Consider the following 57,040-nt stretch of genomic DNA (forward strand, 5'->3'; position numbering starts at 1 on the left):
CGCCTGTTGCCGCCGGAAATGCGCGTGGACACCATCGACGTCGATCAGGTCGAGGCGGTGGTCGCTTCCATCGCGCGGATTCCGCCGAAGAGCGTATCCAGCTCCGATCGCAAGCTGCTCGAGAACCTGGATCGCGATCTCAAGATGCTGGTGTTCGGTCAGGATGAGGCCATCGACAGCCTGGCGGCGGCGATCAAGCTGTCCCGCGCCGGGCTCAAGTCGCCGGACAAGCCGGTCGGCAGCTTCCTGTTCGCCGGCCCCACCGGCGTCGGCAAGACCGAGGTGGCGCGTCAGCTGGCCCATATCATGGGGGTCGAACTGCTGCGCTTCGACATGTCCGAGTACATGGAACGGCACACGGTATCGCGGCTGATCGGCGCACCTCCTGGCTATGTCGGCTATGACCAGGGTGGTCTGCTGACCGAGGCGGTCACCAAGCAGCCCCACTGCGTGCTGCTGCTCGACGAGATCGAGAAGGCGCACCCCGAGGTCTTCAACCTGCTGCTGCAGGTCATGGACCACGGTCGTCTGACCGACAACAACGGGCGCGAGGCGGATTTCCGTCACGTCATTCTGATCATGACCTCCAACGCCGGGGTCGAGATCGCGACGCGTCGCTCGATCGGTTTCCAGACCCAGGACCACTCCACCGATGCCATGGAGGCGATTCGCAAGACCTTCACGCCGGAGTTCCGCAACCGTCTGGATGGCATCATCCAGTTCGCGTCGCTGGCCAAGCCTGTCGTACGCAATGTGGTCGACAAGTTCCTGGTGGAACTGCAGGCCCAGCTCGACGAGAAGCGGGTGCAGCTCGAGGTGGACGACGAGGCGCGCGATTGGCTGGCGACCATGGGTTACGACCCGGACATGGGCGCCCGCCCCATGGCTCGACTGATCCAGGAAAAGCTGAAGAAGCCCCTGGCCGAGATGATCCTGTTTGGGGATCTGGCCGAGCACGGTGGGCTGGTGCACGTCAGTCTGGAGGACGGAGAGCTTCACCTGTCCACCGACGTGGAAATGGCCGACGCGCCTTGAGCGTCGAGGCAGGCTTTGTGGGGTGTGGCCAAGCCTGAAGCCTGCCTGTTGGGCCTGCCTGCTGAGACTATCAGCAAGTTGGTTGCTTCGACTGGTCAGGAAGTGAAACTACGCGACGCCCCGTCAACGACGGGGCGTCGTCGTTTGTATCCAGCAGGGTCTGGACGGCAACAGCCGTGCGAGTCCCCGGTAGCGGGTCGTTGCCCGGCTCTTGGACGAGGCGGTGCCGCCCTGCTGCGTCAGGCAAAGCAGGGCTGGTGCTGCACCAGAGTCTTGCTGTCTTGCGAAAGGGGGCTGCGCTTGCCGGTGGGGTGGGGCGCGCCGCTAAGGCGCGTTACCGGCAAGTAGCGTCGGCGCTGAAGCGCTGACGCCGGCCGTTCTCAACGGGAACGGTAGACGATGCGACCCTTGGACAGGTCGTAGGGAGTCAGCTCGACCTTGACCTTGTCACCGGTCAGGATGCGGATGTAGTTCTTGCGCATCTTGCCCGAGATGTGGGCGGTCACCACGTGGCCGTTTTCCAGTTCGACCCGGAACATGGTGTTGGGAAGGGTGTCGACGACCACGCCTTCCATTTCGATATGGTCTTCGCGTGCCATATAGGCGAATCCTCGCTGGTGAAATCGAAAAGATGCCTGACCTTGAGGCGTCACTGCCGTTACTGTGGTCAGGATAGCGCGATATTCTGCCGGATGCAGAAGCAGATGGCAAAGGCAGATGGCTGATCGGCCCTCAAAGTGCGCGATATTCTGCCGCTTTCCAGTATCCCCGGAGTCAGATGGCAAAGGCAGATGGCCATTGATAGCAGGCTAGCCCCTCAAAGTGCGCGATATTCTGCTGCTTTCCAGTATCCCCGGAGCCAGATGGCAAAGGCAGATGGCAGGTTAGCTCTCAAGGATAAGCAAAGTTCACGATATTCTGCCGCTTTCCAGTAGCCCCGGAGCCAGATGGCAAAGGCAGATGGCAGGTTAGCGCTCAAGGATAAGCAAAGTTCACGATATTCTGCCGCGTTCCAGTATCCCCGGAGCCAGATGGCGAAGGCAGATGGCTGGTCGGCCCTCAAAGTGCGCGATATTCTGCCGCTTTCCAGTATCCCCGGAGTCAGAGGGCAAAGGCAGATGGCCATTGAGAGCAGGTTAGACCCTCAAAGTGCGCGATATTCTGCCGCTCTCTAGAGAGCAGAGAACGTGCTTGAGCTATCGGGTTGGGCGGTTACTCGCTGTCGATCGGTACCAGTCGTCGCCAGAGCCGGCCATCCAGGCGCTCGAGGGGCGAGAAGCTGCTCTTGTAGCTCATCTTGCGGCACTCCTCGATCCAGTAGCCCAGATAGACGTGGGGAAGTCCCTTCAGGGATGCCATCTGGATCAGAGCCAGCACAGCCTGGGTGCCAAGAGAACGGCGCTCGAGGCTGTGGTCCGGGTCGAAGAAGGTGTAGATGGCGGACAAGCCGTGGCGCAGCTCGTCGAAGGCCGATACCGCTACCAGCTTTCCGTCCAGGCGCATCTCCAGCAGTCTCGCGTAGGGCTGATCGAGGCTCAGGAAGGTACGGTACTGCTCGTGACTCGGTGGGAACATGTCGCCGTCATGGTGGCGCGTGCAGATATAGCGGGCGTAGAGGTCGTAGTGGCGGGAGTCGAACTGCGCCGGCACCACCTCGATGGTCAGGTCGGCATTGCGCCGCATCAGGCGTCGCTGGGTGCGATTGGGGCTAAAGTCCGCTACCGGGATTCGCACGGAGATGCAGGCGTGGCAGCCTTCACAGTGAGGGCGGTAAAGATGCAGACCGCTGCGACGGAAGCCAAGTAGCGTAAGCGCGTCATATACGCCCTGTCCCGGGGATTCCTTGGGATCCAGGAACAGGGTGGTCGCTTCCTTGCCCGGCAGATAGCTGCAGGCGTGCGGCACAGTAAGAAAGAACCGCAGGTCGCGTACGGGTTGACGCGGTGTATTGCTGCTCAAGGCTGCCGTCTCCCTGTCGGATGGCATCGAGTGATGGATCAGGCGTTGGTATGGGTCGTGTCAATGGTGGTCGTCATACATTGCCTACTGATACCACGTCATTCACCGATGCCGGTGAATGACCATGCCGGCGTCGTCAGGCTGTCTCTGTCCAGATCATCCAGCCACCTCTCAAGATAGCCGATGAAGGCTGATCGAGCGATACCTCGAGCGCCGAGGCTGGCCAGGTGGGGCGTGTGCATCTGGCAGTCGATCAGACGCCCGCCGCCGGCCGCCATGGCGCGGGCCAGATGCACCAGGGCGATCTTGGAGGCGTCGGCCTCGCGGCTGAACATCGATTCGCCGAAAAATACCGGTCCCAGGGCGACACCGTAGAGCCCGCCGACCAGCCGGTCGTCACGCCAGATTTCCACCGAGTGAGCGACCCCCTCCCGGTGCAGGTCGCAGTAGGCGTCACGCATTTCATCGGTGATCCAGGTGCCTGACGCATGACCATCGTTGCGCGGTGCAGCACAGGCATCGATGATGGCGTCGAACGCCTGGTCGGCGGTGGCGCGAAAGTTCCCGTTGCGTAGCCGCTTGGCGAGGCTTCGGCGCACGCGTAGCTCTTCGGGGTGCAACACCATGCGCGGATCGGGGCTCCACCAGAGAATCGGCTGGTCGTCGCTGTACCAGGGGAAGATTCCGCGGCGGTAGGCCTCTATCAGCCATTCGGGAGATAGGCCGCCGCCAGCGGCCAGCAGGCCGTCCGGGTCGTCGAGGGCAATATCGACCGAAGGAAAGGTCACAGGATGTTCGTTGAGCCAGGGCAGCATGGGGCTCCCTTTGCAATACCGGGTGGAAGATGGGGCAGTGTGCCCCCAGCCCGCGCTTCGCTCAAGGTATGCTGGGCCTATTCGCTCACCGGCTGGCTCGGTATCATGACCTCCAGTCAGAAGGATGGAAGACGCCGTTATGGCGCAAGGGGAAGGCCGTTTGAGTGCCAACAAGAAGTCCATGTCGTCGCGCGCGACGGCGGCAGCCGCCAAGGAGACCGCCCGCAAGGTCGGGTTGCGTCTGCATGGCTCTGCCAGGGAAGGTGTGATCATCGTACTGCTGGCTGCCTGCGTATTCCTGCTGCTGGCTCTGTTCAGCTTCGAGCCGGCGGATCCCGGCTGGTCGAGCAGTGGCCCCGAGACCGCGGTGGCCAACTGGATGGGCCCCATCGGTGCCTGGCTCGCCGACGTGCTGTATTCGTTGTTTGGCATCAGCGCCCTGTGGTGGCCAGGCATGCTGGCGTTTGCCGCCTGGTACCTGATCCGTTCCCGTCGAGTGGAGTTCGAGTGGGATGCGACCGCCCTGGCCGTGCGCTGCGGCGGGCTGATTCTGCTGCTGCTGGGCTGCACCACTCTGGGGGCGCTCTACTTCCATCAGCCCGACAGTGTGTTGCCATACTCCACCGGTGGCATCCTCGGAGTCGGGCTGGTCGGCGCCCTGCGGCCACTGGTGGGTGTCGGCGGAACAGGTCTGCTCGCCGTTGTCGCTATCCTGGGCGGAATGCCGCTGTTTACCGGGTTGTCCTGGCTCAATGTCATGGACGAGGCGGGCCACCGTTGTCTGTTGCTGGGACGCTGGCTCAAGTCCCGCTTCGCGTCGTCTAAAGACGAGGACGACGCAGGGCAGAGCGCCGACCAGCACAGTGCACCTGAGCCCAGGGCCAAGGCGTCATCGCCGATCGACAGCGAAGATGGCGAGGAAAGCGATACGACGCCCCGGCCGTCCTTGTGGCAGCGCCTGCGCGGCAAGGGGACACCGACCGACCTGAATGAGGCCGCGGGGTCGTCCATGGGCGACGACGGCAACACCGATATTCCCTGGGACGTGGCGGAATCCACGCCGTCGGCCAAGCAGCCTGGCGCTGCCTATACCGAACGCTTTGCCGAGGCCGCGCCTCGCCGTCGCCATGAAGGTAGCGTTCAGGACGGCACCACAACGCCGCGGGACACCCGTCCCACCGAACCTGAGGGCGGGCGGCGAGAGCCGACCCTGACCCCGGAGCCCACGGCTTCCAGAGAGCGGCGAGAGCCGACCCTGGGCGGCAGTTTTGCGGCAGGGGCACCTTCGGCGGCAAGGGCAGAAGAGCCGATGTCGCTGCGTGCAGAGAGGGATGCGCCGGTGCCTTCGCCTGAACGTGCAAGCGAGCCGAGCTCTTTAGAGGCCCCCGAAGCCGGGCCTACTGCTCAGGCACGCTCTCCACAGGCGCGTTCTCCACAGGCGCCCGAAGCCGCGCCAGCCGCGCAGGGTTCTCAACAGGCGCCCGAAACCGCGCCTGGCTCTCCACAGGCGCGCTCTCCACAGGCGCGCTCTTCACAGGCGCCCGAAGCCGCGCCAGCCGCGCCTAGCTCTTCTCAGGCGCCCGAAACCGCGCCCGCCGCGCCAGCCGATCCACAGGAGCGCTCTCCGCAGACGCCCGAAGCCGCGCCAGCCGCGCCTGGCTCGTCTCAGGAGTCCGAATCTGTGCCGTCCGCGCCGGCGACTGGCGCTCCACAGGAGCCGCGTCGGGAAGAGCCCGCTCGCGGGGAGGAGCCGTCGAGCCAGGAGGGGCTCTCGAGCGGGGAGGAGCCGTCGAGCCACCAGACGCAGCCTCGTCGAGAGGAGCGTCGTGCCGAGGAAATCCCCGAGCCGGTGCTGCCTGATGATGGTGGCGCCCTGGCTGGCGGCGCCATCGCTGCAGGGGCGGGTGCCGGTCTGTTGGCGGCCACCCATGAGGCGCCGCGTAGTGTCTCGAGTCAGGCCCCCAGTTCTTCTTCCCGTCCGTCTTCTGCTGAGGACGCTGGTCAGGATGCTGGTCAGCGCGTGCAGCAGGAAGCGGAGCGCAGCGACGCCGGCACGCCGGCCGAGCCTCCCCGCGCTGAGCCAGGTCACGACGCCGCGGGCGGGAATGTTGCCGGAGGCCACGACAGCGTGGGCGAAGGACGTGTGGCTACCGCCGAGCAAGCCCGTGAGGCCGCCGACAACGACGGCCCGACGCTGTGGACGGTAGAGCACCTGCAAAGCCAGCGTCCCGGTTTCGATGACCTGCCGGAACCCGACGGCGAGCTGCCAAGCCTCAGGCTATTGACCCCGCCGGAGCCGCATCAGCCCAACTACACCGAGCAGCAACTGGCCGACATGGCGGAGTTGCTCGAGATGCGCCTGCGCGAATACGGCGTCAAGGCCGAGGTCGTCGATACCTGGCCGGGCCCGGTCATCACCCGCTTCGAGATCAAGCCGGCAGCGGGGGTGAAGGTGTCCAAGATCAGCAACCTGGCCAAGGACCTGGCGCGTTCGCTGATGGTCAAGAGCGTACGGGTGGTGGAGGTGATACCCGGCCGTCCCACCGTGGGTATCGAGATCCCCAACCCCAATCGCGCGATGATCCGCCTGCGTGAGGTGATCGACTCGGACCGTTACCAGCACGAGGCCTCCGGTCTCACCATGGCGCTGGGTCAGGACATCGGCGGCGCCGCGGTGGTGGCCAACCTGGGCAAGATGCCCCACGTGCTGGTCGCCGGTACCACCGGCTCGGGCAAGTCGGTCGGGGTTAACGCCATGCTGATCTCGATGCTGCTCAAGGCGACCCCCGACGAGCTTCGGCTGATCATGGTCGACCCCAAGATGCTGGAGCTGTCGGTCTATGACGGTATCCCGCACCTGCTGGCGCCGGTGGTCACCGACATGAAGGAGGCCGCCAACGCCCTGCGCTGGTGCGTGGCCGAAATGGAGCGTCGCTACAAGCTGATGGCCGCCATGGGAGTGCGCAACATCGCCGGCTTCAACAGCAAGCTCGATGAGGCCGAGCGGGCCGGTGCCCAGGTTGCCGATCCGTTATGGGAGCCCCAGCCCTGGGAGATGCACCAGACCCCGCCGGTGCTGGAAAAGCTGCCCTACATCGTGGTGGTGATCGACGAATTTGCCGACATGTTCATGATCGTCGGCAAGAAGGTCGAGGAGCTGATCGCCCGACTGGCGCAGAAGGCCCGCGCCGCCGGTATCCATCTGGTGTTGGCGACCCAGCGTCCCTCGGTGGACGTGGTCACCGGCCTGATCAAGGCCAACATCCCCACCCGCATGGCCTTCCAGGTGTCGTCGCGGGTCGACTCCCGCACCATCCTCGATCAGGGCGGCGCCGAGAACCTGCTGGGCCATGGTGACATGCTCTACTTGCCGGCGGGCTCCGGTCAGCCGACCCGCGTGCACGGCGCCTTCGTCGATGACGATGAGGTGCACCGAGTGGTGGAAGACTGGAAGCGGCGCGGCGAGCCCGAGTACATCGACGAGATCCTCTCCGGTGGTGTTTCCGCCGATGCCCTGACCGGGCTCGAGGCCGAAGGCACCGGCGATGACAGCGACGCCGAGCAGGACGCCCTCTATGACGAGGCCGTGGCCTTTGTCACCGAGACGCGCCGGGCCTCGATCTCGGCGGTCCAGCGGCGCTTCAAGATCGGCTACAACCGTGCCGCACGCCTGGTCGAGGCCATGGAGATGGCCGGGGTGGTATCGTCCATGGGCAGCAACGGCGGGCGAGAGGTGCTGGCACCGCCGCCCACCGCAGGCTAACCCGATCGGCGCGACACTGTCTCCATTTGGGGACAGTGTCGCGTCAGGATGTAATCACCATGCAAGAGGGTGTCACGACCGGGTTCAGCGGCAACTTGCCAGGCATACTGGACTCAAACGGACATCCTCCCGGCGCCGGAGCCGCTCCGGCGCGACAAGGATTTCGACGATTTCGACGGAGAGACGCTATGCCCGCACGCCTTACCTTGAGTTCCGGTCTTGCCACGCTGGCCCTGGCGCTGGCGATCCCCGCCACCGCCCTGGCCGACGGCGCTGAGCGCCTGACCCGCATGCTGGAGCCGTTGAACACCTATTCCGCCGACTTCGAGCAGCAGATCCTCGACGGCAGTGGCCAGCGCCTGCAGCAGACCGAAGGGCACATGTGGCTGTCGCGCCCCGGCAAGTTCCGCTGGGAGGTCAAGGCACCTTACGAGCAGATCGTGGTCTCTGACGGCGACGAGGTCACCCTCTATGACCCCGATCTCGAGCAGGCCACCATCCAGCCGCTGGATGAGCGCATCACCCACACCCCGGCTCTGCTGCTGTCCGGCAGCGCCAACGAGCTCACCGACAGCTACGAGGTCAAGAGCTCGCAGCAAGGCACCGCCGAGACCTTCACCCTGGAGCCCAAGGCCTCGGACACCCTGTTCGAAAGCCTGCGCCTGACCTTCTACAGCGAGCAGCTGGCGGCGCTGGAGATGACCGACAGCACCGGTCAGCGTACCGCCATCGCCTTCGATAATGCCGAGCAGAACGGCAACATCGATGACCAGCGCTACCGCTTCGAGGTGCCCGAGGGTACCGACGTGATCCGCCAGACCCGCTGATCACACCGGCCGCCGCCGTTCCCGTTCGGCGGCGGCCTCCCTTCCGCACCTTTTCCACGGCCTCCCATTTTCTGTCCGTTCCCTCCTTACCGTGCGCTATCGAGCACGCCGCTTGTCCCCGATCAACCCTGAAGTCTACTGCGACCTTGGCCCAATAGTGTGAGCCGACTAGGGAAACTACTATCCCGGGTATCGTTTTCACGAGGTGCCCCATGTATCCCTACGCCGCTCCCCTGCGAGACCTGTCCTTCGTGCTGTCGGAAATGCTCGAGCACGAGTCCTTGAACCTGGCCCCCTTTGCCGAGGTTGGCCCCGAGCTGGTCGACGCTGTGCTCGAGGAGGCCGCCAAGCTCGCCTCTGATGTCTGGGCGCCGCTCAATGCCAGTGGTGATCGCCAGGGCTGCAGCCGGCTGGAAGACGGCAGCGTGACACTGCCCGACGGCTTCGCCGAGGCCTACCAGGCCTACGCCGAGGGCGGCTGGAACGGGATCGGTGTGTCCGAGGAGCGTGGCGGTCAGGGGCTGCCCGAGGTGGTGGCCAGCAGCGTGCAGGAGATGCTGCACGGCGCCAACATGGCGCTGGGCCTGTGTCCGATGTTGACCGCGGGTGCCATCGAGGCGCTGGCTCACCATGGCAGCGACGAACTCCAGCAGCGTTACCTGGCGCGTCTGGTGGAAGGCAGCTGGACCGGCACCATGAACCTGACCGAGCCTCAGGCCGGCTCGGACCTGTCCCGGGTGCGCACCCGCGCGGTGCCGGAAGGCGATCACTACCGGCTGTTCGGCCAGAAGATCTTCATCACCTGGGGCGAACACGAGGCCGCCGAGAACATCATCCACCTGGTGCTGGCGCGCACCCCCGACGCCCCCGAGGGCAACAAGGGCATCTCGCTGTTTCTGGTGCCCAAGTTCCTGGTCAATGAGGACGGCTCGCTTGGCGAGCGTAACGACGTGGTGTGCGCCTCCATCGAACACAAGATGGGCATCCACGGCAGTCCCACCTGCACCCTCAGCTTCGGCGAGAAGGACGGCGCCGTCGGCTATCTGGTGGGGGAGGCCGGGCGCGGCCTCAACCACATGTTCACGATGATGAACGAGGCTCGCCACAAGGTCGGTATCCAGGGTATCGGTGTCGCCGAGCGTGCCTGCCAGCACGCCCTGGCCTACGCCAACGATCGCTCCCAGGGACGCACACCACCGTCCCGCGGAGGCGAGCCATGCACCATCGGCGAGCACCTGGACGTGCGCCGCATGCTGCTGTCGATGCGGGCGCGCACCGACGCCCTGAGGGCGCTGGCGCTGCTGTGCGCTCAGCAACTCGACGTGGCTCGTCACCATGAGGACGAACCGCGCCGTCGCGAGGCCCAGGCGCGGGCCGAGGTGCTGATCCCGGTGGTCAAGGGCTTCTCCACCGACCAGGCGGTGGACATCGCCTCGTTGGGTGTTCAGGTCCACGGCGGCATGGGCTTCATCGAGGAGACCGGCGCCGCGCAACTGTTGCGGGACGTGCGTATCGCACCGATCTACGAGGGCACCAACGGCATCCAGGCGCTCGATCTGGCGGGGCGCAAGCTCCAGCGCGATGGCGGCGCGGCCTTGTCACTGCTGATCGACGAAGTGCAGGCCACCGCCGAAGCGCTGTCAGCCCATTCTTCTCTTGCTCCGCTGGGGGCAGAGCTTGCCGCCGGTGCCGAGGATCTGCGTGCCTGTGCGGCCCTAGTGCTGGAGGCGGGGGCAGACGCCGAACGCGGCGCCGACGCCATCCAGGCCTACGCCACACCGCTTCTGTCGCTGACCGGCCACGTACTGTGCGCCTGGCAGATGGGGCGCGCGGCGATCATCGCCCGGGCCGCGCTGGACGCCGGCAGCGACGACGACTTCTACCGGCGCAAGCTGGCCTGTGCCGACTTCGCCGTGCGCCAGTGGCTCCCCGAGGGACGCGCCCAGCGTCGCGTCATCGAGGCCGGCTTCGACGAACTGCTTTCCGTATCGCTTGGCTGAACCGATTGGCCGTCGGTGTCCACCGGCGGCTATCTTCTGTTCAGGATCGGCCATCGTCATTTTCCTCGTAGCGAGGCGCAGGCCGCCAGTGGCTACGCATGCGACCTTCAATCAGGAGTGTCTAATGAGCAACATCTACGACCAGGGCATGCCGCGCAACGCGGCCAACCACGTGGCTATCTCGCCGTTGACCTTCATCGAACGCGCGGCCAGCGTCTATCCGGACCTGCCGGCGGTGGTCCACGGCCAGACGCGCCGCGACTGGGCCACCACCTGGCAGCGCTGCCGGCGACTGGCCTCGGCACTGGAGCGTCGTGGACTCGGCAAGGGGGATACGGTGTCGGTGATGCTGCCCAATGTGCCGGCGATGTTCGAGGCTCACTTTGGCGTGCCCCTGGTCGGTTGCGTACTCAACACCCTGAATATCCGTCTCGATGCCTCGGCGATTGCCTACATGCTGGAACACGCCGAGACCCGGGCGATCCTGGTGGACCCGGAGTTTGTCGAGGTGGTACGTGAGGCGATCAAGGGCCTCGATAAACCGCCTCTGATCATCGACGTGCTGGATCCCGAGTTCGAGGGCCAGGCCGAGCGCCTGGGCGAGATCGAGTACGAGGACCTGCTGGCCGAAGGTGACGCCGACTACCCCTATCGCCTGCCCGAAGACGAGTGGGACGCCATCTCGCTGAACTACACCTCCGGTACCACCGGCAAGCCCAAGGGCGTGGTCTATCACCATCGCGGCGCCTACCTCAACGCCGTGAGCAACATCCTCGAGTGGGCGATGCCGCATCACCCGGTGTACCTGTGGACGCTGCCGATGTTCCACTGCAACGGCTGGTGTTTCCCCTGGACCATCGCCGCCAACGCCGGGGTCAACGTCTGCCTGCGCAAGGTCGACCCGAAGAAGATCATGGAACTGATCGCCGACGAGAAGGTGACCCACTTCAGCGGCGCGCCGATCGTGCTCAACGGACTGGTCAATCTGGACGAGTCCCAGCGTCGTGCCATCGACCACCCGGTCAAGGCCACCACCGCCGGGGCGGCGCCGCCTGCTGCGGTGATCGCCGGGGTGGAGTCACTCGGCATCGATGTGACCCACGTCTATGGTCTGACCGAGGTCTATGGTCCGGTGACGGTGTGCGCCTGGCGCGAGGCCTGGGACGAGCTGCCGCTGGAGGAGCGTGCCCGCATCAAGGCCCGTCAGGGCGTGCGTGGGCACATGCTGGAGGCGCTTTGCGTGGCCGACCCGGTGACCCTGGAGCCATTGCCCAAGGACGGCGAGAGCATCGGCGAGATCATGATGCGTGGCAACAACGTGATGAAGGGCTACCTGAAGAACGAGGCCGCCACCCGGGAAGCGCTGGATGGTGGCTGGTACCACACCGGCGACCTGGCAGTGTGGCACGCCGATGGCTACATCGAGATCAAGGATCGCTCCAAGGACATCATCATCTCCGGCGGCGAGAACATCTCCACCATTGAACTCGAGGATGCGCTCTACGCCCACCCGGCGGTGGAAGAGGCCGCGGTGGTAGCGCAGCCTGACGAGAAGTGGGGCGAAAGCCCCTGCGCCTTCGTCAAGCTCAAGGCCACCAGCGGTGAGGTGACCGAAGAGGACATCATCGAGCACTGTCGGGGCAAGCTTGCGCGCTTCAAGGTGCCCAAGCGCGTCGTCTTCACCGAACTGCCGAAGACCTCGACCGGCAAGATCCAGAAGTTCGTGCTGCGTCAGCAGGCCAAGGAGAGCTGATCGCCGCCTGCCATCCGCTGATGGCAGGGTAAGCCCGCCCGCGACAGAGCGGGGAGCAGATCATCAGACGCCGCCTTCGGGGTGACCGGGGGCGGCGTGGTTGTGTCATGATCGAGGGAAATATCCATCAAGGGAGAAAGCAAGTGAGCGAGACGCGGATCGGTGTGGTCGGTGGTGGAACCATGGGTCAGGGCATCGCCCAGGTGCTGGTGCAAAGCGGCTTCGAGGTGAGCCTTTATGATGTTGCCGAGGCCGCCCTGGAGCGGGCCAGCGCGGCGATCGACAAGGGCCTTGCCAAGCTGGTGGAAAAGCAGCGGCTGAGTGCCGAACAGCGGGACGAGGCCCGCGCGCGCCTGACCACGGTCAACTCGCTTCAGGCCCTGGCCGACTGCGGGGTGATCATCGAGGCGGCGCCGGAAGCGCCGGAGCTCAAGGAACGCCTGTTCCGGGAGCTCGATGAGCTCAACCCCGAGGCGGTGCTGGCCTCCAACACCTCCTCGCTGTCGCTGACCCGTCTGGCGGCGGTGTGCCAGCGGCCAGAGCGAGTCGTCGGCATGCACTTCTTCAATCCGGTGCCGGTGCTCAAGCTGGTCGAGGTCATCCGCGCCGAGCAGACCAGCGACGCGACCGTGGCCCGTGTCGAAGCCCTGGCCGAGTCCATGGGCAAGACCGCCGTGGCGATCGGCGACGCCCCAGGCTTCGCGGTCAACCGCCTGCTGGTGCCGATGATCAACGAGGCGGCTTTCCTGGTGCAGGAAGGGGTGGCCAGCGCTGAAGACATCGACACCGCCATGAAGCTTGGCGCCGCCCACCCGATGGGCCCGCTGGCGCTGGCCGACCTGATCGGCCTGGACGTCTGCCTGGCGATCATGAATGTGCTGGCCGATGGCTTCGGCGATCCCAAGTATCGTCCCTGCCCGCTGCTCAAGCGGATGGTCGACGCCGGCTATCTGGGACGCAAGAGTGGCCGCGGCTTTCACGACTACAGCGGTTGAGGCGGTGGCATGCGCCGAAAGGATGGCTTGTGAGCCTACCAAGCGTTCGCTAGGGTTGGGCCAAAGGTGACGAACGCGCCAGGCTCCGCCGACGCCAGGCGGGCCTCGCCGACAACTGACAACTCTGACAAGGAGCATTTCGTGAGCGAACAACTGGTCGAGATGGTCGACAACGATGGCGTGGTACGCCTCACCATCAACCGTCCCAAGGCGTTGAACGCCCTGAATCGCGAGGTCATCGAGGCGCTGGCCGAGATCCTTGATCGGCTCGAAGGTCGCGAGGGCCTGCGCGCGGTGCTGATCACCGGCGCCGGCGAGAAGTCCTTCGTGGCCGGTGCCGACATCACCGCGATGCGCGAGATGAACCCGCTCGAGGCGCGCGACTTCGCCGGTCAGGCGCTGAAGACCATCAAGCGTCTCGAGACGCTGCCGGTGCCGGTGGTGGCGCTGGTCAACGGCTTCTGCCTCGGCGGCGGCTGCGAGCTGGCGCTGGCCTGTGACTGGGCGGTGGCCAGCGACAACGCGGTGTTTGGCCAGCCCGAGGTACTGCTTGGGGTCATTCCCGGCTTCGGTGGCTCCCAGCGTCTGCCGCGTCGGGTCGGCCCGGCCATGGCGCTTGACCTTTGCACCACCGGTCGCAAGATCGACGCCCAGGAGGCCCTGCGCATTGGCCTGGTCAACCAGGTGATGTCCCAGGCCGAGCTCGAGGACTACGCCGCCACCCTGACCAAGCAGTTGTCCGGCAATGGCCCCGGCGCGGTGCGCAGTGCCAAGCAGGTGATCCACGACGGCATGGACCAGGATCTGGACAGCGCCCTGGCGCTGGAGACCAGCCTGTTCGCCCTGTGCTTCGCCTCCGACGAGCAGCGCGAAGGCATGAGCGCCTTCGTCGAGAAGCGCAAGCCCAACTTCTGAGTCCCTTTCACAAGCCTTCAGCTAGGGCTTGTCTGAAAAGTGCCTGCGCTCGGTAATACGGCGTTAAAAATCGGATCAAAATGCTCATTTACACCCCGTAAACTGCGCTGTCTCACCGATTTTTGCCTTGTCTAACCTTCGCTCGTCGACTTTTCGGACAGCGCCTAGCACTGAAGCGGCCATGGCGAATGCCATGGCCGCTTCGTCGTTCAGGCGCGAGGATTCTGGGGGCGCCTAGCGGGGCAATGGTCGCGTGGCCTTGTCCCGGCCCGGCGACAGCATGCCGGTGGCCACAGCGGTGCCTGCCAGGGTGATGGCCATGCCCACCAGGGTGCGCAGTCCCAGGGTCTCGTCGAGCAGCAGATAGCCCCACAGCAGGGCGCTGACCGGTACCAGAAAGGTCACGGTAGAGGCGGCGGTAGCCCCGGCGCTGGCCAGCAGGCTGAAGAACAGCAGAAAGGCGACAGTGGTGGACAGCACCGCCATGGCCAGGGCGCTGCCCCAGGCCTCGATGCTGACGGCTTGCTGCGGCCACATCAGGAGCCCAGGTACCAGCAGCATCAGCCCGGACATCGAGCAGCTGCCGGCAGCCAGCACGCGTACCGGCAGATGGCCGAGGTGGGTCTTCGAATAGTTGCCGGCGATGCCATAGCAGAAGGTGGCCCCGAGAATCGCCAGGATGTACCAGCCATCGCCGCCCAGCTGGAAGTCCAGCCGATCGGCGGACAACACGTAGACACCGACGAAGGCCAGCGCCAGACCCAGGTACTGACGTCGGCGAATCGGCGTGGCGAACCAGGCGGCGCCGATAAGCGCGGTGAAGATCGGAGTGGTGGCGTTGATCAGCGAGGTGAAGCCCGCCTCGAGCTGGGTGGTCGCCAGGGCCAGCAGTGAAAACGGCACCACGTGGTTGATGAAGCCGAGCAGCGCCAGGCGTCCGATATTGTCGCGCACCTGGCGCAGGTAGTGCAGTGATGCCAGCAGGGGCAGCAGCAGCAGGGCGCCGACCCCCATGCGGATCATCACCACTGGGACGGCGCCGAACTCCGGCGAGGCCACCCGCATGAAGATGAAGGACAGTCCCCACAGGCTCGACAGCAGGACCAGCTTGAGGGTGTCTGAGGCCGTCATCGAGATTCCTTGTCGTGGGACGGTGGAGGTAGTGGCAGCACTTTTGCTAGCCCGCTAAGAGTATGCGAGATGCGCGAAACAGGAAAGCCGTTGAGGGTGAGGGTGCTGTGAGCCACCGATGACTCTTGTATGCTGAAGTAGACGGTACCGCAACACTGACTGGGCCAGGGAAGTCCTCGGGAGGGCGCTATGAAGACCATCGGGCTGTTGGGCGGCATGAGTTGGGAGTCCACGGTGAGCTACTACCAGGTCATCAATCGGGATGTGAACCGCGCACTTGGTGGACATCATTCGGCCAAGATTGCCTTGATCAGTCTGGACTTCGCCGAGGTCGAGGCCTTTCAGCATCAGGGCCGCTGGGAGGATGCCGCCGGGCTGCTCGCCGACGCCGCCTGGCGCGTTCAGGAGGCGGGCGCGGACCTTATCGTGCTGTGTACCAATACCATGCACAAGGTGGCCCGAGACATCGAAAAGGCGGTAGATATCCCTCTGTTGCACATTGCCGACGCCACCGCCGATGCCCTGATCGCCGACGGGGTCAAGCGGGTGGGGCTGCTCGGCACCTGTTTTACCATGGAGCAGGGCTTCTACAAGGACCGGCTCGAGGCCTACGGTATCGAGGTACAGGTACCCGAGAAGGCTCAGCGCGATCAGGTTCACCGGATCATCTACGATGAACTTTGCCATGGTGAAATCGAGCAGTCGTCACGCCAGGTGATGCTGTCGATCATGGAAGAGCTCAAGGCCGGTGGTGCGGAAGCGGTGATACTGGGCTGCACCGAGATCGCCTTGCTGGTCGCTCAGGCCGACACCGAGATTCCGCTGTATGATACGACGGCCATTCACGCCCGCAGGGCCGTCGAACTGGCGCTAGGCTGATACTGGTACTGGTTATTAGCACTGGTACTGGCTCCGTGCAGTGCCCGTGCCACCAACTTGAGACGATGGCCCCTGGCAAGGATGCCCATGAAGCTTTCCACTCTCGCCTGTTACCCCGTCAAGTCGCTGCGCGGCATCGCGCTGTCCAGGGCTGAACTCACCGAGCGCGGGCTCGCCTTCGATCGGCGCTGGATGCTGGTCGACGACGACGGGCGTTTCGTCACCCAGCGTGAGATCCCCGCCCTGGCGACCATCGGTGTCGAACTGTCGTCCGACACGCTGCGCCTGGTCCACGACAGGATGGCGCCGCTCGTCCTGTCATTGGACGAGCCGAAGGCGGCGGTGCGCCGGGTGCGGGTCTGGCAGAGCGAATGCCAGGCGTTGGACGAAGGCGACGGTGCGGCGAATTGGCTGGCAGAAGCGCTGGCAAAGTCCTTGCCAGAGTCCTTGCCAGCACCCCGGGGCGAAGCGGGACGTTTCCGGCGGTTGCGGCTGGTGCGCCTGCCCCACGAGCAGCGCCGTTGGGTAGAGACCGAGTTTCTGCCGCCGGCGGAGCGCGGTGTGGTGCATACCGCCTTTGCCGACGGCTACCCCCTGCTGATCGCCTCCGAGGCCTCGCTGGCGGCGCTCAACCAGCGGCTGGAAGCCAAGGGGGAGGCGCCGGTGCCGATGGAGCGCTTCCGCCCCAACCTGGTGGTGTCGGGCGGTGATCCCTTCGCCGAACGGGATTGGGCCTCGTTGGCCGGGCCCGGCTATCGCCTCGGCCTGCGCAAGCCATGCAAGCGCTGCAAGATCATCACCCTGGATCAGCGTAGCGGTGAGGCGCCCTCGGCCAAGGAGCCGTTGAAGACCCTGGTGGAAATGGATACCCAGCCCGGTTGGAAGGGCGCCTTCTTTGGCCAGAATGCCGTCGTCGAGCAGGGCGTGGGGGCCATCCTGCGTGTGGGTGACGTGCTCGATAGCCTGAGCTGACGGTTGATCACCGGCGTTGCCGGCCAACAACTCGACGCCGCTGTCCGCCTTCTCGATGCTCTCACGTCCTTCCCGTCCTTCCCCTCCTCCTTCCCGATGTCACTTCCCGTATAGCCGCCGGTGCAGCTCGCGAATCTCGTCGGCAAACTCCTCAACCGGCCCCTCCACCTCGGCACTCGGCACGATGGTCTGGATCGGCAGCGGGGCGATCGGGGCAGGTGCCACCTGCCACTCGCCGAGCCAGCCGCCGAGCTGTTCTGAGGAGCTGGCGTAGACGATGCGTCCGAGTCCGACCCAGCCATGCGCCGCGGCGCACATGGGGCAGTGTTCGCCGGAGGTATAGACGGTCGAGTGCGCGCGCTCTTCGACGCTGAGGTGCTCGGCCGCCCAGCGGGCGATGGCGAATTCGGGGTGGCGGGTCGCGTCACCGCCGGCGACGCGGTTGCGATCCTCGAAGCGAACCTGCCCTTGCGGGTCCACCAGCAGCGAGCCGAACGGCTCGTCACCAGCCTCGAGGGCCTCCCTGGCCAGGTCAACGCAGCGGCGCAGGTGCTGACGATCGGTCGAATTCATTCAGTATTCCTCATAAAGATGATCCGCGGGCGGCCTCCTGCCTGGGGAAGGATGCCTCCGGGGAGGGATATCTGTGGCCTTGGCTTGACTCTAGCATGGACCAAAGTTGTCCGATGACGGACAGCCAGATACGTGATTCTTCACTGAAATATGCTTCTGGCGTCGGCATTTTCCTACGCAGCGCCCGGCGGATCGACTATTGATGCCGAAGGGTAACCCTAGGACGCTGTAGGTTGTCGGCAAGCTGGCCTGCAAATGAGGTGCGTTGCATGAACACGAGGAATACCATGTTGGCCCAGCAGATGGTGGCGCTGGCCGAGCAGGATAGAGCGTTGCTGGATGAACTCGCGGCCTCGGGGGAGATCCCCTCCGCCGACTATCATCCGCGAGTGCGTGCGCTGCATCAGGCCAATGCCGAGCGTCTGTCTGCGGTCATCGATCGTCACGGCTGGCCGGGCAAGGACACCGTCGGGGAAGACGGCAGCGAAGCAGCCTGGTACATCGCGATGCACGCGGTTTTCGACGTGGATTTCATGCAACGTTGCTGTTCTGCACTGATTCAGGCGGTTGCCGCCGGCCAGGCGCCCGGGCGGCAGCTGGCCTTTCTCGAAGATCGCATAAGGGTCCTGACCGGTCGGCCCCAGCGCTATGGCACCCAATTCGAGATCGGCGACGACGGCTGGCCCGTGCCCAGCGTCATCGAACGGCCGGATGACGTCGATCGGCGTCGTCAGGCGCTCGGGCTGGAGCCGCTGTCCAGTCGTCTGGCACGGTTGAGGGGACCGGGGTTAGCGGGTCCGGATGACTGGCTACGGCGTTCGGCCTGAACCGCTTTGCTTCACTTCCTGCTGCATGTCGAACTGAGCCGGCTGCCAGTTGGTGGCCTCTCAATCTGCCCTTGTCACCAGACTCATGACGGCGCGCCGGCATCTCGGCTGACGTCGCTATCCTGCCCGGGCAGTGCTGACACCAATCCCAGCGCCACGGCCAGCCTGACCAGATGCGCCAGGCTATCGGCGCCGAGTGTCTTCATGATGCGCTGACGGTAGACCTCCACGGTCTTGGCGCTCAGCGTCAGCTTCTCGGCGATCTCGCGACTGGTAAGCCCGCGGGCCACCTCGACCAGAATGGCCTGTTCGTTGGCCCTCAGCCCTTCATATCGCTGCCGCAGCTCTTCGAGATCGGCCTGGGCCCGCTGCCGGTGCTGGTGGTGAGCCAGCGCCTGCTGGATGACATCGATCAATTGCTGCTGATTAAAGGGCTTTTCGATGAAGTCGAAGGCTCCCGCCTTCAACGCGGCGACCGCCATGGGCACGTCACCGTGACCGGTCATCATGATCAGGGGAGGACAACGGTCTCGCTCGGCCAGCCGCTGCTGGACCTGCAGACCGCTGAGGCCGGGCATGCGCACGTCCAGCAGCAGCACCTCATGGTGCCGCGACGAGGCGAGAAAGGCGTCGCCGCTTGCGTAGCCCTGACTGCCAAGTCCCACCGACTGCAACAACCAGGCGAGCGACTCGCGCAGGTCATCGTCGTCGTCGATGATGGCGATGGTTGGCTGGTCAGCAGTGTCGACGGGCATGATGGTCACTTCGCTGGTTGGGCGAGTCTCGCGGGCAGGCCCCTATGCTAGCCGATCCCCCGGCCAAAGGGGACCGTGCCAGGCGATGCCTGGTCGCCGGGTTTTCGTACAAAGCCTGGTGCCTGATCTCCGCCTGGCTGGCGCTTGGCGCCTCAAGTCAGGGGACGCGCCGAGGTATCAGCGGGGCGAGCCCTCAGGCGGAGGGCAGGGTAATACGAAAGCGCGCACCCTGTGGCGCGTCAGGATCTTCTGGCCGCCTCGCACCGGGACCGGGGGGAAGAGCGTCTGCGCTCGGTGGGTCGCCGTCATCGATCAGCACCAGGTTGCCGCCCATGGCCTCGATCAACGACAGGCTGATCGATAGCCCCATGCCGAGACCGTCCTTGCGGCCGCTGACGAAGGGCGTAAACAGGCCCTGGCGTTGCTCTGGTGCCACGCCGGGGCCGTCGTCGACGATGTCCACGCAGCATTCACGGGAGCCAAGCGGGTAGGCTTCCAGGCGAATGCACGGAGGCCTGGGCGGAGTGGCGATGTCGCGACAGGCGTCGAGAGCGTTGCGGATCAGGTTGACCAGTACCTGTTCCAGGCCGATGGCGTCGGCCATGACGAGGTCGAGGCCAGGGGCCAGGCGTGACGCCAGATGCACGCCTTCGTGCCGACACTGGGGCTCGCACAGGTCGCAGGCCTGGCCAATGATCTCGGCGAGATCCTGGGGCGCGAGGTGAAGACTGCCGCGGCGAACGAAGCGACGGATATGCTTGAAGCGTTCGGATAGGCGCTGAATCTGATCGTTGATGCGGTTGAGGGGCAGCGCCAGTTGGTGGGCGGGTTGGTCGGGGTCGCGCTCGAGCTGCATCAGCGCGCCGCTGGCGTAGTTGCCCATGGCCGCCAGCGGCTGATTGCATTCGTGGGCGATATTGGTGGCCAGTTCACCCAGGCTCGCCAGGCGATTGGCGTGGGTGATCTGCTCCTGATGGCGGCGTGCCTGGGCCTCCGCCTCCAGGCGCAGACTGAGATCTCGATTGAGGATCGACAGTCGCGTCTGCCCTCCCTGTTCACGGTGCAGCTGGACCACGCTGAGCACCGGGATCTCGCCTGAGGGTGAGGCCAGGGCCAGCTCGCCACTCCAGCGCCCCTCCAGGGTGACGGCAGGCAGCACCTGTTCACGCCATCTTTGTGCCGACGTTGGCACCAACAGTTCGGCAATGGTCGTGCTTGCGCCTTCTTCGTCGAGCCTGAACAGGCTACGTGCGGCCTGATTGCAGTAGACCACGCGTTCGTCCTGGTCGCAGAACAGCACAAAATCGGTGGTCGATTCCACCACCCTTGCCAGGCGCTCGCGGCGTGCCTCGGACTCGACACGCCGACTGACGTCGCGGGAGACGCACAGCACGTCGGTGAGTTCGCCGGTAGCGGGGTCGCGACGGGTACGGCTGGTGGTCTCGAACCAGATGTAGTGGCCGCTGCGGGTGCGAAAACGGTAGGTCTGCTCGTAGAAGCCCTCGTGGTAGTAGATGCGAGGGGACTTGGACAGCAGCGCCGCCAGATCGTCCGGGTGGAAGAGGTCGTAGGCCGATACACCGATCAAGTCGTCAGGATCATAGCCCAGCAGGGTCCTGGCGGCCTGGGAGGCGTAGAGGAAGACGCCGTTGTGGTCGTGGCGCGAGATCAGATCCGTGGTGCTCTCGGCCAGCCACTGATAGTGGCGCTTCTCCTGTTCGAGCTGCTGTACCCGTTCGCTGAGCGCCTCTACCTGCTGGCGCAAGCGTTCCTCTTCGGTTCGCGGTTCGGCGCTGGAGGCTTTAGCGTCGTTGCTGTCGTGGCGCATGGTCATCAGGCCCTAGCGAGCCGGGTCTACCACGCCACCCAGCGAGGCATTGCGTCTGAACCAGCCGGCGATGCTGGCGCGGGGCAGGCGGGTCGGCAGTACTTCATGCGGCACCTGCTCGGACAGGAAGCACACCAGGGTGCCGGCCCTGGGGGCGACCCTGGTGAGCTCCCTCTGCGGGTCCTGTTCAGCGTAGATGACCATCTCGCCACCGCCATCTTCCGGCCAGTCGGGATTGAGATAGCCTACCGTGGAGACCACGCGGTTGGCGCGGCCTCGGAAACTGTCGAGATGGCGACGGTAGAAGGCTCCGGCAGGGTAGCGGGCCAGATGCGCCTCGTACTCGAACAGGCCGAGAAACAGGCTCTCGTTGAGCCTCTGCTGGAGTTCGCCCATGGCATCGAGATAGCGGCGCTGGGCCAGGGTTTCCCGATCGAGCCAGTGGATGGCGTCGCCACGAATGTCTTCGCGGGTATCGAAGTCGGATCCGCGGCCGATGCCGGCCCTGGCCAGGGCCTGCTGGTGCGCTCGGCCCTCGACCTCGGCGTGCAGCGCCTGGCACAGCTCGGCGTCGATCATCCCTTCACCGACATAGAAGCCGCGTTCCACCAGGGCGTCCACCAGCTCCTCCATCCGTTGCGGCGGCAGGGGGCAGGGATCGGGGTAGCTCATGAAATCGGTGCTCGTCTTGTCATCGCGGGGCCATGCCTGGTCATCTTGGCGCTCTTCTCGGAGGCAGATGGCGTAGTCTACCCTCCGGGCGGCGAGAAAGGCTCATGTCCAGGTCGCATCCCTTGGCCAGCAGCTCCACCAGCATCATGGCGGACAGCCCCCAGATCACGTAGTCGTCGCCCTGGTCGGCGGGGATCAGGTAGCTCGGCACATAGATGTCGTTGCCGTCCACCGGGATCACGTCGGTGTGGGTACGCTGGTCATCGATAAAGTGCGACAGCGGCACCTCGAAGATCGCGTCCAGCTCGCCCAGGTCCGGGACCAGCGGCAGATCCGGCGGAATCAGCCCGACGAAAGGGGTGACCTTGAGACCATGCAGCGACAGCACATCCGAGAGCTGGCCGAGCACCTCTACCTGGCCGGGGGGGAGGCCTATCTCTTCTTCGGACTCGCGCAGGGCGGTGGCCAGCAGGTCGGCGTCATGAGGCTCCCGCTTGCCGCCTGGAAAGGCGACCTGGCCGCTGTGGGTCGACAGGTGGCTTGCGCGGCGGGTGAACAGCAGGCCGGGCTCGGGCCGATCGACCAACGGAATGAGTACCGCCGCCTCGGGCAGCTTCAGCGTCAGGCGGCGGGGGGAATGCGCTTGCAGGCGTTTGCGAAGTTTCTCTAACATGGGGGATCCGCAGGGTTTCACTCCTTGTACCCAGCCCCGTGCAGTGGCGTCAAGCCCGTCCTCCATTCCCGAGCCGGGAGCGACATGAACGATTGCAGCCCATGAATTTTTGCAGCCATTGCGGGCAGACCGTCCGTTTCGTCATCCCCGAGGGGGACGACCGTCCGCGTTACCTGTGTGACGACTGCGGTACCATCCACTACCAGAACCCGCGCATCGTGGCCGGCACGCTGCCGGTTTGCGGGTCACGGGTGCTGCTGTGTCGTCGCGCCATCGCACCGCGTGAAGGCTACTGGACGCTGCCGGCGGGATTCATGGAAAACGGCGAGACCACCCCGGACGCAGCACGGCGCGAGACCCGCGAGGAGGCCTGCGCCGAGGTAGCGCTGTCGGGGCTCTACACCATGATCGACCTGCCCCATATCAACCAGGTGTTCATGATCTTTCTCGCCGAGCTCGATGGAGGTTACGCCGCCGGTCCCGAGAGTCTTGAGGTCGCGCTGTTCGAGGAGCACGAGGTGCCCTGGGACGAACTGGCCTTTCCCACCATCGAGCGTACCCTGCGTCACTTCTTCGAGGACCGCGCAAGCGCGACCTTCCCGCTACACATCAGCGATATCACACCGGATCAGCGCAAGCGCTTCTTCGGCAGCGCCTGACAGCACACGTCCAAGGCTTCCCGGGGGCGGGGCCAGGGCTGCCCCCGGTGGCCGGCCGCAGATTCGAAAGGTCACCGGCCGGCTCGTCCGCTTTCGTTCGCGTTATAGGTCTGCCAGCCGCCAGACGTCGTAGGCCACTTCCTCGTAGGGATGGGCCAGCTTGAGCGCGGAGATGGCGGCGCCGATCAGCTCGTCCTCGCACACCAGCTCCACCTTGTATTCCTCTACCCGCTCAAGCTCGCCTACCTGGCCGATGTGCGGGTCGGCGCCGTCCAGCGGGCGAAACTGGCCCTGACCGGCGGTCTGGAAGCAGCAGGCCTCGTAGTCACCGATGCGTCCGGCACCCGTGGCAAACACGGCTTCCTTGACCGCCTCGGCGTCGTCTCTGGGCACGAAGAAGGCAAGCTTGTACATGGGGTCTCCTTGCGTAAGCTGGGGGATGGTCGAGCCGGGTGTACCACCCGAGGGTGGCGACGCGCAACCTGCGCCCGGCGAATCTGCCAGCAGCCAGCAGGAGCCAGCATGAAACTGAATGACGCCCTCGAGACGCTGGGGCTAGCCGCCACGGCACCGCCACGTGCCCTGTCGGGCGGTGATATGGCCGAGGTGTGGCGGATCGAGACCGCGCAGGGCGCGGTGGTGGCCAAGCGCGACGATCCTGAACGCCTGGCAGGAGAGGCCGAGGGCCTTTCCGCACTCGGCGATGCCGGTAGCTCGCTGGTGATACCCGCAGTGATGGGCCAGGTCGGCTCCTGGCTGGTGATGGAAGCACTGGAGCCGGGGCCCGCCGACTGGACGGCGCTGGGTCGAGGGCTGGCGGAGCTGCACGCGCCTTGCGAGGCCGCCCACGGCTGGGCGCACGACAACGCCTGCGGGGCGACGCCCCAGCCCAATGCGCCGCTGCACGACGGACGCGCCTTCCAGCGTGAGCGAAGATTGATGCCCCTGGGCGAGGCCTGCCTCGGCCGCGGCTTGCTGTCGCGCAGTGAACTTGCCCGCCTCAAGCAGGTGGCCGACCAGCTCGAGGCGTGGCTGCCTGACCAGGCGCCGAGTCTGGTGCACGGGGACCTGTGGTCCGGCAACGTCATCCACAGTTCGCGCGGCCCGGCATTGATCGACCCGGCGGTCTATCGCCACTACCCGGAGGTGGATCTGGCCATGCTGACGCTGTTCGGCGCGCCGGGTGAGGCATTTTTCGAGGCCTACTGGCAGGCGCAGGGGCGGGAGCGCGCCCCCGCCGACTGGCCCCGGCGCGAAGCCGCCTTCCAGCTCTATCCGTTGCTCAATCACCTGCTGCTGTTCGGCCGTGGCTATCACGCGGCAGTGCTGCGAACGATCACGCGGCTGGAGCAGGACTCCAACGACTAGACAGAGCGGGCTTCAGGAGGCGCCGAGCCCCAGCAGGCGTCGCCACCAGGGACGCGCAACCGCCCTGGACGGCTCGTGAGGCTGCTCGGCGAGGCTTTTCTCGAGAAAGGCCTTGATCGGTGCAACCTGGCTCGGGCGATCGAGCATCGGGGCGTGGCCGCAGCCCGGGACCGCCAGCGTCTCGAGCTCTGACTGAGCCTCGCCCATGCGGGTGACGATATCCTCGGACAGCAAAGGTGAGTCTGCGCCACGCACGACCATCAAGGGGCAGCGGATGGCCTTCCAGTCGGCCCAGGTGTCCCGGGGCGTGTCGTGGACGAATTGCTCGCCGATGCGCGGGTCGTAGTGGTAGGTCCAGCTACCGTCCGGCAGGCGGCGCGCGCTCTCCAGGGTGAGCTGGCGCCAGGCGTCCTCGTCATCTATGCCGAAGCCGGCGTAGTGGCGGCGCAGCTCCGCCTCCAGTTGGCTCAAGCGGGAAAAGCGGTGGGGGACGGTGAAGTAGGTGGCCAGTTCGGCGAGGCCTTGTGGCACCAGTTCCGGACCGACATCGTTGAGCACCAGTCGCTCGATGCGGCCTGCACTGGATGGATCGGCGGCCAGCAGCATGCCGAGCAGCCCTCCCATGGAGGTACCCACCCAGGCTGCCCGGTCGAGTTCGAAGTGGTCCATGACGGCCAACGCGACTGTCATGTAGTGGGAGTACAAGTAGTCATTGGCAGGATACAGCGACCAGCTCGACAGTCCTCGCCCCGGTGTGTCGGGTGCCAGGACTCGCCATTCGGGGCCAAGTTCCCGGGCCAGGGCAGCGAAGTCACCGCCGTGGCGTGCCAGTCCGTGCCAGGCGATGACGGTTCTGGGTGCCTCGGGATGAAACACGCGTACCGCGATCTCGAGCTCTCGGAAGGTGACCAGTCTCAGAGTGTCCATGGTGGCTCCTGGTGATGGTCCTGCAGGGGAGGGTGATCTTGGCTATGTTGCAGTGCAGCATTGTGGTTTAGCCAGCAATATAGTGCGGAATTGCGAATTTTTCACCATCCTTGCATGAAGGGCGGTAGAATACGACGCCAAACATGCGACAATGTATGTATATCGAATACCCCTAGATTCGAACGCCACCCGGTGCTTTCCAGGAAGTCGAGGCGCCCAGGAAATGGCAAGGACAGTGTGTCAGGGAGGTCGTGCTCGCGTCGCGCGGCGTCCTTGGCGTGATGTCTCTGTGGCCTGGTCAAAGGGACTTGTGGACAACGCCGAGCAACAGATCCGAGGATGCTATCAATGACGCCTTCCCGACCAGTCCCCGTCACTCTGACCTCGCGGGTTCCTTCTCGCCGCCGCCTTCTGTGTGCCGCTGTCGCCGCCCTGATGATGGGCCAGGTCCAGGCCGCCGATCTGTTGACCATTACCCGCGACGCGCTGGACAACAACTCCGAGTTGGCCTCCGAGCGGTCCACCACCAGTAGTGCGGAAGAAGGCATCAACGTCGAACAGGCGGATCTCAATCCTCAGGTGACCGCCTCCGGCGAGGCGGCCTACAACCATATCTTCGAGACCCAGTCGCAGTCCGGCTTCAGCGGCACCGGCAGCGATGACGACTACCTCAGCTACGGCCTCAACCTGCAGGCGACCCAGAAGCTCTATGACGCCCTGAACAGCCGCGAAGTGAACGTGGCCGAGGCCCAGCTGGAGCAGCAGACCTACACCCTGGCGGCTACCGAGCAGCAGGTGTTGATCGACACCTCGTCGGCCTACTTCGATATTCTGCGCGCCTACGAGATCCTCGAAGCGCGCAGGGCCCAGGAGCGCGCCATCGGGCGTCAGCTCGAGCAGGCCCAGGAGCAGTTCGACGTCGGCCTGATCGCGATCACCGAGGTCGAGGAAGCGCGGGCGACCTTCGACCAGTCACGGGCCGACCGGATCGTCGCCGAGAGCGACCTCCAGGTGGCCTTCGAGGCGCTGGAGCGCCTGACCGGCAAGCGCTACGACAGCATCGAGATGCTCCAGGACGATCTGCCCATTGCGCTGCCCGAGCCGTCCAGTCGTGATGCCTGGATCGAGCTTGCCATCGAGCGCAATCCGGAACTGCTGGCGCAGCAGGCTGGCGTCGATGTGGCGCGTGAGCGGATCGATGTGGCCAGGGCCGCCGATCTGCCGGTGGTGGAGGCCTTTGCCAACTACGCCTACAGCGACGACGAGCGTGACAACTTCGAGGACTACAACTCCAATAGCCAGGTGGGCGTGAGCGCGAGCATGCCGCTGTACACCGGCGGTCGGACCAGCGCCTCGGTGCGCCAGACCACCTACGACCTGGAGTCCAGCCAGTACGACTTCGAGTCCCAGCGTCGCGAGACGGTGCTGCAGGTGCGCTCGCTGTATACCCAGGTCAGCAATGACGTCTCCACGGTGGCGGCGCGCAAGCAGTCCATCGTCTCCAACCAGAGTGCCCTGGATGCCACCCGCGCGGGCTACGAGGTGGGTACCCGCAACATCGTCGACGTGCTCAACGCCGAGCAGAACCTGTATAACGCCATCGCTGACTACGCCGATGCCCGTTTCAACTACGTGATCAACCTGCTCAGTCTGCACCGTCAGGCGGGGGTGCTCGACGCCCAGGATATCGCCGAGCTCAACGCCTTCCTGGTCGAGGAAGGGCAGGTGAACTTCACCCTGCCGGAGCAGGGCGAGGCCGACGAATACGACGCGGTTCTCGATATCGGCGCACCGCCGAGTCAGGACGGCTGACGCACGCCTTGGCGTCCAGGCTGACCGCCTCCTCCCTCGAGGCGGTCAGCGCCCGGCATCTGACGATCCAATTACCCCGAAGGAATCAAGGGATGAAAACCACCATCTATCGCGGCCGCCTCTGGGCCGCACTGGCGGCGGCATTGCTGCTGGTCGGCTGTGGTCAGGAAGAAGACCCGTCCGCCGGTCAGGCCGGTGGTCAGCCACCCGCCAAGGCCATCGAGGTGGCCGAGCTGGCCTACCAGGACATTCCACTGGACAAGTCCTACCCCTCCAAGCTGATGAGCGAGCAGGAAGTCACCCTGGTCGCACGTGTCACCGGTGTGCTCGAGGAGCGCAAGTTCGAACCCGGCGATCAGGTCGAGCAGGGTGAGAGCCTCTACACCATCGAGCCGGACCTGTACGAGGCCACCGTGGCCCAGCGCGAGGCCGACCTGGCCAGCGCCCAGGCCGAGCTGTCGCGGGCCGAGCGTGACGCCAATCGTTTCCAGCAACTGGCAGCCCAGAACTCGGTGAGCCGTCAGCAGGTCGACCAGGCCCTGGCCGACGCGCGCGTCGCGCGGGCCAGCGTGGCCCAGGCCGAGGCGGCGCTGAAGAGCGCCCAGCTCGACCTGGACTACGCCGAGGTCACGGCGCCGGTGTCTGGCGTGATCGGTCTCAGTGAGGTCAATGTCGGCAACCTTGTGTCACCCAATACCGAACTTGCCACCATCACTCCGTTGGATCCGCTTGAGGTCCGTTTCCAGATGCCTCAGAACGACGCCTTCGAGCTGCGTCGTCAGTTGAAGGACATGAGCATCGAGGACATCGCCGCCTCGCTCGAAGCGTTCTCTTCGCGTGGGGATGAGCCTGCCGTGCTCAGCGGCCACCTGGACTTCCTTGGCTCCCGTGTCGATCCCGAGACCAGCACCGTCCAGGCGGAGGCCACCTTTGCCAACCCGGACGGCGCGGTTCTGCCGGGTCAGTACGTGCGCGTGAAGATCGAGGGGCTGGCGCGTTTCGGCGTGCTGGCGGTGCCGGAGCTGGCGTTGACCCAGGGCCTGATGGGCCCGCAGGTCTACGTGCTTGATGAAGACAACGTCGCCAGGGCGCGTCCGGTGCAGCTCGGCGAGCTGGCGGGCGCCTGGCAGATCATCCTCGACGGCGTCGAACCCGGCGAGCGTGTGGTGGTCGGTGATCCGGGCAGCCTGAAGCCGGGTACCCCGATCGATCCCCAGCCGTTCGACGGCGACGCCGAGGCACTGATGCAAGAAGCCCAGTACGAGCAGCAGGGGCAGGGCGCCGGCCAGGCCGCGCCCGAGCAAGCTGAGCAGGAAGCGGCGTCACCGGGCGAGCCAGCGGCCGATCAGAGCGGGCAGGGCACTGCGGAGAGCGCTGGTCAGGGCGAGGATGCCGCGAGTGCCACCCAGGCCGCCCAGCAGGCGCCGATGAACGCGCCGCAGGGCGATCAGGAGGCCGAGGAGGCTCGAGGAGAGGGTAACGAATGAATTTCGCCAACTTCTTCATCAAGCGGCCGATCTTCGCCTCGGTCCTGGCAATCATCCTGACCATCATCGGGGCGATGAGCATGCGGGTACTGCCGATCGAGCAGTATCCCAGCGTGGTGCCGCCCACGGTGTCGGTCAGCGCCACCTTCCCGGGGGCCGACGCCGAGACCGTGGCGCAGACGGTGGCCGCGCCGCTGGCGGAGGCGATCAACGGCGTCGAGAACATGCTCTATATGAACTCGACCAGCTCCGACAACGGCTCCATGAGCCTGAGCGTGGCCTTCGACATCGGGACCGACGGTGATATCAACACCATCAACGTCAACAACCGGGTCCAGGGCGCGCTGTCCCAGTTGCCCGAGGCGGTGCAGGAGCAGGGCGTCCAGGTCGAGCTGCGTTCCAGCTCGATCCTGATGCTGGTGTCGTTGATCTCGCCCCAGGACGACTACGACAACATCTACATGCAGAACTACGCCACCCTGAACATTCTCGACGAGCTGCGCCAGATTCCCGGCGTCGGTGAGGCCGAGGTGCTGGGCGGTGGCGAGTTCGCCATGCGCATCTGGATGGACCCCAACAAGCTGGCCGAGTACGACCTGACCCCCACCGAGGTGGCGGCGGCGATTCGTGCCCAGAACACCGAGGTACCGGCGGGTAGCCTGGCGTCCACGCCGATCGACAGCCCGCGAGCCTTCACCTACACCATCACCGCCGGCGGACGTCTGTCCAGCGCCGACGACTTCCGCGACATCCTGCTGCGCACCAACGAGGACGGCTCTGCGCTGCGCCTGGATGACGTCGCACGGATCGAGCTGGGCGCCTCCTTCTATGGCGTCGAGGCGCGCCTCAACGGCGCCATCATGACGCCGATCATGATCCAGCAGCAGCCGGGCGCCAATGCGCTGCAGACGGCAGACATGGTCAAGGAAAAGATGAACGAGCTGGAGGTGCGCTTCCCGCCGGGCCTCGAGTACGTGGTGCCCTACGACACCACCCTGTTCATCGACGCCTCGGTGGAAACCGTCTTCCACACCTTTATCGAAGCCTTCCTGATCGTCGGCGTCATCCTGTTCATCTTCCTGCAGAACTGGCGCTTTACCGTGATCGCCATGTCGGTGGTGCCGGTATCGGTACTGGCCACCTTTGCCGGCTTCTACGTGTTCGGCTTCTCGATCAACCTTTTGACGCTGTTCGCTCTGGTGCTGTCCATCGGCATCGTGGTGGATGACGCCATCCTGGTGGTGGAGAACGTCGAAAGGGTGCTGTCGGAGGACGAGGAGATCACGGTTCGCCAGGCCACCATCCAGGCCATGAAGGAGGTCGGTGGGCCGGTCATCGCCACCTCGCTGATCATGGCGGCGGTGTTCGTGCCGGTGGCCTTCCTCGGCGGCTTTACCGGGCAGATCTATCAGCAGTTCGCCCTGACAATCGCCATCTCGGTGGCGTTCTCGGCGCTGATGGCATTGACCTTCACCCCGGCGCTGTCGGCGATCTTCATCAAGCACGACCTGCACAAGAAGGAATCCTCCTTCATGCGGGCGGTGCGCACCCCGCTGCGCCTGTTCGACCGCTTCTTCGACGGCGTCACCAGGGTGTTCATGGTGGCGGTCAAGGCGCTGGTCAAGGCCTGGGTGCTGACCCTGCTGCTGGTGGGGCTGGTCGGGGCCGGTTCCTTCTGGCTCTACGAGAACACGCCCTCGACGCTGGTGCCGGAAACCGACCAGGGCATCGCCCTGGCAGCCGTCAGCCTGCCGGACTCGGCATCGCTCAGCCGCACCAAGGCCTATATGGCCGAGGTCAGCAAGCGCATCGAGGAAGTGCCCGGTGTGCGCTATTCCTCGGCCATCGCCGGTTACGACATGCTGACCAGCTCGGTCAACACCGCGCGCGGCATCATCTTCATCAACATGGACAACTGGGACGAGCGCGAGACCACGGTGGATGACCTGATCGGCCGGATCTTCCAGATCGGTGCCGAGGTCGACGGCGGCAACGTCATGGCCTTCAACATGCCGCCGATCATCGGCCTGTCCACCACCGGCGGCTTCACCGGCTACCTGCAGTCGTTCTCCGGTGCCACCCCCGAGGAGATCTACCAGGCCTCGCTCAAGGTGATGCAGGCGGCCAATCAGGATCCGGCGCTCAACCAGGTGTTCTCGACCTTCAGCGTCAACGTGCCGTCCTTCCGGGCCGAGATCGACCAGCAGAAGGCGCTGAGCTACGGCGTGTCGCTGACCGACCTCAATGCCACTCTGTCGAACACCTTCGGCAATGGCTTCGTCAACTTCTTCAGCTACCAGAACCGCAACTTCCAGGTCTACCTGCAGAACGAGGCGGAGTACCGCGACACCCCGGACGATATCAACAACGTCTATGTGCGCGGCGGCAACGGTGAGCGGATTCCGCTGTCGGAGTTCGTGACCCTCGAGCGCAAGGCCGCCCCTGCGGTAGTCACCCGTTTCGGTGTCTACTCGGCGGCCCAGTTCCAGGGTGGCCCGGCGGAAGGCTACTCCTCGACTCAGGCGCTCCAGGCCATGGAGCGGATCGTCCAGGATACGCTTGGCAGCGACTGGGGCATGGGCTGGACCGGTACCGCCTACCAGGAGAGCGAAGCGGGTAACGCCGGCACCATCGCCATCATCTTCGGCATGGTCATGGTGTTCCTGATCCTGGCGGCGCAGTACGAGAGCTGGTCATTGCCGCTGGCGGTACTGACCGCCACGCCGTTCGCCTTCCTCGGGGGCATCGCCGGTATCGCCATGCGTGGTCTGGATACCAGCGTCTATGTCCAGATCGGGGTATTGGTGGTCATCGGCCTGGCGGCAAAGAACGCCATCCTGATCGTCGAGTTCGCCGAGTTGCAGCGCAAGGAGATGGGCAAGACCATCCGCGAGGCGGCGATCACCGCGGCGGAGCTGCGTTTCCGGCCCATCGTGATGACCTCCATGGCATTCATCTTCGGCACCCTGCCGCTGGCCATGGCCACCGGCGCCAGTGACACCAGCAGCCACCACATCGGTACCACGGTGGCCATGGGCATGGCCTCGGTGGCGATACTGGGTAGCTGTTTCGTGCCGTCGTTCTACGCCATGATCGCGTCGCTCTCCCTGCGCTTGTTCGGAGAGCGTGGTTCCGACGACGATGAGGACGAGAACGCCTCAGAAGCCAAGGGCACTGCCACCGATCATTGAACCAGTGGGCGGGTCAACATGACCGCCCCTCATCGGTAGAATGGTTGATGCAGGTCAAAGCGCCGCCTTTCCAGGCGGCGCTTTTTTTTATGCTGCAGAGGCGGTGAGTCGCTGGTGACAGGGAGTTTTTTATTGCGTATTACACGCTTGTGGCGGGCCTGGGGGAAGTGTGCAGCGCAGCATGTTGTGCATTGCAACATGCTGTCGCCAAAGGAAAAATTGGGATGTGCGGGTCGAGGTTTGTGGCCTATGGCGCTATGCTGCGGGTAGCAAGTACGCAAGTGGCAACGCCACGGGAGGTGGTATGGACATAACGCTGATCAGGGACATTGCCCTGAGTTTTCCGCTGATTCTGTTCACGGTGCTGCTTCCACTCGTCGCGCTCTACTGGATCCTGGTGGCATTGAAGCTGGTGCCGCTGCAGTTGTTCGAACGTGACAGCCTGCGTGACGATCATATGGCCAGCACGATGGTATCGCTGGGGTTTGCCGGGGTGCCAGTGACGGTGGCCCTGACCGCGTTGATCCTGTTTGCCGCGGTCTTCACGCTGGTGGCGGAACTGCTGATTCTGCAGTGGGTCAACCTGGCGATCGTGATCGTGCCGCTGGGCATCGTGGTGCTGTGGGGAGCCTTTGCGCTGTCGTCCCCGCTGGCATCCCGCTTCTGTCGGGTACTGTTGAAGCGCTATCGCGATCGGCCCTCGTTCAACCGCCGTTGCCTGCTGGGCGAGCGTGTCCAGGTGGTCGGCTTCATCGATGGCCAGGGGTGCTGCCGTGCGGTGCTCTGCTCGGACGGAACCCGGGAGATCTGCCTGAGGGGCAAGCCGGGGGCGATGCCTCGGGAAGGGGAAGTACGGGTGCTGGTCAAGTACCTGGAAGAGCACGACAGCTTCCGCTCGGTGGCCGAGCAGGAGTTCCTCGATGCGCGTACCCGGCTTGTAAGGCTCAAGCTGATCGAGCGCCATGAACCGGTACCACCCCATGAGGCACCGACGCACGGGCATCACTACCACGGCCATCGTCACTCCCACGGCCATCAGCATTGAAGCGTGTCGAGCCCTTCTCGAGTCGATCGAGTAGCAGTTCGCGACGACGGGTCAGTCGCGACCGATCAGGCGGATCAGGTCATCGACCAGGGCAGGGCCTCGTTCACTGAGAGTGAAAGCCTGGGGCGCCCGTAGCCACTCCCAGAACAGCCCGCTCAGGGCATAGTGAAACAGGTCGGTGGCACGCTCCGGGCTAAGCCCGGGGCGTAGCTGCTGCTTGAGATCAGCCTGCTTGAACTGGCGCAGCAAGGCCTGGCAGGTTTCTCGGGCGATCTCGGCCTTGGCCTCCAGCGGGTCGAAATCGTCGGTACGCTCGCAGTGGTGCAGCAGGATGCCGTGAACCCGGCGGTGGCGCGGAGTATCGGCCTGGCGCAGCCCGGCATGACAGCTCAAGCGAATGGCCTCAAGAGGGTGATGATCGACCGAGGAGTCGTCGAGCTCATTGAGCAGGTCCTCGAACGGCAGATGGACACGCTCCAGCATGGCCCTGAACAGATCGCCCTTGTTGCGAAAATGCCAGTAAAGGGCGCCCCGGGTGACGCCGGCCCGTCGCGAGATGACCTCGAGCGAGGCGCGCGAGACGCCGCGCTCGAGGAACACTTCCTCTGCTGCGTCGAGCAATGCGGCTCGGGTGGCGGCGGCTTCTTGCTTGGTACGGCGGGGCATGGGGGCGGGGCGCTCCGGCGGTGGGTCAGTCCGCGTATTCTACCGGACTGGCCCCGCGAGATCAGCGGCATCGATACGCGCACTGAGGTAAATTGGGCTCGTTTTGGCGACGTCACAAAGGTATAAGGACGACAGGTGCTGTCGTGTTTTCGACGGCGCGGCATGGCGACTAAGGAACTTCCATGGCAAGAGCCCCCTTCGAACTGGCCGGCATTACCGTCAAGCCGGGCACGCGTGCCCAGATCGACGTGCCGGTGGCCAAACTTTACACCCATGCACCGCTGGACATCCCGGTGGAGGTCGTTCACGGACGCCAGCCCGGTCCCACCTTGCTGGTGTGCAGCGCCATCCATGGCGACGAGATAAACGGCGTCGAGATCGTCAGGCGTCTGTTGCGTTCGCGCCAGATCAACCGTCTGCGCGGCACCCTGATCGCGGTGCCGATCGTCAATATCTTCGGCTTCGTTCAGCACTCTCGCTATCTGCCGGATCGGCGCGATCTCAATCGCTGCTTTCCCGGCAGTGAATCAGGCTCGCTCGGGGGGCGTATCGCGGCGCTGTTTCGCGAGCAGATCGTCGATCACGCGACCCACATCATCGACCTTCATACCGGCGCCATCCACCGCACCAACCTGCCGCAGATCCGCGCCCAGCTGGGTGACGCCGGCGAGGAGACCCGGCGCATGGCCGACGCCTTCGGCGCCCCGGTGATTCTCAACGCCGAGCTGCGCGAAGGCAGCCTTCGCCACTACGCCCAGACTCGCGGTACGCCAGTGCTCACTTACGAAGCCGGCGAGGCGCTGCGCTTCGACGAGTGGGCGATCACCGCTGGTGTCCGAGGGGTGCTGCGGGTGATGCGCCGGCTCGACATGCTCACCGGCGAGCAACGCCGGCGCAAGCCGCCGGCAGCGGAGGTCGCCAATGGGTCGAGCTGGGCGCGTGCGCCCATCGACGGCATCTTGAGGCCCAAGGTGCGCCTGGGTGCCCGGGTCGCCAAGGGGCAGGTGCTGGGCAAGGTCGCCGATCCCTTCGGTGAGACCGAAGGCGAGATCCTGTCCATGGCCGACGGCATCGTCATCGGCATGAGCCGGCTGCCCCTGGCCAACGAAGGCGAGGCGCTGTTCCATATCGCCCGCTTCGACGCCATCGAAGAAGCCGAAAGCGCCATCGAGACCTTCCATTCGAGCCTGGAGCCGCCGCCCGATTCACTCTACTAGGCCTCAAGGCGTGAAGCGGTTCACCCAAGAGCCAAGGTTGCACATGCAGGTGAGCACTCGCTTACCTTAAGGCATGAGGGTGGCGATAGGGGTAGCGGCAGAGGTAGCGGCAGCAGTAGCGGTAGGGCTAGCGAGACAGATGTCCGGAGGGCTTGATGAATATCGAGTCCCCAACCCCGGACCCAATAAAGAACGGCCGAGCAGATCGCTCGGCCGCTCTCTTTTTTGCAGGGCAATTTTGCCCGTGCAGCGGAGTGTCGTGCAGCCGTTGTCAGGCGCTGACGGGCTCCGGCACCAGGCCCAGGGCATCGTCGAACACCGCCAGGCCCGCGCCGTCGCGATGAGCGTTCTCCGACAGATGTCGCCGGAAGCGGCGCCCGCCGGGGCAGCCCTGGAACAGGCCAAGCAGATGGCGGGTGATATGGTTGAGCTTGGCGCCTTCTTCCAGGCGGCGCTGGATGTAAGGGCGTAGCGCCATGGCGGCGGCGTGGCGACTGTCAGCAGGCCCCGGCTCGCCGTAGATCGCCTGGTCTACCTGGGCCAGCAGCCAGGGATTCTGGTAGGCCTCGCGACCCACCATCACGCTGTCGACGTGATTAAGCTGCGTCTGGCACTCCTCGAGGCTCTTGATGCCGCCGTTGATGCCGATATGCAGATCGGGGCGACTGGCCTTCAAGCGATGCACCCGCGGATAATTCAGCGGCGGCACGTCGCGGTTTTCCTTGGGGGACAGCCCCTGCAGCCAGGCCTTGCGCGCGTGCACGATAAACACCTCGCAGCCGGCGTCGGCCACCTGGGTGATAAAGCGCTCGAGATCGGCGTCCTCGTCCTGATCGTCGATCCCGATACGGCACTTCACTGTCACCGGAATCGACACCGCCTCGCGCATCGTCGCCACCGCCAGCGCCACCTTGTCCGGATGACCCATCAGGCAGGCCCCGATCAGGTTGTTCTGGACCCTGTCGCTGGGGCAACCCACGTTGAGATTGACCTCGTCATAGCCCCACTCCTCGGCGATCGCCGCGCACTCGGCGAGTTCCCCAGGATCGCTGCCACCTAACTGCAGCGCCAGCGGATGCTCCACCTCGTCGTAGCCGAGGAAGCGCTCGCGCGGACGCCCGTGAAGGATCGCACCAGTGGTCACCATCTCGGTGTACAAGAGCGTCCGGCGCGTCAGGGTGCGCGCGAATACGCGGTAGTCGCGTGTCGTCCAGTCCATCATCGGCGCCACGGAAAAGCGGCGGGCCTGGGCCAGGGGATCTCGGTCAGTCATCGGCATCAAGAAGTCGGGCAGGAGAGGGCGCGTAGTGTACCAGCCCCAAGGGGGCGTTTTCATTGTTGGTGTGGTGACGGAGGGGGGGTACGAGCGGGAGCAGAGGTGCTTCGCAGTCTGGCCTTGGCCTTGCGTTCTACCGCCAAATTGGAGCAGTGAGGAAAACTTTGCAGATAGAGGACTGCTGGCGCTGGCCTTCCGGCGACGCGAGTATCGTGGTACCGACGAGGGATTGCGCCTTACCTCGGCGCGACGGGCCACCAGGCGAGAGGAGGCGATTTATGCTCAATGAGACCTTGAAAAGGCGATTGGCGAAGGACCGTCCCATGACGACAGTGACGCTGCGGGTGCCGGTTGATGTGGTGGAGTCGCTGAAGGCGATAGCGCCACTGAAGGGGTTTCAAGGCTACCAGACGCTGCTGAAAGCCTACGTCAGCGAGGGACTGCGTCGCGACGAGGCTCGCTATCTCGATGATGGTGTGCGGCGTTTGGTGGAGGCGTTGAAGGCTCGCGGTGTGGCTCCGGAACTTATCGAGCGTGCGGTGGCTGATGCCCATGAGGAGAATTGAGTCCAGCACATCCGACTGTGCGCCTTTCGATAAGGGGGCTCAATAGCCTCTTGCAAGGCACAGGCGATATGTCAGGGAAGGTCAGATCGATGCGCTCGACTGATTTGACGCTTTCGAGCGGTATCCTCTTGATGCGGGCCAGGGGATCTCGGTCAGCCATCGGCATCAAGAGATCGGGCGGGAGAGAGCGCGTGGTGTGCCAGCCCTAAGGGTGCGTTTTCATCGTGTGGAGTATGGGTCATCGGTCGCGATCCGATATGCCCAGCAGATCGCTTGGGTTCGCTTTGTCGGCACTCACGCCCAGTACGATCAAATCGACGCGGAGACCGTGTGAATGAATATCCAGCCGATTCACAACGATGCCGATCTGGAGCGGGCCTTCGCTCGGATGGAGGCGCTATGGAATGCCGAAGACGGCAGTCCCGAGGCCGACGAACTTGAGGTCCTGTCGATTCTGATTGAGCACTATGAAGACGAGCACTACCCGATCGGTCCATCGGATCCCATCGAAGCGATCAAGTTTCGCATGGAACAGCAAGGGCTGACGCCAAGAGACCTGGAAGCCTATATCGGCGGTAGCGGACGGGTCTCGGAGGTGCTGAATCGCAAGCGTGGGCTCAGCCTGGCCATGATCCGCCGGCTGCATCATGGGCTACGGATCCCCTACGAGAGTTTGATGAACGAGACATCTGCTTAACCTTGAGCTTCCGCCCACCATGTCATCGATCACGCCGCCGCCCATAGGGCGGCGGCGTCGCGTGTGGGGCCAGGATGAGGCCCTGCGTCTGATTCGGCCCAGGAGTATCACTGAGATCCAGTGATCCAAACGTGATCGTCAGTGCTCCAGCGCCTCCAGTATCCGCCAGGCGGCTTCGACGCGCTCGCCGTTGGGGTAGCGCTTGTTGGCGAGGATGACGATGCCCAGTTCATGCGCCGGCATAAAGGCGGCGTAGGCGCCGAAGCCGCCGGTGGAGCCGGTCTTGTGGTACCAGCGCTGGGGCTGTGGCTCGCCTGACGGCTCGAGCATGGTGACAGGCTGGGGCTCCAGCGCCATCTCTGCGGTGGTGCCGTTTTGCAGCGTATCGAGGGTCGTCGGCAGGGCGTAGCTTTCCCAGGCGAGTCCCTGCTGCATCTCGCCGACGGCGGCGTAGCCCTGGTGGGTGGCCAGCAGGGCTTGTGCCATGCGCTGGTCGTCCTGGCTGCCTTGATAGGCGTCGATATTGGCCTGAACGAAGCGTGCCAGGTCCCGTGCCGTGGTCTTGATGCCGTAGGCCTGGGTGTCCAGCGGGCCCGGATTGACGCGCACAGGCTGATCGTCGCTGTTGTAGCCCTGGGCGTAGTGGCGGGCCTGGTCGTCGGGCACCGTAAGCCAGGTGGCATCGAGGCCAAGTGAGGGCAGCACACTGTCCTGCATCAGCTCAGCGAAGCTTGAGCCTTCGCTCTGGGCCGCGAGCAGGCCGAACAGGCCGATGCTGGGGTTCGAGTACAGGCGTTTGGTGCCGGCGGCAAAGTCCGGCTGCCAGTTCACGAAGTAGTCGTGGAGGGTGGCGTCGTCGACGCCTGCGGGAAACTGCAGCGGGAAGCCGCCGGCGGTGTAGGTGGCAAGCTCTACCATGCTGACCTCGCCTACCGGACGACCCTCGAAGTCGGGCTCGATGCTGGCCGCGCTGTCGCTCAGGGAGAAGGCTCCGCCTTGCTGCACCCAGGCGCCCAGCGCCGCAGTGAAGGTCTTGCTGACCGAGCCGATTTCGAACAGGGTGTCGTCGTTCACTGCGGCGCCGGTCGAGGACTCCCGGCTGGCGACGCCGTAGTGGCTCAGGCAGATGTTGCCGTGGTCGATCAGTGCCACCGACACGCCCGGGATGCCGTGGTGATCCATCAGTGCCTCGATCTGCTGGTCCATGGTCGGGTTTTCGCAGGATCGGCTACTCTGCTGCTCGACGGTACTCCGGTCGGCGTCTTTTGGCGCGGAGGCTGCCTGGGCGGAGGTGGTCCCCACGGCGAGGACGAGGGGCAGAAGATGAACGGGGCGAACGGGCATGAGCGGTGATTCCGTCGTGTGGGGGTGTTGCCCGAGGCAGTGGGGCCAAGGGGCAGGCGGACAGGCACAGGACGGCGCGCCTTGAAGGCTCACGGAGTCTGCTGTGCCGGCACAATCATCGCCTGAACCCGGCGGCGAGTCACCCGTGGGCTGAGGTTCGATCGTGCGGCTCTCACCTCATTTCGTCTCGCTCTACCTCTACCGATCGCCACGTTTACCGATCGCCACCTTCACCCTGGTAGTGCCTGCTATATCGCCTCAGGCCAGGACCTTGAGGCCTCGTTGCACGGCGGGGCGCTCGAGAAACGCCTGGAGGGTGCGGTCGACGTGGGGGAAGTTGGCAAACTCGACCAGATCCCCGGCGTCGTAGCGGTAGACCAGGTTACGTACCCAGGGAAGGATGGCGATATCCACCACCGAGTAATCCTCGCCCATGATCCACTCGCGCTGTTCCAGGCGCTTGTCCAGCACCCCAAGCAGGCGTTTGGCCTCGTCCACGTAGCGCTGAAGAGGGCGCTTGTCCTCGAGTTCCTTGCCGGCGAAGAAGTGGAAGTAGCCGATCTGGCCAAACATCGGGCCCACGCCGCCGACCTGGAACATCAGCCATTGCAGGGCCTGATAGTACGCCTGGGGCGTCTGGGGCACCAACTGGCCGGTCTTGTCGGCCAGGTACAGCAGAATCGTGCCTGACTCGAACAGTCCGATCGGCTGGCCTTCAGGGCCGTCGGGATCGAGGATCGCGGGAATCTTGTTGTTGGGGCTGAGCGAGAGAAACTCGGAAGAGTGCTGGTCCCTGGTATCGAAGTTGACCCGGTGCGCTTCGTAGTCCAGCCCGACTTCCTCCAGCATGATCGAGACCTTGACCCCGTTGGGGGTCGGCAGCGAATAGAGCTGCAGGCGCTCGGGGTGTGTCGCCGGCCACTTGGCAGTGATGGGGAAGCGGGAAAGGTCGGTCATGGGGACATTCCTTGTGGTGAAGAACGAAGGGAGCGTGACGCTGACATCTGGTGGCTGGAAGTACGAACTGACGGTGCGAGCAAGGAGCGATCGAGACAGGCGTCGCCCTTGACCTGAACCGGGGAAAGCCGTCAGCCAACGTCTGGAGGGTAGCACCCGACGACGGATTCGAGCGTCGCCAGGCGCAGAAAGGCGCAACTCTGGTGCATTTGGCGCTGCTGCCAAAGCGGGTTCGGGCGCGTATCGGCGGGTTGGGGCGCGTACCAGCGGGTTGGGGCGCCCATTAGCAGGTTCGGGCGCCTATCAGCGGGGTCTACCCCCGGGCTGACTCAGGCCCTGGGTCTTGTACGAAAAGCCACCGAGCGCAGGCACTTTTCCTACAAGCCTCACCCAGGGCGGTTGGGCCAGACGCTCTCCAGGGTGGCAAGCGCGGCCTGCAGCGGCGGCTCGCGGGTGCGTTCCTTCTTCCATACAAAGCACAGGGCGCAGTCCAGCGTCACCCCCTCGACGATGGTCAGGCCGCTGCGCTGGCGCTCGGTCAAGGCCAGCGAGTCCCGGGCCAGGCTCAACCCCACCCCGGCGCGTACCAGATCGAGCATGCAGGCCTCCTGGTCGACCTGGGCGACCCGCCGGGGCGTCTCTCCGCTGTCCTGCATGGCGCGCTTGAGCAGTCGATGGTGGACCGAGTCGGGGGGTGTGACGATCCAGGGCAGGGTGGCCAGCGTCGACCAGCGGGTGTCCTCGACCCGTGATTCCCAGCCTGAGGGCGCCACCACGTAGTAGCGAAAGTGGGTCAGCTCGACAAACGCAAGTTCGCCGGTACCGTCGGCGTGGGTGCTGCCTGTTCCGGGGGGCGCCAGATAGAAACCTGCATCCAGCTCGCCGCGCTCCACTCGCGACAGGGCGTAACCGCTCATGCCGTGGTGCAGCTCGGTCTCGAGTTCGGGGGCGCGCTCGACCAGCACCTTGAGAAAACTGCCCAGACGGATGAACTCGGGGTCGATGATGGTGCCGATCCTCAACAGCCCACGCACCGTCGAGTGCAACGAGCGGGCCATCTGATCGAACACCCGAGCGCTCTCCAGGGCCTTTTCGGCGGTGGGCAGCAGTGCCTGACCGTGGGCCGTCAGCTCCAGTCCTTGGGGGCGGCGGTGGAACAGCGTCAGTCCCAGCGTTGCCTGCAGCTGCTTCAACTTTAGGCTAACCGCCGGCTGGGTGAGATGCAGCGCCTCGGCGGCGCGGGAGACGCTGCCGAGGTGCGCCACCGTGACGAATGCTCGCAGCGTGGGGTAGTCCTGCATGGCGCCTTCCTTCAACAGAGCGTGTTATTTGAGAACTTTATATCTGGGTTTCAAATAACTCAATTGCTCAGATCGCCACCAGAGATAGGCTGTACAGCGACAAGACGAGCAGGCTGGGCACCTTTCCTCATACGGCCACGCTCGAATAACTTAAACAACGCTTATAAAGGAGCACTCCATGACCTCGACGATTCCTCACTTCATCGGCGGCCAGATCGACGAAAGCGCCTCCCTGGGCCATCAGGACGTCTACAACCCGGCGACCGGCCAGGTCAGTGGCCGAGTGGCGCTGGCCTCCGCCAGCGAGATCGACAAGGCGGTGGAGGTGGCCAAGGCGGCCTTCCCGAGCTGGGCCGACACCCCGCCTATCCGCCGCGCCCGGGTGATGTTCCGCTTCCTCGAATTGCTCAATGCCAACAAGGACGCCCTGGCCGAGGCGATTACCCGTGAGCACGGCAAGGTCTTCACCGACGCCCAGGGCGAGGTGGCACGGGGTATCGACATCGTCGAGTTCGCCTGCGGAATCCCGCAGCTGCTCAAGGGCGACTTCACCGACCAGGTCAGCACCGGCATCGACAACTGGACACTGCGCCAGCCGCTTGGTGTGGTCGCCGGCATCACCCCGTTCAACTTCCCGGCCATGGTGCCGATGTGGATGTTCCCGGTCGCCATCGCCGCCGGCAACAGCTTCATCCTCAAGCCCAGCCCCACCGATCCCAGCGCCTCGCTGATGATGGCGGACCTGCTCAAGCAGGCCGGGCTGCCCGACGGCGTGTTCAACGTGGTCCAGGGTGGCAAGGAAACAGTGGACGCGCTGATCGACCACCCCGACGTCAAGGCGCTGTCCTTCGTCGGCTCCACTCCCATCGCCAACCTGATCTATCAGCGTGGTGCGGCCCTGGGCAAGCGTGTGCAAGCCCTCGGTGGCGCCAAGAACCACATGGTGGTGATGCCCGACGCCGACCTCGACAAGGCGGTGGACGCGCTGATCGGTGCCGCCTACGGCTCCGCCGGCGAGCGTTGCATGGCCATTAGTGTGGCGGTGCTGGTCGGCGACGTGGCCGATGACGTGGTGGCACGCGTGGCCGAACGCGCCCGGGGTCTCAAGGTCAAGGACGGCATGCAGCTGGACGCCGAGATGGGGCCGATCGTCACCGCCCAGGCCCATCAGCGTATTACCGGCTACATCGACAAGGGCGTCGAGGAGGGTGCCGAGCTGGTGGTCGATGGCCGTGGCTTCGACAGCAGCAATACCGGCGAAGGCTGCAGCGAGGGCTTCTGGATGGGCGGCACCCTGTTCGATCACGTCACCCCTGAGATGACGATTTACCGCGAGGAGATCTTCGGCCCGGTGCTGGCCTGCGTGCGCGTGCCGGACGTGGCCACCGCCATCGAGCTGATCAATGACCACGAGTTCGGCAACGGCGTCAGCTGCTTCACCGAGAGCGGCAAGGTCGCCCGCGAGTTCGGCCGTCGCATCCAGGTGGGCATGGTCGGCATCAACGTGCCGATTCCGGTGCCCATGGCGTGGCATGGGTTCGGTGGCTGGAAGCGCTCGCTGTTCGGCGACATGCACGCCTACGGCGAAGAGGGCGTGCGCTTCTACACCAAGCAGAAGTCGATCATGCAGCGCTGGTCCGACTCCATCGAGGCGGGCGCGGAGTTCGTGATGCCGACCGCCAAATAACGCCCTGAATCGAGGGACCTGCGATGACAACCGTACAACAATACGACAGCGAGTTTGACTACATCGTGGTCGGAGCAGGCACCGCCGGGTGCCTGCTGGCCAATCGCCTGAGCGCCGACCCCAACAACCGGGTGCTGCTGATCGAAGCCGGTGGTCGCGACAACTACCACTGGATCCACGTGCCGGTGGGCTACCTGTACTGCATCGACAACCCACGCACCGACTGGCGCTTTCGCACCGATCCGGACGCGGGCCTCAACGGGCGCTCGCTACTCTACCCGCGCGGCAAGACCCTCGGCGGCTGCTCCAGCATCAACGGCATGATCTACATGCGCGGCCAGGCCCGGGACTACAACCACTGGGCCGAGGTCACCGGTGACGATCAGTGGCGCTGGGAGCACTGCCTGCCGGCCTTTATCCAGCACGAGGATCACTATCGTCTGGACGAGGGCGGCGACGCCGACGCCGCCCACCGGGACTTTCACGGCCACGGCGGCGAGTGGCGCATCGAGAAGCAGCGGCTCAAGTGGGAGGTGCTGGACGACTTCGCCGAGGCGTCGGTCCAGGCGGGTATCCCACGGACCCAGGACTTCAACCGTGGCAGCAACGAGGGCGTCGACTACTTCGAGGTCAACCAGCGCTCCGGCTGGCGCTGGAACACCGCCAAGGCGTTCCTGCGCCCGGCGCTCAAGCGGCCGAACCTGACGCTGTGGCACTCCACCCAGGTCAACCGGCTGATCGTCGCGGGCAGCGAGCCCGACGGCGAGAAGCGCTGTGAAGGCGTCGAGGTCAAGCGCGAGGGCACCACCCAGCTGGCCAGGGCGCGCCGTGAGGTGGTGCTGTCCGCCGGCGCCATCGGCTCGCCCCAGATACTGCAGCTCTCCGGCATCGGGCCTGGTGAACTGCTCAAGCAATACGGCATCGACGTCGTCCACGAACTGCCGGGGGTCGGCGAGAACCTGCAGGACCATCTGCAGATACGCTCGGTGTACAAGGTCAAGGGCGCCAAGACCCTCAACACCATGGCCAGCACCCTGTGGGGCAAGGCCGGCATCGGGATGGAGTACCTGCTCAAGCGCACCGGCCCGATGAGCATGGCGCCGTCTCAGCTCGGTATCTTCACCCGCAGCAGCGACGAGCACGAGCACCCCAACATCCAGTACCACGTCCAGCCCCTGAGTCTGGAGGCCTTCGGCCAGCCGCTGCATCCCTATCCGGCGGTCACCGCCAGCGTCTGCAACCTGAATCCGACCAGCCGCGGCAGCGTCAGGATTCAGAGCGCCGATCCGGCCCAGGCGCCGTCCATCGCCCCCAACTACCTGAGCACCGACGAGGACCGGCGGGTCGCGGCGGACTCGCTGCGCGTCACCCGCAGGATCGCCGAGCAGAAGGCGTTCGCCAGGTACGAACCGGAGGAGGTCAAGCCCGGCGTCCAGTACCAGACCGATGAAGAGCTGTGGCGGCTGGCCGGTGACATCGGCACCACCATCTTCCACCCGGTCGGAACCACCCGGATGGGGCAGCCCGACGATCCCATGGCGGTGGTCGACTCACGCCTGCGGGTGAGGGGCATCCAGGGCCTGCGCGTGGCGGACGCCGGCGTCATGCCGACCATCACCAGCGGCAATACCAACTCGCCGACCTTGATGATCGCCGAGCGAGCGGCGGGCTGGATGCTCGAGGCCGCCGGCTGACGCCGGCGTCCTGCGCAGCAAGCGTGACAACAACAAACGATAAAGGTATCCCTGATGAACGCGCCAGAGTCCCATTCCGATCGGCTCGACCTGCGGGTCTTCGTACCCGCCGTGCTGGTCATCGCAGGCCTGATCCTGCCCATCATCGTGTTCCCGGAGTCGGGGGCCGCACTGGTCAATGCGGCCTTTGCCTTTGCCACCGGGCGATTCGGCTGGCTGTATCTGCTCGCCGGCATCGCCGTGGTGGTCTTTCTGGTGGGTCTGGCCATCAGTCGCTACGGCAACGTGCGGCTCGGCGGCCCCGATGACAAGCCGGAGTTTTCCTACTTCAGCTGGGTGGCGATGATCTTTGCCGGTGGTATCGGCATCGCCATCGTCAACTGGGCCTGGGTCGAACCCATCTACTACTTCACCGGCCCTCCCTTCGGCGTCGAGCCGAGCTCACAGGAAGCGGCCGAGTGGGCCTTGACCTACGGCCAGTTCCACTGGGGCTTCACGCCCTGGGCCTTCTATTGTCTGCCGGCCATCCCGATCGCCTACTCCATGTTCGTCCACAACCGCCCGGGCGTCAGGCTGTCCGTGGCCGCCCGCGGGGTGCTGGGGCGCCATGCCGACGGCTGGTGGGGCGCGCTTCTCGATGCGGTGGTGGTGTTCGGCATCGTCGGTGGCGTCGGTACCTCGCTGGGGCTGGCGGTGCCGCTGGTATCGCAACTGCTGAGCGGACTGCTCGGGGTGTCACCGTCATTCATGCTGGATATCGCGGTGCTGCTGATCTGGACCGCCATCTTCTCCGCCAGTGTGTGGTTCGGCCTGGCCAAGGGCATCAAGATCCTGTCGGACATCAACGTGCTGCTGGCGGGGGTACTGTTGGTCTTCACCCTGGTGGTGGGCGACACCCTGTTCATGGTGGAGGGCTGGGTCAACAGCCTCGGCAAGATGGTCTCCAACTTCGTGCCCATGAGCATGTGGACCGACCCAGTGGGGGACTCCAGCTTCTGGCGCGACTGGACGGTGTTCTACTGGGCCTGGTGGATCGCCTACGCCCCGATGATGGGCCTGTTCGTCGCCCGCATCTCGCGCGGTCGCACCATCCGTGAGCTGATCATCGCCGAAATGGTGTTCGGTTCCCTGGGCTGCTGGGTGTTCTTCGCGGTGTGGGGCGGCTATGCGCTGGACCTGCAGATATCCGGCACCCTGGACGTGGCGGCCATTCTTTCGGCCGAAGGCATCCCCGCCGCCGTTGAGGCGATCCTCGGCACCCTGCCGATGTCCGGTGTGATTACCACCCTGTTCGTGCTGCTGTGCTTCATCTTCCTGGCGACGACCCTGGACAGCTCCGCCTACGTGCTGGCGTCGGTGACCTCGCGCAAGTTGTCTGGCTATCAGGAACCGCAGCGCAAGATCCGCCTGATCTGGGCGTTTCTGATCGCCGGCGTCGGGGTAGCGCTGATCCAGCTTGGCGGGCTCAAACCGGTGCAGACCTCCACCATCGTGGTGGCGCTGCCGATGATTCCCGTGCTGGCGATCCTGGCATGGTCACTGGTGCGCTGGCTGCGCCAGGACTTCGCCAAGAAGGTCCTTGAACCCCACCTGGTTATCGAAGACGGAAAACACTGACCTCACCGAGGAGGCTTCGGCCTCCTCACGTTGCCGCGCTGGCTGCGCCAGGACTTCGCCAAGAAGGTCCTTGAACCCCACCTGGTCATCGAAGACGGCAAACACTGACGTCACCGAGGAGGCTTCGGCCTCCTCCCGTTGCCACCCTTGCTTTACAGGAAGACCCCGATGTCACCGAATCCTCATTCCCAACTGCCGCTCAAGGACGTCAAGGTCATCGACTTCGGTCAGTACATGGCCGGCCCTGCGGTGGCGATGATCCTCGCCGACCTGGGCGCCACGGTTATTCACGTGGACCCGCCCACGGGGCCCATGTGGGAGTCACCGGCCAACGCCACCTTGCAGCGCAACAAGCTGATCGTGACGATCGACCTCAAGACCGAAGAGGGCCTCGAACAGGCGCTGGCGCTGATCGAGGAGGCCGATATCGTGATCGAAAGCTTCCGGCCCGGTGTCATGCAGCGCCTGGGCATCGACTTCAGCGCGCTGCGTGAAGAGCGTCCGGAGCTGATCACCCTGTCGATGCCGGGCTTTGCCTCCAACGACGAGCTGCGCCGTGACTGGCGGGCCTTCGAGAGCGTCATCGCCGCCCACTCGGGGGTGTTTACCGACATGGGGCTCAACCGGGTGCTGATGGGTATCAATCCGTCCTTCTCGCCGCTGCCGCTGGGCTCGGCCTACGGCACCATGCTGGCGGCCACCGCCGTCACCCTGGCGCTGCAGGCGCGTGAGCGCACCGGCCTCGGCGACGAGATCGAAGTGCCCATCGCCTGCGCCCTGATGGAAGGCCTCTGCTACAACTCGATCAAGATCGAGGGCCTGCCGGAGCGCTACAAGACCCAGCGCGAAAAGGAGATCGAGCGTCGCCGCATCGAAGGCGCGCCGATGAACCTGGACTACGACGAACTGCAGGAGCTGCTCGATCCCTTCTATCGCAGCTACAAGTGCAAGGACGGGCGCATGTTCTACGTGGTCTGCCCGAGTCACAAGGAGCACGCCAAGCGTTGCCTCAAGGTGCTCGGTCTCTACGATGAACTTGTGGAAGAAGGGCTGGTGGAAGAGCCCGACACCTATGCGCCAACCAGCCAGTGGCAGAGTGACGTGTCACTTGGCGTCTACCCGCTGCCCAAGCGTTGGGCGGATCATATCGCCGCGCGTATGAAGGAGGTCTTCCTGACCCGCACCTCCAAGGAGTGGGAGAAGATCTTCGGCCGTGGCAAGTTCCCCGGCGCGCCGCAGCGCTGGCTGCAGGAGTGGATCCACGACGACCACGCCGAGACCGCCGGGCTGATGATCGAAGTGGACGACCCCGAATTCGGCCTGATGACCCAGCCCGGCCCGATGGTCTGGCTGCACGACAGCGGCCACGAGATGCTCACCCCGACGCCGCGCCGCTGGGTGTCGTTCGACCAGGCGCTGGCGGTGCTGCATCGCATCGAGACCAAGCTGCCCCGGGTTCGTGCGCGCAACGCCAAGGACGGTTGGCTCGAAGGCGTCAAGGTGCTGGACCTGTGCAACGTCATCGCCGGTCCCCACTCGGTGGCCTTTTTGGCACGCTTCGGCGCCGACATCATCAAGGTGGACCCCGCCAAGCCGTTCTACGACTGCTGGAACACGGTCATCTTCGGCCTGTCGCATATGCGCTCCAAGCGCTCCTTGCTGACCGATATCCAGGTGCCTCGGGGGCGTGAAATCCTCGACGAGCTGATCCGCCAGAGCGACGTGGTGGTGTGGAATGCCACCGACAGGCAGGTGGAGCGGATGGGGCTGACCGAGGCGGAAATGCAGCGCATCAATCCCGAGGCGATCTTCTGCCAGCTCGACTGCTTCAGCGGGGTGAAGCCGGGCCCCAGGACCAACTACCTGGGCTACGACGACCTGGTGCAGGCCACCACCGGCATCATGCTGCGCTTCGGGGGCAGCATGGACACGCCAGAAGAGCACGCCCACGTCGGCACCATCGACGTGATGTGCGGCTTCGGTGCCTCTCTTGGTGTCGCCACCGCCCTGTACCAGAAGCTGCGTACCCGCCGTGTCAGCCGGGTCAAGACCTCGCTGTCGGCGCTCAGCGGCCTGGCCCAGATGCCGTTCTGCTACGACTACGAGCGTCGCAGTCTGTTCGACGAGCCCTCGGGCCGTGAACTCAACGGCTACGACGATCTGTCACGCTTCTATTTTACCGCCGACGGGGTGGTGCTGATCAGCGCCTACGAGCGAGACCTGCACAAGTTCGCCCAGGTGCCGGGGATCGAAGGGGTGGTCGATGTTCCGCCGGAGGAGCGGGCGGCCTATCTGGCACCTCGCTTTATCAATGCGGTGGCCACCGACTGGGTGGAACGGCTGCAGAAGGCGGGCATCGCCGCGGCGGTGTGCGAGAACATCGAGGCGTTGCGCTCCTACAACTCGCGGCGCTGGGACAACACCCCGGGCATCGATCGTGGCAGCTACTCCTTCACCGTCTACGACGAGCACCCCAGTGGTCACGTCATCACGCAGCTCGATCCGTACGCCATTCGTCCCAAGCGGGGGCGCATCTATCCGCTGGCGCCGTCGGAGAAGTACGGCAGCTCGAGCCGTCAGGTGCTCGAGGAGCTGGGGCACAGCCCAGAGGAGATCGATCGGTTGATCGCCGAAGGCGTCGTGTCGGAGAGCTGGAGCGAGGAGTACCTGCCGACCTGAGTGGTGTTCGGCGCGGGGTTTTTGCGCTGAGCCGACCAGGCGGGATGAAGGTGTTCTGAGTCGACCAGGCGGGCTGAAGGTGTCCTGAGCCGACCAGGTGGGGAATGTGCCTCCCCGCCTGGTCGTTTTCGTTGTGAAGGGCCACTCCCGCTGCGCTGGGCCACAGCCGCTGCGACGGGCGTCGCCAGCGCAGCGGTTGGTAGAACGCCAGGGCGTCAGGTGAGCTGGCGCACCGCGGTCTCGACGCCACGCAGCTCGGCCAGGCCGCGCAGCCTGCCGTACAGCGGGTAGCCCGGGGCGGTGGCGCGGTGCTGATCGTCGAGAATGTGGTGGCCGTGGTCGGGGCGCAGCGGTAAGCGTCGGCCGCCTTCGCGCTCGCGACGGCGTTCCTCGGCGACCAGCGCGCTGATGACCGCGACCATGTCGACGTCACCGTCCAGGTGCGGCGCCTCGTGGAAGGAGCGAGGGTCGGGGGACTCGCGCCGGGTCGAGCGCAGATGCACGAAGTGGATGCTGGGACCAAAGCGCTGAACCATGGCGGCCAGGTCATTGGCGGCGAGCACGCCGTAGGACCCGGTGCACAGCGTCAGGCCATTGGCGGGGCTGTCGACGGCCTCAAGGATCCACTCGGCGTCCGCCGCCGTCGAGACCACCCGGGGCAGGCCGAGCAGCGGCCGGGGCGGGTCATCGGGGTGGATCGCCATTTTGATGCCGAGTTCTTCGGCGACCGGGATGACCGCTTTCAGAAAGTAGCCGAGGTGCTCGCGCAGGCGCGCGGCGTCGATCTCGGCGTATCCGGCCAGTACCTCGCGAAAGCGCTCCAGGGTGTAGTGCTCTTCGGCGCCGGGCAGGCCGGCGATCAGGGTATCGACCAGTGACTGGCGGGCTTCGGCGTCCAGGCTATCGAGGTAGCTCCTGGCTTCGGTCTTCTCGTCGTCGCTGTACTCGTTCTCGGCGCCTGGTCTGGCGAGCAGGTACAGGTCGAAGGCGGCAAAGGCTGTCTGGTCAAAGCGCAGCGCCAGGGCGCCATCCGGCATCGCCCAGCGCAGGTCGGTGCGGGTCCAGTCGAGCACCGGCATGAAGTTGTAGCACACGGTATCGATGCCGCAGGCCGCCAGGTTGCGCAGGGTGTCGCAGTAGCGGGTGATCAGGGCGTTGCGCTCGGGCAGTCCTTTCTTGATCGCCTCGTGCACCGGCACGCTCTCCACCACCGACCATTCGAGGCCAGCGTCCTCGATCATCTGCTTGCGCTCGGCGATGGCCTGCCGGGACCAGACCTCATCGTTGGGCACCTCGTGCAGCGCGGTGACGATGCCGGTCGCGCCGGTCTGGCGAATCTCCTCGAGTCGGATCGGGTCCTTGGGGCCGAACCAGCGCCAGGTGTGTTGCATGGAAATCTCCTTTTCTCGGGTCCGGCTAGAGGGTGCTCAGTGACGCCGCAAGCCCGGTATTGATCAGTCGGCGGTAGCCATCGGTGACAGCATCGGCAAACCCCTGCTGCGCCGCCAGGGCCGCAGGGACGATGTCTTGCTGTGCCAGAAAGGCCGCCACCAGCGCTTCAGGGTCATCGCCGTGACGTTCATGCAGCTCGATGAAGCGCGATGCCAGCGGGTCGCTCACCTCATGTCGTCGGTCGTCGAGCGAGACGCCGGAGGTGTAGCGTATCCAGGCGGCCAGTCCCAGTGCGGTGCAGGGTACCTCGTGGCCGTCCTGCAGCCGCTCGAGGGCGCCGTGAAGCCAGCGCTGGGGCAGTTTCTGGCTGCCGTCCATGGCGATCTGAGCCAGCCGATGGCGCAGACTGTCGTTGGCGAACCTGGCCAGCAACTCGTCGGCGTAGCGTTCGAGGTCGACCCCGTCCGGCATGTGCAGCGTTGTCGCTGCTTCCTTGAGCATGTAACGACGCAGCAGGGCGCGGAACTCGGGGCGGCTGACCGCATCGTAGACCGTCTCGACGCCATCGATGGCGCCCAGGTAGGCCAGCAGTGAGTGGCTGCCGTTGAGCATGCGCAGCTTCATGGTCTCGAAGGGGGCCACCTCGGTGACCATCTCGACCCCTTCGGCTTCCCAGTCGGGCCGGCCCTGGGGGAAGTCATCCTCGATGACCCACTGGGAAAAGGCCTCGCACACCACCGCGTTGGGATCCTCGACACCCAGCTCGCCCAGCCGGGCGAAGTCGGCGTCGGTCATGGCCGGCACGATGCGGTCGACCATGCTGCAGGGAAACGCCACCTGGTCGCTGATCCAGTCGGCCAGGTCGCTGTCGCGCAGGGCGGCGAGCTGCACGATGGCGTTGCGCGTGCGGCGGCCGTTGTCCGGCATATTGTCGCAGGACAGCACGGTGAAGGGGGGCAGGCCGGCGGCGCGACGGCGGGCCAGCGCCTCGACCAGGATACCGGGGGCGGTCTGCGGTGTGTTCGGTGAGGCAATGTCGGCCTTGATCATCGCATCGTCGACAAGCAGATCGCCGCTGGTCGGGCTGAGAAAGTAGCCCTTCTCGGTCACCGTCAGGGTCACGATGCGTACCTTGGAAGACGTCAATCGCGTCAGCAGTGCTTCCAGGTCCCGGCCCTGCTGGCCTTCGCTGTCGCGGCCGGTGAACAGCGTCTGCTGAATCACGCCGATCTCTCTGAGCGTGACGTTGTCGCTATCGGTGAACTCGGCCACATGGTAGCGATGGCCCGCCGCACGCAGCCCATCGACCAGGCCGACGCTGGAGCGCAGGTTGGCGCTGCACAGCCCCCAGGCGGTGTCACCGCTGCGCTCGAGATAGCGCGCCAGATAGACCGCCTGGTGGGCACGGTGAAAGGCACCGAGTCCCAGGTGGACGATACCGATGTCGCAGGCGAAGTTCGGCGCTTCGACGAAGTGGGTCATCTTGTTCTCTACCTCAGTCCCGGAGGAAGGCCCGTGGGCTCGCTCGGTTGTGTGGTGCGGGTGTCTGACATGTCCGCTTCACTAAATCCTGGTGCATCCGCTATCCCATCAGATAGTCGGGCAGAAACAGCACGATCTGCGGGAAGAAGATGATGGCCAGCACCACGGCGAACACGGCAAGGGCAAAGGGCAGCATTTCCCGGGTGTAGGAAATGAAGGAGCAGCGCAGAATGCCGCACACGGTGTACATCGACACCCCGACGGGTGGCGTCATGCCGCCGAAGGTCACCAGCGTCATCATCAACAGGCCGAAGTGCACCGGGTCGATGCCGGCGGCCTTGATCACCGGCACCAGGATGGGGGCCAGCAGCATGACCACCACCGTCGCCTCCAGCAGCATGCCCAGCACGACCAGCAACAGCGACAGCACCAGCAGCAGGGTGGTGGGGCTTTCGAACACCCCGAGGGTGACCTCGGTGATGGTCTGCGGTACTCGTTCGAAGGACACCACGTAGCTGATGGCGCCGGAGAACATGATGATCAGCATGATCATGCCGACGTCACGAACACCGGCACGGAAGGCATCGATGATCGACGTCAGGGTCAGTTCGCGGTGGATGAAGCAGCCCACCACGATGGCGTAGACGATCGCGAAGGCACCGGCCTCGGACGGGGTGAACAGGCCGTAGCGGATGCCCACCAGCAGCCATACGGGGAACAGCAGCGCCCAGATGCTGCTCCTGGTCGCCTGCCAGACTTCGCCCAGCGACGGCGCCTTCTCGAGTTCTGGCACGTAGCCGCGCCGGTGCGACATCACGCTGGTGGCGATCATCAGCGCCACCAGCAGCAGGATGCCCGGCACCACGCCGGCGATGAACAGCCGGCCGATCGACACCTCACCGAGAAAGCCGTAGATGATCAGGCCGATGCTCGGCGGAATGGTGGCGGTGATCAGCCCGCCGATGGACAGCAGGGCGGCGGTGAAGCCCGGCGAATAGCCCCGTGCGATCAGGTTGCCGCCCAGCACCCGGGACTGCATCGCCGCATCGGCCACCGCCGAGCCGGAGATGCCCCCCATCATGGCGCTCAGGGCCAGGCTCGACTGGGCCAGGCCACCGGTCATCCAGCCGGTCAACAGGGTGGCCAGGCGCAGCAGACGTGGGGTGATGCCGCTGGCGTTCATCAGGTGTCCGATCAGGATGAACAGCGGCACCGCCAGCAGCGGAAAGGACTGACTGGCCGAGACGATCCGCTGTACCGCCGTGCTGGTCGGCAGGAAGGTCTCGGGCAACAGGAAATAGGTAAAACCGGCCATGCCGATGGCGAAGGCGACCGGCATGCCGATGGCCATCAATACCAGGCCGAGAATCAGGATGGCGAGTGTCGTCACAGAAGCTGCTCCTGCTGGTCGCTGTCGGGCTCCAGCGCCTGAACAATGCCCACCGCGGCAAGCCGCCTGACCAGCGAGACGATCATCATGACGGCGCCCACGGGCAGTGCCAGCGTCACGTAGCCGTAGCTGATCCCGGCAAAGCCGAGGGGACGCTGCCAGTTGGAGAATGCCAGCGAGAAACCATAGCGTGCCAGGCAAGCCAGAAAGACGATCATCAGTCCCACCGTCACCAGGTTCGCCAGCCACTGGCCTGATCGGGGCAGCCGGGTCAGCAGGGCATCGACCCGAATCTGGCCTCCTTTCTTCAGGGTGATATCTGCGCCGAACATGCAGGCCCAGATAAAGAACAGCTGGGCCAGTTCGGCGCCGCCGAGCATGGGGTTGCCCATGGCCCGGGTGGTGGCGCTGAACAGGATGCTGGCCGCGGTGAGAAACAGCAGCGCGACGGCCAGCCACTCCTCGAAAGTGTCATAGTGCTTCCACATGGGTCCTCCCCAGCCGCTGCCGGCGTCGGCAGCGGTGGACGCTTGGATCAGGTCTTGAGGGGGGTTATTCGCCGGCGCTGAGCACAGGCTCGAGCTGCTCGCGCAGTTCGGTCCAGCCCATGTCATCGTAGACCGCCTGCATCTGGCTGCTGAACAGTTCGGTGTCGACCTCGGTGAACTCGACGCCGGCCTCTTCCATCTCCTTGCGCACATCGGCCTGGGCGTCGACCGTCATCTGGGTGGCTTCGTCACCGGCCTTCTTGAGCTCTTCGTCGAGCATGGAGCGCAGCTCGTCGGGAAGCTCCTGGTACCAGCGCTCGGAAACCAGCAGGCCCGTCATCAGGTGGATGTGATTGGTCAGGGTGACGTTGCTGGTCACTTCCTGCAGCCGCAGGCCGTGGGCGCCGGTCAACTGCGCCTCGGCGCCGTCGATGGTGCCGAGCTGGATGGCCGAGTAGATTTCCGACCAGGGCAGCGGTACCGGGGTCGCGCCCATGCCTTCGATGGTCTTGATCCAGCCCGGGGAGTTGATGGTGCGGATGCGCACACCGTCGAGGTCCTCGGGACCTTCGATCGGCTTCTGGGTGAACATCTGGCGGGTGCCCTGGAACCAGTTGTAGTTCATCAGGCGCATGCCGGTGTTTTCCGCCAGCAGCTCGACCCACTCGTGGTAGGGCTCGGAAGAGGTGATGCGGTCGTAGTCCTCGTGGCTCTCGACCAGGTAGGGCGCGGCCAGAATCCCGAGTTCAGGCTGAAACTCGGACAGGCGGCCTGCGTCCGTCAGTACCGCGATGTTGGCGCCGTTGCGGATCTGCTCGATCATGTCGTTGTCGGCGCCGAGCTGGCTGCTGGAGAAGATGTTCAGGGTGACCTCGCCCTCGCTTCTTTCCTCGATCCGTTCGGCGGCGTTTTCCATCGCCTTGACCATGGGGTCCTGGCTGCTCTGGGCGGTGGACAGGTTCAGTTCGTAGGCGGCAAGCGCCTGGGTGCTGCTGAGGACAGCGGCGGCGAGAATGACAGACTTCTTGAACATGGGGCGTCTCCTTATCACTTGTTGTTGTCGCTTCAGTTGTTGTCGTTGCTGTTGTAGTTGCTTCCGGGGGAGTGACCCGGCAGGCCGCAGGGCAGTGGCCGGCTGGCCCTTGCCCATGAGAGACGTCTGCCGGGTAGATAACGATCAGCCGTTGGTGTCCTCGAAGATCGACGAAAAGCGCTGCACCATCTGGGGCAGGGAGATCAGGATCTCGCTTTGATGCACCAGCATGGCCTGGCGGGCCTTGTCTTCGTCTCTCTGTTCGATGGCATCGACAATGTCGGCGTGCTGCTGGACCAGCTTTTCGAAGGGCGTGGTGTCAGGCACGCTGAGGTAGCGCACCCGGTCGAGCTGTGCCTTGACCTCTTCGATGACGCGCCAGGCGGTCTCGTGTCCGGCGCCAAGGGCGAGCACGCGGTGGAAGTCCTCGTCGAGGATGAAGAACTGGTCATACTGGCCGCTGCTGGCGCAGCGAATCTGGCGTTCGATCAGATCCCGCAGCTCGTAGATCACCTTGTCGGCGAGCCCTTGCCTAGCGGCGGAGGCGCTGACGGCGGTTTCGACCGCCTCCCTGACGAAGCGCGCTTCGCGCACCGACTTCTGCGAGATGCCCACGACATAGGTGCCGCGTTGTGGTCGAACGTCGACCAGACCTGCCTCGGACAGGCGGATAAAGGCTTCGCGTACCGGCTGTCGGCTGACCGAGAAGGCGTCGGAAATCTCCTTCTCGGACAGTGCCTGGCCAGGGGCGAACTGCATCCGGATGATGGCGAGTCTAAGCACGCGGTAGAGCCGCTGACGCACCGATCCACCGGCGGCATCCTGTTCCCAGAGTTCAGCGATTGCGGGGGTCAGCATGGGGGCACCTACCTGTTGTTGAGCGTTTCAGTCTTTCCAGCTTTTCGACTTTCCAGCTTTCCAGCTTTCCGGCTTTCCGGCTTCTGAGCCTTGAGGCCGTTGAAGCCTTGAGCCGTTAAGGCGTCAGGCCTTTGAGCTTTGGTCTGATATGACTTGTATGGTAGTCATACTAGGATAGCGAGAGCGCGCTGTCAGGCCTGGACGTATAGCACTTTGGTCTCATCTCGACTCGCCGCCTTTATTCGTCACCCCGGAGGACGCCATGTCACATCCCACCTACATCGCTGCACCGGACGACTGTCTATTGCGCAAGGACGAACACCGACGCTGGCTCGCCAAGACCGGGATGCGCCTGCTCGAGTTCGGCGCCGCCGCCGAGCACCCCCAGGGGGGCTACGGCTGGCTCGATATCGAGGGCAAGCTGGACGCCGCGAGGCCGGTAACGACCCTGCAGACCGCGCGACTCACCCATGTGTTCTCGCTCGCCCACCGCCTCGGCGTGCCCTTCGCCCGCGCCAAGGTCGAACACGGCATCGCCGGGCTTGGGCTGCTCGCCGACGAGCAACACGGAGGCTGGTACCAGGGACAGCAGGAGCCCGGCGCCGCCACCATCAAGCACGCCTATACCCACGCCTTCGTGGCGCTGGCCGCCTCGTCGGCGCATATGGCGCTGGGCAGTCGCGAAACCCGCGAACTGCTGGATCGGGCCATCGACGTCATCGACTGCCACTTCTGGTCGGACGACATGGGGCTGTGCCTGGAAAGCTACCAGCGGGACTGGACGCAGCTCGACGACTATCTCGGTGCCAACAGCAACATGCACTCGGTGGAGGCCTATCTGGCACTGTGCGACGCTACCGGAGAGCTACGTTGGCTCGATCGTGCGGTGGCGATCGCCGAGCGCTTTATCCACACCCACGCCCGCCAGCATGATTACCTGGTCCCCGAGCACTTCGATCGCCGGATGACGGTGCTCTACGACTTTCACAAGGACCTGCCCGCCGATCAGTTCCGGCCCTTCGGCCTGACGCCAGGACATTCGCTGGAATGGTCGCGCCTGCTGCTCAACCTGGAGGCATCGTGCCTGAGGCACGGACGACCAGCGCCGGCCTGGCTGCTGGAGGACGCCGAAGGGCTGTTTGCCGCCGCCGCCAAGCATGGCTGGCAGGCCGACGGGCAGCCGGGCTTCGTCTACACCCTGGACTGGGACAAGCGTCCGGTGATCGCCGCCCGACGCCACTGGGTCACCAGCGAGGCGGTGGGGGCGGCGCATGCGCTGCTGGCGCGCACCGGGCGTCAGCAGTATGCCGACTGGTACGCCACCTGGTGGGCCTACATCGATCGCCACATCATCGATCATGACCGGGGTGGCTGGATTCACGAACTCGACGAGAGCAGCCAGCCCCGCGCGCGCTACTGGCCGGAAGGCAAGCCGGATATCTATCACGCCTTTCAGGCGACCCTGCTGCCCCTCCTGCCGCTGGCGCCGACGCCGGCCAGCGCTCTGGCCCATTCGCCCTGGGGTGGGTTGATATAGGCAGGGTTGATCCAGACAGGGTCGTGCTGGAGAGGGCCTGTCTTAGCAACGTTTCAACTGGCTCTGCTTTAAAGGAAATCGATCGGGTAGCCGGTGCAGCAGCCGCTGCTGTCGCCTGAGATGCCCGGGAGCTTGAAGCGAAGATGGCGCTGCGGTGGCGGCGTGCTCAGGCCACGGAGGCAACGGCATCTCAGGGCATATGGTCTGCTCGGGAGCCGGCGAGGGCGTGGCCGTCGACGGTGGGGTGGCCGGGACTGCGGTCGGTGTCTGTGCCGGCGGTTGGCGAGTCGGCAGGTGC

48 protein-coding genes (2 of these 48 running past the window's edge) are annotated in these 57,040 nt (G+C 65.0%); 25 read left to right on the top strand and 23 right to left on the bottom strand.

Annotated elements, in window-relative coordinates; all coding sequences use genetic code 11:
- Positions 1-1,035: the final stretch of an ATP-dependent Clp protease ATP-binding subunit ClpA gene (gene clpA / locus C6W88_RS16475; protein WP_045992909.1), read on the top strand. It extends 1,242 nt beyond the left edge of the window; only the last 1,035 of its 2,277 coding nucleotides appear in the window; its start codon lies beyond the left edge, outside the window; the stop codon is at positions 1,033-1,035.
- A gap of 380 nt (positions 1,036-1,415) precedes the next feature.
- Here clpA and infA read toward each other — a convergent pair whose 3' ends face one another.
- From infA to aat, 3 genes are all read right to left on the bottom strand, one after another.
- Entirely contained in the window at positions 1,416-1,634 is a 219-nt protein-coding gene (gene infA, locus C6W88_RS16480; RefSeq protein WP_013332816.1) for a translation initiation factor IF-1, read from the bottom strand.
- 613 nt (positions 1,635-2,247) lie between these two features.
- Positions 2,248-2,994, bottom strand: a complete 747-nt coding sequence (locus tag C6W88_RS16485) for an arginyltransferase (RefSeq protein WP_045992908.1) — start codon at positions 2,992-2,994, stop codon at positions 2,248-2,250.
- A gap of 98 nt (positions 2,995-3,092) precedes the next feature.
- The gene (gene aat, locus C6W88_RS16490) at positions 3,093-3,809 is read right to left on the bottom strand and encodes a leucyl/phenylalanyl-tRNA--protein transferase (RefSeq protein WP_108133263.1); all 717 of its coding nucleotides are present in this window, start codon (positions 3,807-3,809) and stop codon (positions 3,093-3,095) included.
- A gap of 181 nt (positions 3,810-3,990) precedes the next feature.
- On the opposite strand from aat, the gene C6W88_RS16495 reads away from it, so the two are divergent.
- From C6W88_RS16495 to C6W88_RS16520, 6 genes are all read left to right on the top strand, one after another.
- Positions 3,991-7,572: a DNA translocase FtsK gene (locus C6W88_RS16495; RefSeq protein WP_231498682.1), complete on the top strand. Its 3,582-nt coding sequence runs from the start codon at positions 3,991-3,993 to the stop codon at positions 7,570-7,572.
- Positions 7,573-7,760: 188 nt separating this feature from the next.
- Entirely contained in the window at positions 7,761-8,399 is a 639-nt protein-coding gene (gene lolA / locus C6W88_RS16500; protein ID WP_045992906.1) for an outer membrane lipoprotein periplasmic chaperone LolA, read from the top strand.
- Between the two features lie 212 nt (positions 8,400-8,611).
- Positions 8,612-10,399, top strand: coding sequence for an acyl-CoA dehydrogenase (locus C6W88_RS16505; RefSeq protein ID WP_108133264.1), 1,788 nt, complete (start codon positions 8,612-8,614; stop codon positions 10,397-10,399).
- Between the two features lie 124 nt (positions 10,400-10,523).
- A complete protein-coding gene (locus C6W88_RS16510) occupies positions 10,524-12,152 on the top strand; it encodes an acyl-CoA synthetase (RefSeq protein WP_108133265.1) in 1,629 nt (542 codons plus the stop codon).
- A gap of 143 nt (positions 12,153-12,295) precedes the next feature.
- On the top strand, positions 12,296-13,147 hold the full coding sequence (locus C6W88_RS16515; RefSeq protein WP_045992903.1) for a 3-hydroxybutyryl-CoA dehydrogenase: 852 nt from the start codon (positions 12,296-12,298) through the stop codon (positions 13,145-13,147).
- Between the two features lie 141 nt (positions 13,148-13,288).
- Positions 13,289-14,062 (top strand): enoyl-CoA hydratase-related protein, encoded by a 774-nt coding sequence (locus tag C6W88_RS16520; RefSeq protein ID WP_045992902.1) that lies wholly within the window; start codon positions 13,289-13,291, stop codon positions 14,060-14,062.
- A gap of 234 nt (positions 14,063-14,296) precedes the next feature.
- Here C6W88_RS16520 and C6W88_RS16525 read toward each other — a convergent pair whose 3' ends face one another.
- Entirely contained in the window at positions 14,297-15,193 is an 897-nt protein-coding gene (locus tag C6W88_RS16525; protein WP_108133266.1) for a DMT family transporter, read from the bottom strand.
- A 189-nt stretch (positions 15,194-15,382) separates the two neighbouring features.
- Here C6W88_RS16525 and C6W88_RS16530 point away from each other — a divergent pair, with 189 nt between their 5' ends.
- Both C6W88_RS16530 and C6W88_RS16535 read left to right on the top strand, forming a co-directional pair.
- Entirely contained in the window at positions 15,383-16,072 is a 690-nt protein-coding gene (locus C6W88_RS16530) for an aspartate/glutamate racemase family protein (protein ID WP_108133267.1), read from the top strand.
- A gap of 87 nt (positions 16,073-16,159) precedes the next feature.
- Positions 16,160-17,044 (top strand): MOSC domain-containing protein, encoded by an 885-nt coding sequence (locus C6W88_RS16535; protein WP_108133268.1) that lies wholly within the window; start codon positions 16,160-16,162, stop codon positions 17,042-17,044.
- Positions 17,045-17,143: 99 nt separating this feature from the next.
- Here the strand turns inward: C6W88_RS16535 and C6W88_RS16540 are convergent, their stop codons facing one another.
- Entirely contained in the window at positions 17,144-17,617 is a 474-nt protein-coding gene (locus tag C6W88_RS16540) for a nucleoside deaminase (protein WP_108133269.1), read from the bottom strand.
- A 269-nt stretch (positions 17,618-17,886) separates the two neighbouring features.
- Here C6W88_RS16540 and C6W88_RS16545 point away from each other — a divergent pair, with 269 nt between their 5' ends.
- Positions 17,887-18,444 (top strand): DUF6624 domain-containing protein, encoded by a 558-nt coding sequence (locus tag C6W88_RS16545; RefSeq protein ID WP_146164678.1) that lies wholly within the window; start codon positions 17,887-17,889, stop codon positions 18,442-18,444.
- A gap of 83 nt (positions 18,445-18,527) precedes the next feature.
- Here C6W88_RS16545 and C6W88_RS16550 read toward each other — a convergent pair whose 3' ends face one another.
- The 4 genes from C6W88_RS16550 to C6W88_RS16565 all read right to left on the bottom strand — a co-directional run bounded on the left by C6W88_RS16550 (position 18,528) and on the right by C6W88_RS16565 (position 22,372).
- On the bottom strand, positions 18,528-19,199 hold the full coding sequence (locus tag C6W88_RS16550) for a response regulator transcription factor (RefSeq protein WP_108133271.1): 672 nt from the start codon (positions 19,197-19,199) through the stop codon (positions 18,528-18,530).
- A 193-nt stretch (positions 19,200-19,392) separates the two neighbouring features.
- A complete protein-coding gene (locus C6W88_RS16555) occupies positions 19,393-21,027 on the bottom strand; it encodes a PAS domain-containing sensor histidine kinase (protein ID WP_108133323.1) in 1,635 nt (544 codons plus the stop codon).
- Positions 21,028-21,039: 12 nt separating this feature from the next.
- Entirely contained in the window at positions 21,040-21,699 is a 660-nt protein-coding gene (locus tag C6W88_RS16560) for a 2OG-Fe(II) oxygenase (RefSeq protein ID WP_108133272.1), read from the bottom strand.
- 40 nt (positions 21,700-21,739) lie between these two features.
- On the bottom strand, positions 21,740-22,372 hold the full coding sequence (locus tag C6W88_RS16565) for a CoA pyrophosphatase (protein WP_108133273.1): 633 nt from the start codon (positions 22,370-22,372) through the stop codon (positions 21,740-21,742).
- A gap of 101 nt (positions 22,373-22,473) precedes the next feature.
- Here C6W88_RS16565 and C6W88_RS16570 point away from each other — a divergent pair, with 101 nt between their 5' ends.
- Positions 22,474-23,031, top strand: a complete 558-nt coding sequence (locus C6W88_RS16570) for an NUDIX hydrolase (RefSeq protein ID WP_108133274.1) — start codon at positions 22,474-22,476, stop codon at positions 23,029-23,031.
- A gap of 102 nt (positions 23,032-23,133) precedes the next feature.
- On the opposite strand, the gene C6W88_RS16575 is transcribed toward C6W88_RS16570, so the two are convergent.
- Entirely contained in the window at positions 23,134-23,445 is a 312-nt protein-coding gene (locus C6W88_RS16575; RefSeq protein ID WP_108133275.1) for a YqfO family protein, read from the bottom strand.
- 108 nt (positions 23,446-23,553) lie between these two features.
- Here C6W88_RS16575 and C6W88_RS16580 point away from each other — a divergent pair, with 108 nt between their 5' ends.
- On the top strand, positions 23,554-24,399 hold the full coding sequence (locus tag C6W88_RS16580; protein WP_108133276.1) for a fructosamine kinase family protein: 846 nt from the start codon (positions 23,554-23,556) through the stop codon (positions 24,397-24,399).
- Between the two features lie 12 nt (positions 24,400-24,411).
- Here C6W88_RS16580 and C6W88_RS16585 read toward each other — a convergent pair whose 3' ends face one another.
- Positions 24,412-25,326 (bottom strand): alpha/beta fold hydrolase, encoded by a 915-nt coding sequence (locus C6W88_RS16585; protein ID WP_108133277.1) that lies wholly within the window; start codon positions 25,324-25,326, stop codon positions 24,412-24,414.
- A gap of 348 nt (positions 25,327-25,674) precedes the next feature.
- Between C6W88_RS16585 and C6W88_RS16590 the strand changes: the two genes are divergently transcribed.
- The 4 genes from C6W88_RS16590 to C6W88_RS16605 all read left to right on the top strand — a co-directional run bounded on the left by C6W88_RS16590 (position 25,675) and on the right by C6W88_RS16605 (position 32,861).
- The gene (locus C6W88_RS16590) at positions 25,675-27,138 is read left to right on the top strand and encodes a TolC family outer membrane protein (protein ID WP_108133278.1); all 1,464 of its coding nucleotides are present in this window, start codon (positions 25,675-25,677) and stop codon (positions 27,136-27,138) included.
- Positions 27,139-27,230: 92 nt separating this feature from the next.
- Positions 27,231-28,625 (top strand): efflux RND transporter periplasmic adaptor subunit, encoded by a 1,395-nt coding sequence (locus C6W88_RS16595; protein WP_108133279.1) that lies wholly within the window; start codon positions 27,231-27,233, stop codon positions 28,623-28,625.
- Positions 28,622-31,816: an efflux RND transporter permease subunit gene (locus C6W88_RS16600; RefSeq protein ID WP_108133280.1), complete on the top strand. Its 3,195-nt coding sequence runs from the start codon at positions 28,622-28,624 to the stop codon at positions 31,814-31,816. The genes C6W88_RS16595 and C6W88_RS16600 overlap by 4 nt, the downstream gene beginning before the upstream one ends.
- Before the next feature lie 304 nt (positions 31,817-32,120).
- Positions 32,121-32,861, top strand: coding sequence for a hypothetical protein (locus C6W88_RS16605; RefSeq protein ID WP_052704358.1), 741 nt, complete (start codon positions 32,121-32,123; stop codon positions 32,859-32,861).
- 51 nt (positions 32,862-32,912) lie between these two features.
- On the opposite strand, the gene C6W88_RS16610 is transcribed toward C6W88_RS16605, so the two are convergent.
- A complete protein-coding gene (locus tag C6W88_RS16610) occupies positions 32,913-33,527 on the bottom strand; it encodes a TetR family transcriptional regulator (protein ID WP_108133281.1) in 615 nt (204 codons plus the stop codon).
- 182 nt (positions 33,528-33,709) lie between these two features.
- Here C6W88_RS16610 and C6W88_RS16615 point away from each other — a divergent pair, with 182 nt between their 5' ends.
- Positions 33,710-34,744 (top strand): succinylglutamate desuccinylase/aspartoacylase family protein, encoded by a 1,035-nt coding sequence (locus C6W88_RS16615; protein WP_045992886.1) that lies wholly within the window; start codon positions 33,710-33,712, stop codon positions 34,742-34,744.
- 271 nt (positions 34,745-35,015) lie between these two features.
- Here C6W88_RS16615 and dusA read toward each other — a convergent pair whose 3' ends face one another.
- The gene (gene dusA / locus C6W88_RS16620; protein WP_375038266.1) at positions 35,016-36,023 is read right to left on the bottom strand and encodes a tRNA dihydrouridine(20/20a) synthase DusA; all 1,008 of its coding nucleotides are present in this window, start codon (positions 36,021-36,023) and stop codon (positions 35,016-35,018) included.
- 320 nt (positions 36,024-36,343) lie between these two features.
- On the opposite strand from dusA, the gene C6W88_RS16625 reads away from it, so the two are divergent.
- The 3 genes from C6W88_RS16625 (at position 36,344) to C6W88_RS16635 (ending at position 37,283) form a co-directional block, all read left to right on the top strand.
- On the top strand, positions 36,344-36,586 hold the full coding sequence (locus C6W88_RS16625) for a regulatory protein RecX (RefSeq protein ID WP_197037135.1): 243 nt from the start codon (positions 36,344-36,346) through the stop codon (positions 36,584-36,586).
- 226 nt (positions 36,587-36,812) lie between these two features.
- The gene (locus tag C6W88_RS22125; protein ID WP_407920555.1) at positions 36,813-36,920 is read left to right on the top strand and encodes a type II toxin-antitoxin system HigB family toxin; all 108 of its coding nucleotides are present in this window, start codon (positions 36,813-36,815) and stop codon (positions 36,918-36,920) included.
- On the top strand, positions 36,921-37,283 hold the full coding sequence (locus C6W88_RS16635; RefSeq protein ID WP_108133284.1) for a helix-turn-helix domain-containing protein: 363 nt from the start codon (positions 36,921-36,923) through the stop codon (positions 37,281-37,283). It abuts the gene before it with no gap.
- 138 nt (positions 37,284-37,421) lie between these two features.
- On the opposite strand, the gene ampC is transcribed toward C6W88_RS16635, so the two are convergent.
- From ampC to C6W88_RS16650, 3 genes are all read right to left on the bottom strand, one after another.
- Positions 37,422-38,627, bottom strand: a complete 1,206-nt coding sequence (gene ampC, locus C6W88_RS16640; RefSeq protein ID WP_108133285.1) for a class C beta-lactamase — start codon at positions 38,625-38,627, stop codon at positions 37,422-37,424.
- Positions 38,628-38,885: 258 nt separating this feature from the next.
- Positions 38,886-39,584 carry a glutathione binding-like protein gene (locus C6W88_RS16645; protein WP_045991839.1) on the bottom strand — a complete coding sequence of 233 codons (699 nt, stop codon included), beginning with the start codon at positions 39,582-39,584 and terminating at the stop codon, positions 38,886-38,888.
- 386 nt (positions 39,585-39,970) lie between these two features.
- Positions 39,971-40,885: a LysR family transcriptional regulator gene (locus C6W88_RS16650; protein ID WP_108133286.1), complete on the bottom strand. Its 915-nt coding sequence runs from the start codon at positions 40,883-40,885 to the stop codon at positions 39,971-39,973.
- A gap of 178 nt (positions 40,886-41,063) precedes the next feature.
- Between C6W88_RS16650 and C6W88_RS16655 the strand changes: the two genes are divergently transcribed.
- From C6W88_RS16655 to C6W88_RS16670, 4 genes are all read left to right on the top strand, one after another.
- Entirely contained in the window at positions 41,064-42,572 is a 1,509-nt protein-coding gene (locus C6W88_RS16655; protein ID WP_108133287.1) for a CoA-acylating methylmalonate-semialdehyde dehydrogenase, read from the top strand.
- A gap of 23 nt (positions 42,573-42,595) precedes the next feature.
- Complete coding sequence (locus C6W88_RS16660) at positions 42,596-44,266, top strand: GMC family oxidoreductase (protein WP_108133288.1); 1,671 nt, start codon at positions 42,596-42,598, stop codon at positions 44,264-44,266.
- A 54-nt stretch (positions 44,267-44,320) separates the two neighbouring features.
- Positions 44,321-45,883, top strand: a complete 1,563-nt coding sequence (locus C6W88_RS16665; RefSeq protein WP_108133289.1) for a BCCT family transporter — start codon at positions 44,321-44,323, stop codon at positions 45,881-45,883.
- Between the two features lie 168 nt (positions 45,884-46,051).
- Positions 46,052-48,562: a CoA transferase gene (locus tag C6W88_RS16670; protein WP_108133290.1), complete on the top strand. Its 2,511-nt coding sequence runs from the start codon at positions 46,052-46,054 to the stop codon at positions 48,560-48,562.
- A gap of 215 nt (positions 48,563-48,777) precedes the next feature.
- On the opposite strand, the gene uxuA is transcribed toward C6W88_RS16670, so the two are convergent.
- From uxuA to C6W88_RS16700, 6 genes are all read right to left on the bottom strand, one after another.
- The gene (gene uxuA, locus C6W88_RS16675) at positions 48,778-49,953 is read right to left on the bottom strand and encodes a mannonate dehydratase (RefSeq protein WP_108133291.1); all 1,176 of its coding nucleotides are present in this window, start codon (positions 49,951-49,953) and stop codon (positions 48,778-48,780) included.
- A 25-nt stretch (positions 49,954-49,978) separates the two neighbouring features.
- Positions 49,979-51,436, bottom strand: a complete 1,458-nt coding sequence (locus C6W88_RS16680) for a mannitol dehydrogenase family protein (protein WP_108133292.1) — start codon at positions 51,434-51,436, stop codon at positions 49,979-49,981.
- A 100-nt stretch (positions 51,437-51,536) separates the two neighbouring features.
- The gene (locus C6W88_RS16685) at positions 51,537-52,826 is read right to left on the bottom strand and encodes a TRAP transporter large permease (RefSeq protein WP_108133293.1); all 1,290 of its coding nucleotides are present in this window, start codon (positions 52,824-52,826) and stop codon (positions 51,537-51,539) included.
- A complete protein-coding gene (locus tag C6W88_RS16690; protein WP_045991831.1) occupies positions 52,823-53,314 on the bottom strand; it encodes a TRAP transporter small permease in 492 nt (163 codons plus the stop codon). Before C6W88_RS16690 ends, C6W88_RS16685 begins: the two co-directional genes overlap by 4 nt.
- A 64-nt stretch (positions 53,315-53,378) precedes the next feature.
- Entirely contained in the window at positions 53,379-54,347 is a 969-nt protein-coding gene (locus tag C6W88_RS16695; RefSeq protein WP_108133294.1) for a C4-dicarboxylate TRAP transporter substrate-binding protein, read from the bottom strand.
- 144 nt (positions 54,348-54,491) lie between these two features.
- Entirely contained in the window at positions 54,492-55,205 is a 714-nt protein-coding gene (locus C6W88_RS16700) for a GntR family transcriptional regulator (protein WP_045991829.1), read from the bottom strand.
- Between the two features lie 262 nt (positions 55,206-55,467).
- Between C6W88_RS16700 and C6W88_RS16705 the strand changes: the two genes are divergently transcribed.
- Positions 55,468-56,742: an AGE family epimerase/isomerase gene (locus C6W88_RS16705; protein ID WP_108133295.1), complete on the top strand. Its 1,275-nt coding sequence runs from the start codon at positions 55,468-55,470 to the stop codon at positions 56,740-56,742.
- Positions 56,743-56,932: 190 nt separating this feature from the next.
- Here C6W88_RS16705 and C6W88_RS16710 read toward each other — a convergent pair whose 3' ends face one another.
- Positions 56,933-57,040: the end of a hypothetical protein gene (locus C6W88_RS16710; RefSeq protein WP_108133296.1), read on the bottom strand. It continues 1,482 nt past the right edge of the window; the window shows 108 of its 1,590 coding nt (coding positions 1,483-1,590); the start codon falls outside the window, past its right edge — the gene reads right to left on this strand; it ends in the stop codon at positions 56,933-56,935.

Source organism: Halomonas litopenaei, assembly GCF_003045775.1.
Taxonomy (GTDB): domain Bacteria; phylum Pseudomonadota; class Gammaproteobacteria; order Pseudomonadales; family Halomonadaceae; genus Halomonas; species Halomonas litopenaei.

Excerpts from the sequence above, each read along its gene's own strand:
- C6W88_RS16670 (WP_108133290.1), top strand. The coding sequence starts at position 46,052 with ATGTCACCGAATCCTCATTCCCAACTGCCGCTCAAGGACGTCAAGGTC.
- C6W88_RS16575 (WP_108133275.1), bottom strand. The coding sequence starts at position 23,445 with ATGTACAAGCTTGCCTTCTTCGTGCCCAGAGACGACGCCGAGGCGGTC.
- C6W88_RS16495 (WP_231498682.1), top strand. The coding sequence starts at position 3,991 with ATGTCGTCGCGCGCGACGGCGGCAGCCGCCAAGGAGACCGCCCGCAAG.
- C6W88_RS16555 (WP_108133323.1), bottom strand. The coding sequence starts at position 21,027 with ATGCGCCACGACAGCAACGACGCTAAAGCCTCCAGCGCCGAACCGCGA.
- C6W88_RS16535 (WP_108133268.1), top strand. The coding sequence starts at position 16,160 with ATGAAGCTTTCCACTCTCGCCTGTTACCCCGTCAAGTCGCTGCGCGGC.
- C6W88_RS16595 (WP_108133279.1), top strand. The coding sequence starts at position 27,231 with ATGAAAACCACCATCTATCGCGGCCGCCTCTGGGCCGCACTGGCGGCG.
- C6W88_RS16570 (WP_108133274.1), top strand. The coding sequence starts at position 22,474 with ATGAATTTTTGCAGCCATTGCGGGCAGACCGTCCGTTTCGTCATCCCC.
- C6W88_RS16580 (WP_108133276.1), top strand. The coding sequence starts at position 23,554 with ATGAAACTGAATGACGCCCTCGAGACGCTGGGGCTAGCCGCCACGGCA.
- C6W88_RS16625 (WP_197037135.1), top strand. The coding sequence starts at position 36,344 with ATGACGACAGTGACGCTGCGGGTGCCGGTTGATGTGGTGGAGTCGCTG.
- C6W88_RS16665 (WP_108133289.1), top strand. The coding sequence starts at position 44,321 with ATGAACGCGCCAGAGTCCCATTCCGATCGGCTCGACCTGCGGGTCTTC.
- C6W88_RS16635 (WP_108133284.1), top strand. The coding sequence starts at position 36,921 with ATGAATATCCAGCCGATTCACAACGATGCCGATCTGGAGCGGGCCTTC.
- C6W88_RS16590 (WP_108133278.1), top strand. The coding sequence starts at position 25,675 with ATGACGCCTTCCCGACCAGTCCCCGTCACTCTGACCTCGCGGGTTCCT.
- C6W88_RS16545 (WP_146164678.1), top strand. The coding sequence starts at position 17,887 with ATGAACACGAGGAATACCATGTTGGCCCAGCAGATGGTGGCGCTGGCC.
- C6W88_RS16565 (WP_108133273.1), bottom strand. The coding sequence starts at position 22,372 with ATGTTAGAGAAACTTCGCAAACGCCTGCAAGCGCATTCCCCCCGCCGC.
- C6W88_RS16690 (WP_045991831.1), bottom strand. The coding sequence starts at position 53,314 with ATGTGGAAGCACTATGACACTTTCGAGGAGTGGCTGGCCGTCGCGCTG.
- C6W88_RS16610 (WP_108133281.1), bottom strand. The coding sequence starts at position 33,527 with ATGCCCCGCCGTACCAAGCAAGAAGCCGCCGCCACCCGAGCCGCATTG.
- C6W88_RS16655 (WP_108133287.1), top strand. The coding sequence starts at position 41,064 with ATGACCTCGACGATTCCTCACTTCATCGGCGGCCAGATCGACGAAAGC.
- C6W88_RS16600 (WP_108133280.1), top strand. The coding sequence starts at position 28,622 with ATGAATTTCGCCAACTTCTTCATCAAGCGGCCGATCTTCGCCTCGGTC.
- C6W88_RS16510 (WP_108133265.1), top strand. The coding sequence starts at position 10,524 with ATGAGCAACATCTACGACCAGGGCATGCCGCGCAACGCGGCCAACCAC.
- lolA (WP_045992906.1), top strand. The coding sequence starts at position 7,761 with ATGCCCGCACGCCTTACCTTGAGTTCCGGTCTTGCCACGCTGGCCCTG.
- infA (WP_013332816.1), bottom strand. The coding sequence starts at position 1,634 with ATGGCACGCGAAGACCATATCGAAATGGAAGGCGTGGTCGTCGACACC.
- C6W88_RS16615 (WP_045992886.1), top strand. The coding sequence starts at position 33,710 with ATGGCAAGAGCCCCCTTCGAACTGGCCGGCATTACCGTCAAGCCGGGC.
- C6W88_RS16645 (WP_045991839.1), bottom strand. The coding sequence starts at position 39,584 with ATGACCGACCTTTCCCGCTTCCCCATCACTGCCAAGTGGCCGGCGACA.
- aat (WP_108133263.1), bottom strand. The coding sequence starts at position 3,809 with ATGCTGCCCTGGCTCAACGAACATCCTGTGACCTTTCCTTCGGTCGAT.
- C6W88_RS16525 (WP_108133266.1), bottom strand. The coding sequence starts at position 15,193 with ATGACGGCCTCAGACACCCTCAAGCTGGTCCTGCTGTCGAGCCTGTGG.
- C6W88_RS16605 (WP_052704358.1), top strand. The coding sequence starts at position 32,121 with ATGGACATAACGCTGATCAGGGACATTGCCCTGAGTTTTCCGCTGATT.
- C6W88_RS16700 (WP_045991829.1), bottom strand. The coding sequence starts at position 55,205 with ATGCTGACCCCCGCAATCGCTGAACTCTGGGAACAGGATGCCGCCGGT.
- C6W88_RS16680 (WP_108133292.1), bottom strand. The coding sequence starts at position 51,436 with ATGACCCACTTCGTCGAAGCGCCGAACTTCGCCTGCGACATCGGTATC.
- C6W88_RS16650 (WP_108133286.1), bottom strand. The coding sequence starts at position 40,885 with ATGCAGGACTACCCCACGCTGCGAGCATTCGTCACGGTGGCGCACCTC.
- uxuA (WP_108133291.1), bottom strand. The coding sequence starts at position 49,953 with ATGCAACACACCTGGCGCTGGTTCGGCCCCAAGGACCCGATCCGACTC.
- C6W88_RS16560 (WP_108133272.1), bottom strand. The coding sequence starts at position 21,699 with ATGAGCTACCCCGATCCCTGCCCCCTGCCGCCGCAACGGATGGAGGAG.
- C6W88_RS16550 (WP_108133271.1), bottom strand. The coding sequence starts at position 19,199 with ATGCCCGTCGACACTGCTGACCAGCCAACCATCGCCATCATCGACGAC.
- C6W88_RS16695 (WP_108133294.1), bottom strand. The coding sequence starts at position 54,347 with ATGTTCAAGAAGTCTGTCATTCTCGCCGCCGCTGTCCTCAGCAGCACC.
- dusA (WP_375038266.1), bottom strand. The coding sequence starts at position 36,023 with ATGCCGATGACTGACCGAGATCCCCTGGCCCAGGCCCGCCGCTTTTCC.
- C6W88_RS16505 (WP_108133264.1), top strand. The coding sequence starts at position 8,612 with ATGTATCCCTACGCCGCTCCCCTGCGAGACCTGTCCTTCGTGCTGTCG.
- C6W88_RS16540 (WP_108133269.1), bottom strand. The coding sequence starts at position 17,617 with ATGAATTCGACCGATCGTCAGCACCTGCGCCGCTGCGTTGACCTGGCC.
- C6W88_RS16530 (WP_108133267.1), top strand. The coding sequence starts at position 15,383 with ATGAAGACCATCGGGCTGTTGGGCGGCATGAGTTGGGAGTCCACGGTG.
- C6W88_RS16660 (WP_108133288.1), top strand. The coding sequence starts at position 42,596 with ATGACAACCGTACAACAATACGACAGCGAGTTTGACTACATCGTGGTC.
- ampC (WP_108133285.1), bottom strand. The coding sequence starts at position 38,627 with ATGCCCGTTCGCCCCGTTCATCTTCTGCCCCTCGTCCTCGCCGTGGGG.
- C6W88_RS16705 (WP_108133295.1), top strand. The coding sequence starts at position 55,468 with ATGTCACATCCCACCTACATCGCTGCACCGGACGACTGTCTATTGCGC.
- C6W88_RS16585 (WP_108133277.1), bottom strand. The coding sequence starts at position 25,326 with ATGGACACTCTGAGACTGGTCACCTTCCGAGAGCTCGAGATCGCGGTA.